Origin of the sequence: Pseudomonas sp. NPDC089752 (genome assembly GCF_044748725.1) — a bacterium.
Lineage (GTDB): Bacteria > Pseudomonadota > Gammaproteobacteria > Pseudomonadales > Pseudomonadaceae > Aquipseudomonas.
Genome location: NZ_JBIVGP010000018.1, coordinates 1 through 56,712, shown reverse-complemented (window position 1 = coordinate 56,712; position 56,712 = coordinate 1). Strand labels below are relative to the sequence as shown.

The window sequence follows — 56,712 nt, the reverse complement described above, 5'->3', positions numbered from 1 at the left end:
TGGACGAACCGTTCTCCGCCCTTGACCCGCTGATCCGCCAGGGCCTGCAGGACGAACTGCTGGAGCTGCAGCGCAAGCTGAGCAAGACCATCGTATTCGTCAGCCACGACCTGGACGAAGCCCTGAAGCTGGGTTCGCGCATCGCGATCATGAAGGACGGGCGGATCATTCAGTACAGCAAACCCGAGGAGATCGTGCTGAACCCGGCGGACGAATATGTGCGTACCTTCGTCGCCCATACCAACCCGCTGAACGTGCTGTGCGGGCGCAGCCTGATGCGCACGCTGGACAACTGCAAGCGGATCAATGGGTCGGTGTGCCTGGACCCGGGGATCGATTCGTGGCTGGATTTGGGCGAAGGCGGTTCGCTCAAGCGTGCGCGCCAGGGGCAGAACGGGCTGGATTTGCAGAACTGGGCGCCAGGGGAGGATGTGGATTTGCTGGAGCGGCGGCCGACGTTGGTGAATGCCGATATCGGCATGCGCGAGGCGCTGCGGATTCGTTATCAGACTGGCAACAAGCTGGTGTTGCAGGATAACGACAAGGTGGTGGGGATATTGGGGGATACGGAGCTTTATCACGCGTTGCTTGGCAAGAATCACGGGTGATGCTGTTGGGGCCGCTTTGCGGCCCATCGCGGCTGAAGCCGCTCCTACAGGCACAGTACAATCCCTGTAGGAGCGGCTTCAGCCGCGATGGGCTGCAAAGCAGCCCCAATCAATCCATCAGCGAACCACAATCCCGCGCGAAGCCATATAGGCCTTGGCCTTAGGCACCGTGTACTCACCAAAGTGGAAGATGCTCGCCGCCAACACCGCACTGGCATGCCCTTCCAGAATCCCGTCGGCCAAGTGCTGCAGATTACCCACACCCCCAGACGCAATCACCGGAATCCCCAGCGCATCGCTGATGGCCCGAGTCACCCCCAGGTCAAAACCATTCTTCATGCCGTCCTGATCCATGCTGGTCAGCAGGATTTCACCGGCACCCAAGCCTTCCATCTTCTTCGCCCACTCGACCGCATCCAGCCCAGTCGGCTTGCGCCCGCCGTGGGTGAAAATCTCCCAGCGCGGTTCTTCACCCGGCCCGGACACCTTCTTCGCGTCGATCGCCACCACGATGCACTGCGAACCGAATCGGTCGGCAGCTTCGCCGACAAACTCCGGGTTGAACACCGCGGCAGTGTTGATCGAAACCTTGTCGGCCCCAGCGTTGAGCAGGTTGCGGATGTCCTGCACGGTACGCACGCCACCGCCCACGGTCAGCGGGATGAACACCTGGCTGGCCATGCGCTCGACGGTATGCAGCGTGGTGTCGCGGCCATCGACGCTGGCAGTGATGTCGAGGAAGGTGATTTCGTCGGCACCCTGCTCGTTGTAGCGACGAGCAATTTCCACCGGGTCGCCGGCGTCACGGATGTTCTCGAACTTGACGCCCTTGACCACCCGGCCGTTGTCCACGTCCAGGCAAGGGATGATGCGCTTGGCCAGTGCCATGGTTCAGTCCTCAGCCTTGATAGTTGTCGCAGAAGGCCTGGGCCTCGGCGACATCGAGAGTGCCTTCGTAGATGGCACGGCCGGTGATGGCGCCGACGATGCCTGGCGCCTTGGCGTCGAGCAGGGCCTTGATGTCACCCAGGTTGTGGATGCCGCCCGAGGCGATCACCGGGATGCGCGTGGCTTCGGCCAGGGCTTTGGTGAAGGGCACGTTGCAACCCTGCATCATGCCGTCCTTGGCGATGTCGGTGTAGACGATCGCCGAGACGCCATCGGCCTCGAAACGCTTGGCCAGGTCGATGACCTGCACCGAGCTCACTTCAGCCCAGCCGTCGGTGGCGACGAAGCCGTCCTTGGCGTCCAGGCCGACGATGACCTTGCCTGGGAAGGCCTTGCACGCTTCGGCGACGAACTCAGGCTGCTTGACCGCCTTGGTGCCGATGATCACGTAGCTGACGCCCGCCTTGACGTAGTGCTCGATGGTTTCCAGCGAGCGGATGCCGCCGCCGATCTGGATCGGCAGGTTCGGGTAGCGCTTGGCGATGGCGGTGACCACTTCACCGTTGACCGGCTGGCCTTCGAAGGCGCCGTTGAGGTCGACCAGGTGCAGGCGGCGGCAGCCACCCTCGACCCACTTGGCGGCCATGCTCACCGGGTCGTCGGAGAATACCGTGGAGTCTTCCATGCGGCCCTGGCGCAGGCGCACGCAAGCACCGTCCTTCAGATCGATAGCGGGGATAATCAGCATCTTGGGAACCTGTCTATTTGTTGGGTTTCAGGGCTTCTCGAGTGCCCACAGGTCGCTTTCGATGCTCTCGAACCGCTCCTTGAGGTGCAGCTGAACATCGGCAATCGCCCTGTTGTAGTAATGGGGTGCAATCTCTTTGCTGAACAGCTCGAGGACCTCGGCCACTTCGAACGACCCCAGTTGCAGCTCGAAGCGGTCTTCGAGGAAACGCTTGAGCGTGTCCAGCGCCTCGCGCTCCTGCTCAGGGGCCAGGGTGATGATCGGGGCCTTGGTCTTCGATCGGCTCATTTACCAGCGCCCGTCCCAGGCGACGAAGTTCTGCAGCAGCTGCAGGCCATGGGTATGGCTCTTCTCCGGGTGGAACTGCACGGCAAAGCGCGAACCGTCGGCCAGCGCTGCGGCGAAGTCGACGCCATAGTGGCCGCGACCGACCACTTGGCCAGGCTTGCCGGCATTGATGTAGTAGCTGTGCACGAAATAGAAGCGCGCGCGGTCAGGGATGTCGTGCCACAGCGGGTGGTCGATGCTCTGGCTGACTTCGTTCCAGCCCATGTGCGGCACCTTGAGGTGCTCGCCGTCTTCCTCCAGGCCTTTGCCGAAGAAGCGCACCTGGCCCGGGAACAGACCGATGCAATCGACGCCGTCGTTCTCTTCGCTGTGCTCCAGCAACGCTTGCATGCCGACGCAGATGCCGAGGAACGGGCGGTCCTGGCTGACTTCACGGACCAGGCTGTCGAAGCCCAGGCGGCGGATCTCGGCCATGCAGTCGCGGATCGCGCCCACGCCCGGGAACACCACGCGGTCAGCCTCGCGAATTACCGCGGCATCGCTGGTGACCAGCACCTTGCCGGCGCCGACGTGCTCGAGCGCCTTGGCCACCGAGTGCAGGTTGCCCATGCCATAGTCGATTACGGCTACCGTCTGCATTTACAGGCATCCCTTGGTGGATGGCATCTGCCCGGCCATGCGCTCGTCGAGGGTCACAGCCATGCGCAGCGCGCGGCCGAACGCCTTGAACACGGTTTCGATCTGGTGGTGGGTGTTGTGGCCGCGCAGGTTGTCGATGTGCAGGCTGACCAGGGCGTGGTTGACGAAGCCCTGGAAGAATTCCTGGAACAGGTCGACATCGAAGCCACCGACCGTGGCGCGGGTGTACGGCACGTGCATCTGCAGGCCTGGGCGGCCGGAGAAGTCGATGACCACGCGCGACAGCGCTTCGTCCAGCGGCACATAGGCATGGCCGTAGCGGAAGATGCCTTTCTTGTCGCCGATGGCCTGGGCGAACGCCTGGCCCAAGGTGATACCGACGTCTTCGACGGTATGGTGATCGTCGATATGCAGGTCACCCTTGCACTCGATATCCAGATCGATCAGCCCGTGTCGGGCGATCTGGTCGAGCATGTGTTCAAGGAAAGGCACGCCGATATCGAATCGGGCTTTGCCACTGCCATCGAGGTTGATCGAGCACTTGACCTGGGTTTCCAGGGTATTGCGCTCGACGGAAGCCTTACGTTCGACCATCACCAGCTCCGCAAAATCATTGGGCGAAAAGGGCTCCATTATAGGCCCAGAACGCGCAAGCTTGAAACGCGGATGACATATGGCATCAAGCATTCGCGGGGCAAGCCGCTCCCACAGAGGTCGGTATGGTCCTTGTGGGAGCGGGCTCGCCCCGCGAAAGGGCCGGTTCAGGCCCTGATAATGCTGGCTTTTACATCAATCAGTGAAACAACACTGCCGTCTTCTGCAGGGTAATCCACACGCCCCAAGCCAGCGGAATCACCACCACCGCCCAGGCAATCAGCACCAGCGGCAGGCTACCCGGCGCGGCATGCCACTCCAGCGAACGCGCGCCATCGGCACCTTTGTCGTGGCTCAGCGCCCGCTCGGCGGCAAGCTCGGCGTCGGTCATGAAGTGCTTGTCGGCCACCGGGCGTACCAACAGGTTGCAGACAAAACCCAGCACCAGCAGGCCGGCGAGGATGTACAGGGTCATGTCGTAAGCCGCTGCACGCTCGACACCTGCCGCCAGCTGCGACTCGCGCAGGTAGGTGATCAGCACCGGGCCGAGCACACCGGCAGCGGCCCACGCCGTCAACAGACGACCATGGATGGCGCCGACCATCTGCGTGCCGAACAGGTCGGCCAGGTAGGCCGGCACCGTGGCGAAACCACCGCCGTACATCGACAGGATGATGCAGAACGCCGCCACGAACAGCGCCACGTTACCCAGGTGGCCCATGTTCGGCACCAGGCTGTAGAGGCCAACGCCCAGGGCGAAGAAGGCGAAGTAGGTGTTCTTGCGGCCGATGTAGTCGGAGAACGACGCCCAGAAGAACCGCCCGCCGATGTTGAACAGGCTCAGCAGGCCGGTGAAGCCGGCGGCGATCGCGGCGATCTGCGCCAGCTGCGCGGCGTTCAGTTCGCTGAAGGTCAGTTCGTTGCCCAGCAGCTTGCCGGCGAACACTTCCTGCAGCAGCGGCGAGGCCATGCCGAGAATGCCGATACCCGCCGACACGTTAAGGCACAACACCAGCCAGATCAGCACGAACTGCGGAGTTTTCCACGCAACGCTCACGTGAACGTGGCGGTCGGTGACCATCGCGTTGGCTTTTTTCACCGGCGCGGTCCAGCCTTCCGGCTTCCAGCCGGTGGGCGGCACGCGGTAAGCCAGGGCGCCTGCGGTCATGAACACGAAGTAGATGGCCGCCATGACCACGAAGCTCTGCCAAACGCCCACTTCATGCTCGTTGCCGAAGTGGCCCATCAGTGCGGTAGCCAGTGGAGCGCCGACCATCGCGCCGCCGCCGAAGCCCATGATCGCCATGCCGGTGGCCATGCCGCGCTTGTCCGGGAACCACTTGATCAGGGTCGAAACAGGCGAAATGTAGCCCAGCCCCAGGCCGATACCGCCGATCACGCCAGAGCCCAGCCACATCAGCCACAGCTGGTGGGTCTTCACGCCAATCGCCGAAATCAGCATGCCGCCGCACCAGCACAGGGCCGATACCAGGCCAGCCTTGCGCGGGCCGGCATGTTCCAGCCAGCCACCCAGCACCGCTGCCGAGCAGCCGAGGAAAACGAAGAACAAGGTGTAGATCCAGCTCAGCATGGAAATCGGCCAGTCGCATTCGGCGCTGAACAGGCGGGCAATGAAGCCCATGTCCGCCGAACAGGCGACCGGCGCGGTGATGCCGATGGCTTGCGAAAGCGGTAGCCAGAACACGGAAAAACCGTAGGCCATGCCGATGCACAGGTGAATGGCCAGGGCTGCCGGGGGAACCAGCCAGCGGTTGAAGCCCGGGCGGGCGATGATGCGCTCCTTCGACAGGAAGCTCGGGGCGCTGACCCGGGCTTGTGCCGTGATGGTACTGCTCATGGATTCGATCCTTTTGTAGGTAGACAGTGCTGGCGGATGGGGTCCCGGGCTCTTGTATCTGCACGCACGGCAAAAGGCCTTGTCCATGGGTAAAGGCCCGCGACAATGGGTCGCGGGCACTCCGCAAAGCGGCACAAGGGTACCAGCTCACAGATGACATGGAAGCAATCTGATATCGTTATTTTTTGTCTGGCTGAATCGTTAGTGCGCTTTTGGCTGTGCGGGCCTCTTCGCGGGGCAAGCCCGCTCCCACGAGATGAACGGTGCAAACTTCTGTGGGAGCGGGCTTGCCCCGCGAAGAGGCCCGCGCAGGCAAGGCAAAAGGAACTGCGCAAACCACAACTGTCGAAACCCGCAACAGCTACTCAATAAGTAGGAAATGGCCTGTATCGCTTGCCTGATACGCAGGGCCGACCGCCGCGGCGCTATACTCTGCCGCTTGAATTCAAATACGAACTACAAGGACTCGCCCATGAAAGCGTTCGGCAAAATCCTGGGACTGGGGCTTCTCGGGTTGCTGCTGATCATCGTGGCGCTGGGCTTCGCCCTGACCCACCTCTTCGATCCCAACGACTATAAAGACGAGATCCGCCAGTTGGCGCGCGACAAGGCCCATGTCGAGCTGACCCTCAATGGCGATATCGGCTGGAGCCTGTTCCCCTGGCTGGGCCTTGAGCTGCACGAAGCCAGCATCGCCACGCTGAACAAGCCCACCGAACCGTTCGCCGACCTGCAGATGCTCGGCCTGTCGGTGCGCGTGCTGCCGTTGCTGCGCCGCGAAGTGCAGATGAGCGACGTGCGCGTCGAGGGCTTGAACCTGACCCTCAACCGCGATGAGCAGGGGCACGGTAACTGGGAAGATATCGGCAAGCCGCTACCGGCAAAGGATGGCGCGATTACCTCCACCCCCGCGCCTGCCGACCAGCCGAACGCACCCGCCGAAAGCAGCAGCGGACGCGCGGTCAAGCTCGACATCGACAGCCTGACCGTGAACAACGCTCGCGTGCAGTACACCGATGCCAAGACCGGCAAGAGCTACAGCGCCGAAAGCATCCAGCTGAGCACCGGGCCGGTTCATGAAGGCGCGAACATCGCGCTCAAGGCCAGCGCCTTCCTCAGCGCCAGCCAGCCAAACCTCAAGGCCCGCACGGAGCTGGCCGGCGAGCTGCGTTTCGACCGCAAGCTCAAGCGCTACAACTTCGAGGACATGCGCCTGTCTGGTGAAACCTCTGGCGAACCGTTTGCCGGCAAGACCGTGACCTTCGCCGCCCAGGGCCAGTTGCTGGTCGACATGGCGGCCAATGTCGCCTCGTGGAACGGCCTGAAGATCTCCGCCAACCAGCTGCGCGCGCTCGGCGAGCTGAACCTGCGCGACCTGGACAAGGCGCCGCAACTGAGCGGCGGCCTGTCCATCGCCCAGTTCGACCTGCGCACCTTCCTCGACGGTGTCGGCCACCCGCTGCCGGCCACCAACGACCCAGCCGCCTTCAACAAGCTGGAACTGGTCAGCCGCCTGCAGGGCACGCCGAACAGCCTGGCGCTGGAAGACCTGGCGGTGAAACTGGACGAGAGCACCTTCAGTGGCCGAGTAGCAGTCGAAGACTTCGCCAAGCAGGCGCTGCGCGTGCAGCTCAAGGCTGACAAGTTCGACGCCGACCGCTACATGCCGGCCAAGAGCGAAGAAGCCAAAGGCGCCACCGTGGCCCGCCAGAATGAAGTCAAGCAACAGGAAGCCAGCGCCGTGGCCGGTGCTGGTAGCTCGCCGCTGCCGAACGCACCGACTCAGGTGGCCTGGAGCAACGACAAGCTGCTGCCGGTCGACCGCCTGCGCGCGCTCGACCTGCAAGCCGATCTGGCCTTCGGTTCGCTGACCCTGGACAAGCTGCCGATCAACGACGCCCAGCTGCAGGCCACCGGCCAAGGCGGGCTGGTCACCCTGCAAACCCTGCGCGGCGGGCTCTACAACGGCAGCTTCGAAGCCAAAGGCACCGTCGACGTGCGCCCAGCCGTGCCGCAGATCGGCGTCAACACCAAGATCAACCGGGTGCCGGTGGAGCACTTCATCAAGGCCGAAGACAAAGACCAGGCCCCGCCGGTCAAAGGCCTGCTGACCCTGACCAGCGATCTGACAGCGACCGGTAACAGCCAGAAGGCACTGGTCGACACCCTCAATGGCAGCGCAAACTTCACCATCAACGACGGCGTGCTGGTCAACGCCAACCTGGAACAGCAACTCTGCCAGGCCATCGCCACCCTCAACCGCAAGTCGCTGAGCGGCGAACCGCGCGGCAAGGACACACCGTTCGAAGAACTGCGCGGCAGCCTGGTGGTACGCAATGGCGTGGCCAGCAACCCGGACCTCAAGGCGCGTATCCCGGGCCTGACCGTCAACGGCCACGGCGACCTCGACCTGCGCGTGCTGGGCATGGACTACAACGTCGGCGTGATCGTCGATGGCGACCAGCGCGCCATGCCCGACCCGGCCTGCCAGGTCAACGAACGTTATGTCGGCGTCGAAGTGCCGCTGCGCTGCCGTGGCCCGCTGGAGCTGGGCGCCAAGGCCTGCCGCCTGGACCAGGATGGCCTGGGCAAGGTCGCGGCCAAGCTGGCCGGCAACCGCCTGAAAGACAAGATCGATGAAAAGCTCGATGAAAAACTCGGAGACAAAGTGAGCCCAGAACTGAAAGACGCGCTCAAGGGGCTGTTCAAGCGATGACCCCTGCGCAGTTCTCCAGCGCCGTGCTGGATTGGTATGACCAGCACGGCCGACACGACCTGCCCTGGCAACAGGGCATCAACCCTTACCGGGTGTGGGTGTCGGAAATCATGCTGCAACAGACCCAGGTCAGCACCGTGCTGAACTACTTCGACCGCTTCATGCAGGCCCTGCCGACCGTGCAGGCGCTGGCCGAAGCGCCGGAAGATGAAGTGCTGCACCTGTGGACCGGGCTGGGCTACTACACCCGCGCACGCAACCTGCAGAAAGCCGCGAAGATCGTCGTCGAGCAACACGGCGGCGAATTCCCGCGCAGTGTCGAAAAGCTCACCGAGCTGCCCGGCATCGGCCGTTCCACCGCCGGTGCCATCGCCAGTATCAGCATGGGCATCCGTGCGCCGATCCTCGATGGCAACGTCAAGCGCGTGCTGGCCCGTTTCACCGCCCAGGGCGGCTACCCGGGCGAGCCCAAGGTGGCCAACCAGCTGTGGGCCAGCGCCGAGCGCTTCACCCCGCAGCACCGCGCCAACCACTACACCCAGGCGATGATGGACATGGGCGCCACGCTGTGTACCCGCAGCAAGCCCAGCTGCCTGATCTGCCCGCTGCAACGTGGCTGCGAAGCGCACCTGCACGGTGAAGAAACCCGCTACCCCGAGCCCAAACCGCGCAAGGCCCTGCCGCAGCGCCGCACGCTGATGCCGCTGCTGGCCAACCACGAAGGCGCCATCCTGCTTTACCGCCGTCCTTCCAGCGGCCTGTGGGGTGGCCTGTGGAGCCTGCCCGAGCTGGAAGATATCGAACAGCTCGACGACCTCGCCTACCAGCACGGCCTGCGTCTGGCCGAAAGCCGCGCACTGGACGGCCTGACCCACACCTTCAGCCATTTCCAGCTGGCGATCGAGCCGTGGCTGGTGCGTGTCGACCTAGTCGGCCAGCACGTGGCCGAGGCCGACTGGCTCTGGTATAACCTCGCCACCCCGCCGCGCCTGGGCCTCGCCGCCCCGGTCAAGAAGCTGCTCAAACGCGCGGCCGACGAACTGATTGCAGGAGAAGCCCGATGACCCGCACCGTGATGTGCCGCAAGTACAAAGAAGAACTGCCAGGCCTTGAGCGCGCGCCCTACCCTGGCCCCAAGGGCCAGGACATCTTCGAACACGTCTCGCAGAAAGCCTGGGCCGACTGGCAGAAGCACCAGACCCTGCTGATCAACGAAAAGCGCCTGAACATGATGAACGCCGAGGACCGCAAGTTCATCCAGGCCGAGATGGACAAGTTTTTTGCCGGCGAGGATTACGCCCAGGCGGAAGGCTACGTTCCACCCGCCGAATGACCCCAAAAATCGTAAGCGACGGAATTAATTTAAAATTTTTTCAAAAAGTCGTTGACGAGCGGTCTGGAAATCTATTTAATTCACCTCGTCGCCCAGATAGCTCAGTCGGTAGAGCAGAGGATTGAAAATCCTCGTGTCGGCGGTTCGACTCCGTCTCTGGGCACCACCTTCAAGCTTCTGGTGGTTGCAAAGTTACCCGAAGCGACAACAAGAAACCCGCCTAGTGCGGGTTTTTTGTTGTCGGGGATTTTTATCCTCTCCAGCCCTCCTCGCATCGTTGACCAGTATCAACAACCCTTCCCTCGCCCAAATCCACAATTGCAGACGGACACCCGACCCGACCTCGCAAGGACCTCCATGAGCGAAGAATCCACCCTGCTGCTCCCCGCCCCCGAAGCTTCCACACCCAGCCCCGCGCCATCTTCGCGTACCCGCCGCCCCCGCCAGCGCAAACCCGAGCCGACCATCACCCAGATCAGCCAGGCCCCCGCCGCCCTGGAAGTGGCCAGCGCGCCAAAGGGCAGCAACGAAGACAGCACCACCGCGCGCCTGCCCGCCAGCTATCCCTACCGCACCCGCATGCGCCGCCAGGAATACGAAAAGGCCAAGCACGCGCTGCAGATCGAGCTGCTCAAAGTACAAAGCTGGGCCAAGGACACCGGCCAGCGGATAGTGGTGTTGTTCGAAGGGCGCGATGCGGCCGGCAAGGGTGGCACCATCAAGCGCTTCATGGAGCACCTGAACCCGCGCGGTGCGCGAATCGTGGCACTGGAGAAGCCTTCCGAGCAGGAAAAGGGTCAGTGGTATTTCCAGCGCTATATTCAGCACCTGCCCACAGCGGGTGAAATGGTGTTCTTCGACCGCTCCTGGTACAACCGCGCCGGGGTCGAGAAGGTGATGGAGTTTTGCACGCCGCTGCAGTACCTGGAGTTCATGCGCCAGGCGCCGGACCTTGAGCGCATGCTGTGCAACAGCGGCATCCTGCTGTTCAAGTACTGGTTCTCGGTGAACCGCGAGGAGCAACTGCGCCGCTTCATTTCGCGCCGGGACGACCCACTCAAGCACTGGAAGCTGTCGCCCATCGACATCAAGTCGCTGGATAAGTGGGAAGACTACACCGCTGCCAAAGAGGCCATGTTCTTCCATACCGACACCGCCGATGCGCCGTGGACGGTGATCAAGTCCGATGACAAGAAACGTGCGCGGATCAACTGCATCCGCCACTTCCTGCATTCGCTGAATTACCCAGGCAAGGACCCTCGCGTGGCCCATGCGCCCGACGAGCTGCTGGTTGGCCGGGCGTCGCGCGGATTCGAGGAAGATGAACCGGCTGTGCCCTGCAGTTGAATCGACGGGGCGGCTGCGCTTCAATACGCGCAAAATCAGGCTCACCCAAGGATTCGCCCCATGGCCACCACGACCAAGCAACAAAAACGCGCCAAACGCGCCGCCACCAAGGCCAAGCAGAACCGTATGGTGCGCAGCGGCCAGGCGGTCAAGGCCAGCGCGGGCGACAGCGCCAGCATCGAGCAGGTGTTCAACAAGGCCATGGAGTCGGACAGCTATAAAGAATTGTTCGAGAAGATGAAAGCTGCGCAGGAAAACGGCCTGGTTCCGATGATCTCGGTGTTCATGGTCGACCCACTGTTGACTCTGGTGCTCAAGGGGCACAAGGAAGAGCACGCCACCGACTACATCATCCTTGTGTTCAATGCCTACCGCTCCTGGCTCGATGGTGCCGATGAAGACACCACCATGGCCTGGCTGGAGAGCGACGAGTTCCAGGAAGCTTATATCGCCGCTTCCGAGCTGGTGGCCAAGCAACAGCAGAAGCAGTTCGGCTGAGTCAGTACCGGCCCCTTCGCGGGCAAGCCCGCTCCCACAGGTTTCTCCACAATACCCGAGGCCTGGGTAGAACCTGTGGGAGCGGGCTTGCCCGCGAAGAGGCCAGCACAGACAAACAAAAAAGGCCGCGCCCTACACAGGGCGCGTCCTTTTCATTGCAGCCAGCGCGAATCAGCTATCCAACGCCACCCGCCCGGCAGCCTGGCGCTTGCGATGCACCAGCAAGCCCGCCGCCACCACACCAATGCTCAACAACGAAGTAGCGATGATCTCCGCCCGGTGATCCTCACCCAACGCCATCACCACCAGCACGGCCACGATGAAGGCAATGGTCGCCCAGGTCAGCCCGGGGAACAGCCACATCTTGAAGTCGATCCTCTCGCCCCGCGCTTCACGCTGGCTGCGCATGCGCAGCTGCGATACGGCAATCACCAGGTACACCAGCAGCGCGATGGCACCGGAGCTTGCCAGCAGGAACTCGAACACCTGGGCCGGCGCCACGTAGTTGGCGAACACACAGAGAAACGCCGCAGCGGTCGACAGCAACACCGCCACATGCGGGGTAGCTGCCTTGGTGGTGCGCTGCGCGATGGCCGGCGCGTCACCACGTTTGCTCAGTGAGAACAACATGCGCGACGAGGTGTAAAGCGCCGAGTTCAGGCAGCTGGTCACGGCGACCAGCACGACGATGTCGACGATCAGCTTGGCGTTCGGCACGCCGATGCGGCTCAGCACGGTCTGGTAGGAACCGATCTCGGCCAGCGCCGGGTCGTTCCACGGCACCAGGGCCACGACCAGGAAGATCGACACCAGGTAGAACAGGCAGATGCGCCAGATCACCGAGTTGGTGGCGCGACTGATCTGCTTGCCAGGGTCTTTCGATTCGGCTGCGGCGATGGTGACGATCTCAGTGCCCATGAACGAGAACATGGTGGTCAGCATGGCGGCCAGAACAGCGCCCAAGCCGTTAGGCATGAAGCCCTGGGTATCGAACAGGTGGCTCGCACCGCTAACTTGGCTGTTGGGCACGAAACCGAACATGGCCACGCAACCGACGACGATGAAGCCGATGATCGCCAGCACCTTGAGCAGGGCGAACCAGAATTCGAACTCGCCGTAGTTCTTCACGCTGCACAGGTTGGTCAGGGTCAGTGCCAGGGTGATCAGCAGGGAGAAGGCCCAGAGATCGACGGCGGGGAACCAGGCATGCAGGATCGCCGCGGCGGCGTTGGCTTCCAGCGGGATGACCAGCACCCAGAACCACCAGTACAGCCAGCCGATGGTGAAACCGGCCCAGCGCCCGATGGCGCGGTCGGCGTAAGTAGAGAACGAACCGGTGTCCGGCGAAGCGATCGCCATTTCACCGAGCATGCGCATCACCAGCACCACCAAGGTACCGGCAGCGGCATAGGCCAGCAGTACAGCGGGGCCGGCGGCGGCGATGGCGTGGCCGGAGCCGACGAACAGGCCGGCGCCGATGACGCCAGCAATGGACAGCATGGTCACATGCCGTTGTTTGAGCCCCTGAGCGAGGTCATTGGAATTGTTACCGCTCATTGAAACTACCTTTGTAAGGAGTGGACTACTCGACTGCGAATGCCAGGCGCACCAAGGGTTGATTCGGGCGTTGCTGCAATCGGTGAGTTCTAGATGGCAATAAGCGGGCCAGTTGCTGAAAGCATTCGTCAGAAACATCTGGCAACCCTGAGGGACGTGGCTTGCAGGGCATTCGGCCAAGTCTTGACCGAAAGGGCGTTGAATTAGCGGATTACGGAAATACCCACTTACAAACGCACCAAAGGTGCTCCTTGGTAACACCTTTGCACCAGTGCAAGGCGAAAAGTGCAACCTTGGGGTACAACCAATCCTCACTGTCCTCTTCGCGGCTGAAGCCGCTCCCACAGCGGGATTGCGGGTGTCAGTGGGAGCGGCTTCAGCCGCGAAGAGGGCAAAACCGCTTCCCAGCCTTGCCCAAAGCTGGCACCATCGCGCCTTTTTTCATCAAGGCTCTGGAGCTGGGCGACACCTTCGCAGACAGATGCGCGACGTTGCGCTGCACCGATGCGACAAACTGCCCCGGCATTGCCCCGAGCCCCTTGCGACCCTGTTGGCCGCCATATTGCCGCTATGCTAGCTTGGCGCACGCCAGGAAGGCCGCCAACAGCTGGGAACGCACCCGAACACATGAGGACCGCACATGGCCCAGGCCACGCCCGCGCTGGAAATCCGCAATCTGCACAAACGCTACGGCGACCAGGAAATTCTCAAGGGCATTTCGCTGACCGCACGTGACGGTGACGTGATCTCCATTCTGGGATCGTCCGGCTCCGGCAAGTCCACCCTGCTGCGCTGCATCAACCTGCTGGAAAACCCGCACCAGGGCGAAATCCTGGTAGCCGGTGAAGCACTCAAGCTCAAGGCCGCCAAAAACGGCGACCTGATCGCTGCCGACAACCGCCAGATCAACCGCCTGCGCAGCGAAATCGGCTTCGTCTTTCAGAATTTCAACCTGTGGCCGCACATGTCGATCCTCGACAACATCATCGAGGCGCCGCGCCGCGTGCTCGGCCAGAGCAAGGCCGAGGCCATCGAAGCCGCCGAAGCACTGCTGAACAAGGTCGGCATCTTCGACAAGCGCCACAGCTACCCCGCCCAGCTTTCCGGTGGCCAGCAGCAACGTGCTGCCATCGCCCGCACCCTGGCCATGAAGCCAAAAGTCATCCTGTTCGACGAGCCGACCTCGGCGCTCGATCCGGAAATGGTCCAGGAAGTGCTTAACGTTATCCGCGCACTGGCCGAAGAAGGCCGTACCATGCTGCTGGTGACGCACGAGATGAACTTTGCCCGCCAGGTGTCCAGTGAAGTGGTCTTCCTGCACCAGGGCCTGGTTGAAGAGCAAGGATCGCCGCAGCAGGTCTTCGAGAACCCGACCTCGGCGCGTTGCAAGCAATTCATGTCCAGCCACCGCTAACGGAGCAATACATGCAGACTTACAAGAAGTTTCTCCTGGCAGCCGCCGCCACCCTGGTGATGTCGGCCAATGCCATGGCTGCAGAAAAACTGCGCATGGGTATCGAAGCGGCCTACCCGCCGTTCAACAACAAGGACGCCAGCGGCCAGGTCGTCGGCTTCGACAAGGACATCGGCGACGCCCTGTGCGCCAAGATGAAAGCCGAATGCTCGGTGGTGACTTCCGACTGGGACGGCATCATCCCGGCCCTGAACGCCAAGAAGTTCGACTTCCTGGTGTCGTCGCTGTCGATCACCGACGAGCGCAAGCAGGCCGTTGACTTCACCGACCCGTACTACTCCAACAAGCTGCAGTTCATCGCGCCGAAAAACGTCGACTTCAAGACCGACGCCAGCTACCTGAAAGGCAAGACCATCGGTACCCAGCGCGCGACCCTGGCCGGTACCTGGCTGGAAGACACCTACGGCAGCGACATCGACATCAAGCTGTACGACACCCAGGAAAACGCCTACCTCGACCTGGTCTCCGGCCGCATCGACGGCATCCTGGCCGACAAGTACGTGCAGTACGAGTGGCTCAAGAGCAAGGACGGCATGAACTTCGAGTTCAAAGGCGAGCCTGTGGTCGACAGCGACAAGATCGGCATCGCCGTGCGCAAGGGTGACCCGCTGCGCGAGAAGCTGAACAAAGCCCTGGCGGAAATCAAAGCCGACGGCACGTACAAGAAGATCAACGACAAGTACTTCCCATTCAGCATCGAATGACCCGCCCTGACCGGCGCGCCCCCGTGGCGCGCCAGTCCCTAGAATGACCTGCCCATGAATATCGACCTGCACGGATTCGGTCCGGCCATGATGGCCGGCACCGTGATGACCGTAAAACTGGCGCTCTGCGCCTTGCTGCTGGGGCTGGTCCTGGGCCTGCTCGGCGCCCTGGCCAAGACATCCCCGATCAAGCCGCTGCAATGGCTTGGCGGCTTCTATTCGACCCTGGTTCGCGGCGTGCCCGAACTGCTGTGGGTGCTGCTTATCTATTTCGGCACCGTCGGGCTGATGAACAGCCTCGGCGAAGCCCTCAACATGCCCGGCCTGGAACTCAGCGCCTTCGCCGCCGGCGTGATCGCCCTCGGCCTGTGCTTCGGCGCCTATGCCACCGAAGTGTTCCGCGGCGCCATCCTGGCGATCCCCAAAGGCCACCGTGAGGCCGGCCTGGCCCTGGGCATGTCCAAGGGGCGCATCCTGTCGAGGATCATCCTGCCGCAGATGTGGCGCATCGCCCTGCCGGGCCTCGGTAACCTGTTCATGATCCTGATGAAGGACACCGCCCTGGTGTCGGTGATCGGCCTGGAAGAAATCATGCGCCACGCGCAGATCGGCGTGACCGTGACCAAAGAGCCGTTCACCTTCTACATGGTCGCCGCCTGCATCTACCTGAGCCTGACCGTGATCGCCATGACCGGCATGCACTTCATGGAAAAACGCGCCGCTCGCGGCTTTGCGAGGGCCGAACAATGAATTGGGAAGTGATCATCAAGTGGCTGCCGCGCCTGGCCCAGGGTGCCACCCTGACCCTGGAGCTGGTGGCCATCGCGGTCGTCGCCGGTCTGATCCTGGCGATCCCGCTGGGCATCGCCCGCTCGTCGCGGCACTGGTATGTACGCGCCCTGCCCTTCAGCTACATTTTCTTCTTCCGAGGCACGCCGCTGCTGGTGCAGTTGTTCCTGGTCTACTACGGCCTGGCGCAGTTCGACGCGGTGCGTTCCAGCAGCCTGTGGCCGTACCTGCGCGATCCGTTCTGGTGCACGGTGCTGACCATGACCCTGCACACCGCCGCCTACATCGCCGAGATCCTGCGCGGCGCGCTGCAATCGATCCCCAAAGGCGAGATCGAAGCGGCCCGCGCACTGGGCATGTCGCGCGGCAAGGCGCTGTTCTACATCATGCTGCCCCGCGCTGCACGCATCGGCCTGCCGGCGTACAGCAACGAAGTGATCCTGATGCTCAAGGCCAGCGCGCTGGCCAGCACCGTGACCCTGCTGGAACTGACCGGCATGGCCCGCACCATCATCGCCCGGACCTACCTGCCGGTGGAGATTTTCTTCGCTGCCGGTGTGTTCTACCTGGTGATCTCGTTCGTGCTGGTGCAAGGCTTCAAGTTGCTGGAGCGCTGGTTGCGCGTAGACGCCTGCCAAGGGCGCTGAGACCCTACCGGCCTCTCGCGGATGAATCCGCTCCTACGGATTGACGCAATCCCCGTAGGAGCGGATTCATACGCGATGAGGCCCTCAAACACACCCCAAAACCCCATGACCCCATACCTCCACAGCCACCACCTAACCGACCGCTTCCAGGCCCTAGACCAATTCCTGATCGAGCACCAAAAGCTGTGGAAACCCAGGCCCTTCACCACCCTGCGCCTGGACTGGGAAACCGAACACCCCGCACTAGCCGCCCACCTGCGCCAATGCAACCTGGCCGACGCCGAAGCCGACCGCGACCCACAAGCCCTACCCGGCCCTTATCCCCAGCTCAGCGAAAAAGCCCACCAGCTCAGCTCCCTCGGCGCCCTCCCCGACACCGGCCTGCCCCCCGCCGCCCACCGCCTGGACGTCAACGTCCCCGGCCGCAAATGGCAGCAGATCGAAGCCTTCAGCCGCCGCCTTGATTTCCGCACCCAAACCCAGCACTGGCTGGACTGGTGCTCAGGCAAAGGCTACCTCGGCCGCCGTCTATTGCAGCCAGGCCAGCACCTGACCTGCCTCGAATACGACGCCGAACTGGTAGCCGCTGGCCAAGCCTTGAGCGACCACCACAACCTGCCGGCAACCCACGTGCACCAAGACGTCATGGCCGCCGACAGCCGCCGCCACCTGGGCAGCGACAAGAGCGTGGTGGCCCTGCACGCCTGCGGCGACCTGCACGTGCACTTGCTGCGCGTAGCCAGCGAGCAAGGCTGCCGCCACCTGGCCGTGGCCCCGTGCTGCTACAACCGCATCCAGGGCGAGCAGTACCAGCCGTTATCCACAGCTGCGCGAAACTCTGCACTTCAGCTGTCCCTGCTGGACCTGGGCCTGCCACTGAGCGAAACCGTCACCGCCGGCGCCCGCGTTCGCCAACAGCGTGATTGCTCCATGGCCCGGCGTCTGGGTTTCGACCTGCTGCAGCGGCAACAGCGACAGTGCGATGAATACCTGCCCACCCCGTCACTGCCAGTGGCGTGGCTGAGCAAGCCCTTCGAGCAGTATTGCCGGGAGCTGGCTGCCTTGAAGCAGCTGGAACTGACCGTCACCCCGGACTGGGACACGCTGGAAGCCGCCGGCTGGCAGCGGCTGGCCGAAGTGCGCAACCTCGAACGGGTCCGCAACCTGTTCCGCAGGCCGTTGGAATTGTGGCTGGTGCTCGACCGCGCGCTGTTCCTCGAAGAACAAGGCTACGCCGTTCGCCTGGGCACCTTCTGCGATTATCCGCTCACCCCACGCAACCTGCTTTTGCTCGCCGAACGCGACAGTTAGCCACAGCACAACCTGTGGATAAGTCTGTGAACAAGCTTGTGATAGATGCTTCGTCCAAACTGCTATTTCAACGGCTTCGCTTATTCCGACCCAAGCGCCAAGCCCAGTAAAAACAGGCATTTGCGCAAAGACAGGCGGTGTAGAGATTGGGCATGCCTTTCGCGCAACGTGCCGATGCCTCTTGTGCATAAACAAAAATTCGATTAGGCAAACTCGCTCTTTTAGAATCTCTACAGGGCCTGTGGGAGCGGGCTTGCCCGCGAAGAGGCCAGATGCTCAATGCAACCGGTTCTTGGCCACCTCGATATCATTCATCAACGCCTTGGCCAAGGCACTGAGATAATCCGCAGCACCCAACAGCTTGTGGTCATCCTCCATATCCCCCTCGCGCACCAGGTGCTTGATATACCCCAACAGCACCGAAACCTGCTCATAGGCAGCATCGACAGGAATGCCAGGCTGCACCCGCAGCAGGTTCACACCCGGGTTACCGACTTCGAGAAAGGTTTCCACACCCGCTGTGGTCACTGGCTTGGCTTGATCGCTCATCACAGCACCTCCTTAGCCTGACCATCTTTCATCCGCCGCTTCGCATGCTCGACCAGCACACGCGCCGAATCGGTCGCTTGGGCGGCATTTGTCAGCAGGTTCAAGCCAGGTTCGCCAGCGTGGGCGCGGCAATGCTCATCGAGGGTATCGACTGCGACACGTAGCAGTTCGCAGGCGTGGGCCATAGCGTCGGTTGGGGAGATGTCGCTGTGGATGGTGAAGTACGGCGTGGTGATGAGCGGACGGGGTGGGTCTGGAACGATTTTCTTCATGGCTTAATCCTTATTCCACTGAAAATGCGTACCACCTAATCTTTCTCACGGATTTAGGTGGCAGCCGTACACGGAGTGAGAAACCGAGGGAATAAGGAAGCTCGGCCAGACCGAGGTCTGCCCGTGTACGGCCACCATGTGGCAACAACTTATTCACACTCGGGTTCTCACACCCGGTCACCGGAATCGGCGACCCAGGAACGTTATCCCTGGGGCACTTCCCCGCCAACAGTGAAGGCTCGCCAGCGCGCGTAGGATAATTCCCAAACCAACCAGACTTGAAGTATTTGGTTTCAACTTCAGAAATGTCTCACAGTTTGCCCGCGAACATGCCCATCGCAACCCCAAGCCAACGGTGTATCATCCGCCCCCCAAATCATTAAAAAGCTCCGTCGCGCGCTGCCCGCCAGCCCCGCGACCGTCTGGTGATGCGCCAGATCGACAATGGACAAACGGACTTAGACATCGTGACCCACACCAAACCCCTCGGCCTGCTGGCTTGCGCCTTGACCCTGACCGCCTGCGCCAGCGGCACCCCATCGCAGCAAACCAGCAACCTGGACTGGAACACCCCCGGCATGCAGCTGGGCGGCGACAACGGCCTGCCCCTGCGCGTCCAAAGCCAAACCCCCTGCCGCAAGCGCGGCTGCGACAACCACAAGCTGTTCTTCAACCCCGGCAAGACCGAGCCAAACGTCAACACCATCCACCGCGGCTGGTAGGAAAATTCTCCTTCCAGGCCGGTGACTTAGGTCATTTGCGCCCAATCGCAAGGAAGTGGTTTACAGGCGCGAAACTGTCGTTATAATGACGCCCCATTGCCGGTATAGCTCAGATGGTAGAGCAACTGACTTGTAATCAGTAGGTCCCGGGTTCGATTCCTGGTGCCGGCACCATTCAAGGTTCCATAGAAAGCTTTCAAAATCTCTGGAACCCCCGAAAAACCCGCCTTCTGGCGGGTTTTTTCGTTTTGGCGTTCCGTCGGATTCCGGGGGTAGCCTGCGCTAATAAGGGTACTTTTAAGGATACCTACCAATTCGACATTGGAAAGTACCCTTATGGCTCGCACAACGGCTCCCCTTACCGATAACGCCTGCCGCACTGCAAAGGCTCGCGAAACTGAGTACAAGCTTTTTGACGGCGATGGTCTTTACCTGCTCGTGAAGCCCAACGGCCGCAAAGGCTGGCGGCTCAGGTACGTGAAGCCCGATGGTCGCGAGGGCCTTACCTCTCTCGGCAATTATCCGGTGGTCGGACTGGCTGACGCTCGCCGTAAGCGCTTCGAGCTCAAACAGCAGCTCGCCAATGGCATTGACCCTATACAGTCCAAGCAGCAGGCCAAGGTGCAAGCCGTGATCAATGGCCGTACCTTCGAAAGCGTTGCGCTCGATTGGTATGCCGGGATGGTGCCGAAGTGGGCGCCGGGCCACGCCAAGACTGTGCTCAGCCGGTTAAAGACTCACGTATTCCCTCTGATCGGTGCCAGAGCAATCGTTGAGTTGGACACCCACGACCTCATGCAACCACTGGAAGTCGTGACGAAGCGCGGCACCATCGACGTGGCGCTCAGGATCAAGAACTACCTGCAAAGCATCATGCGCGAAGCCAAACGGCTGCGGCTGATCACGGCGAACCCAGCCCACGACCTCGATGGGTCGATCAAAACACCACGGGTTACACATCGACCCGCTCTACCCTTATCGCGGTTGCCTGAGCTACAAGCGCGTATCGACGGCTACAAAGGTCGCCCGCTCACGCGCCTCACGGTGATGCTGTCTTTGCATGTGTTCGTACGCTCCAGTGAGCTGCGTTTCGCCCGCTGGAATGAATTCGACCTCAAGCGAGGTATCTGGGAGATCCCCGACACCCGCCCGGCGCTGGACGGCGTGCCCTTTTCCACAAGGGGTACAAAGATGGCCGGGGACATTCACGTTGTACCCTTATCGCCGCAGGCAGTGGCCTTGCTTGAGCAGATCCACGCGATCACCGGCAAGTTCGAGCTGGTGTTCGCGGGGGATGCCAAACCGTGGAAGCCGATGTCCGAGAACACGGTGAATGCAGCGCTCAGGACGATGAGCTACGACACCAAGGTGGATATCTGCGGCCACGGGTTCCGAGCCATGGCGTGCAGTGCGCTGGTCGAGTCCGGGCTGTGGTCGGAGACGGCTATCGAGCGGCAGATGAGCCACAAGGAACGCAACAACGTGCGCGCCGCCTATACCCACAAGGCTGAGTTCCTTGAAGAGCGCCGGATGATCATGACCTGGTGGAGCCGGTTTCTAGAGGCGAACCGCGAGGACCATGTGACGCCGCATGAGTTTGCCAGGCAGACGGGCGAGAACGTCACGCGCCTGCGCAGTGCCAAGAGGACCGAGTAACCCGCCGCACCACCTCAACTCGCTGTGAAGTTACCCACAGCACCGCATGAAGCTCCACCCCGCAGGAAGCAAAATGCAAATCATCATCAAGCCACCCTCTAAGATTGGCTTTAGTTTGGTTGAGATGAATGACTGAGCATGACGAATCTCCCTCAAGGCAGTAAGGATAAGCTCAGATTGACCAATTACTCCAGATGTAATACAAGGGCGAGGCTAGGATCAGCCCCGCCCTTAAATTCATAAATTTGAGTGGCAGTGATAATCAACTACTATCGGTATCGCACCAAAATCAACAATCTAGCTTTCCCTTTTCGCTCGCTAAATTTTATAATACGCCCTTCAATCTTACCTGTTCGAAGAAGGGTTTTGAAACTTGGCGCCAAAGCCTTGTTTACATATCCAACTAATTTTCCATTGTAGATTATCCGAACTGCGTTGGAATCATGCTCATTAGCTGGATCAGCTTCAAAAAAAACTTCCTCATCCTCAGCAAAGACATCAGACTCACTTACATGGTAGTTAGTCCCTGTCGCTTCGATGACAAAATCAAGCGGAGCCACAGCATCCGTTAAATCAGGGCACAGCTCGAAATTATCACTCGCTAAGCGAGCCCCAGTATATCCAAGCAACGCAAACGCTGAACCCTGAAAGTCTCCAGGTAAGCTGTACTGCGAAAGGTATTCTCGAAAGTCCTCTCTCTTCCGTGGAGGCAGCCTTCGCATGAATACATCCATAGCACCTGTTTGAGTAGCTTCACCGGCCTTATCAGCGAAGGCTGGAAACTCGTAGAACCCTTCACTGAGCGCAGCCTCAAAATCGGCGGTGTTTTTGAGGTACCGGAACGAAGCATCATCCCCCTGACGTACGAGCTCGCCCACGACCCTTCTATGCCGAGCTTTACCTGGTTGAGAGTGATGCCAAACTAGGAGCAACCTAGTGGGTTCGAAGATATTCTCAATTGTGCTCATTTAAGGTTTCCCGGGCTAGCTGAGCGCGTCTGCGTGTGAGTCGAAGGATAAATTGTGCTCTCTCCCTTGAGAGATTACCACCTGGTGGCGCTGGGAGGTCAACAAAGTGGTTAAGCTTCATTTCAAGAGCTTCAAGATCGAAATCTCTTAGCTTTTTCAGCAATAGTAGCCGAACACCGCTGTGCCCTCGGATGAATCTTAGGGAATCCAAATGCCCCATTCGAGTCAAATTATCCCTCGAGTATCGCAAATGGTGTCTGCCCCTCGAAATGTAACGATCTAGGGCGCCATCATCCCAAGCAGTGAATTTTTCCTTTAGAAGTTCATGCCCCAAACTGGTTCCATTATCGAACCACGGGGCGAACTTCCACTTAACATCATATAGCTCTTTTTTACGGGCAGCTACACTCTTGCTTAACGGCACGGCTTTTAGCAAGTGCCCCCAATTATCCTGATGCCGATCAGTATTCCCAATAAGGACATCGAAAAGCATCATACTCCAAAACTCATAAATTTGCTCTTTACCGAGCACTCTGTTATTAAATTCATCCGCATCAACAATGTTGTGTTGAGTACCGCGCTCCCTATCAAAGCCCTCGACGATCTTATGGAAGAAGTTACCTGCAGAATAGAATGACTCATCCCCCTCCTCGTAGAACCACGCGCTAAGCGCACCACTTTGTTGCTTCTCCTCATCAAACGCTGCGTAGCAGGGAGGAGCGGTTACGCCGAGAAGAAGAGATATTTCATATGCGATCACTTCAGCCCAAAATTGTTCCGGGTATCGCTCAGCAGAGCGCTTGAACATATGCCGCCAGTCGGGCTTTATAAAGCTCTCTCTAGGAACTAATGGCGAAAACAGGGTCCGTTTTGGCCTCGCTCCCTCAGGGTAAGCCGCAGAGAACTCATCGTCCTCCGGCCAATCCGTAATATTGATGAACTCAGTTTGCATAGTTGAGCAATCCTTCCTTGAGGCCTCCCATGAATCGCCCACTGGCTTCATCGAATTTTGAACGCATTGTGGCTAGCATTGGTCACCTTATGACTGGAAAGCCACCGCTCGCAAAAATCACATTCAGCAGGAATGAAGCACCATTTCCGCCCCAATGCGACGAAACGAACCATCGCCAATCGGTGGTCCTCACCAACCGTGCCCTTATATAACGTTGTTCTGCATGCGTATGAAAGGGGAATCATGTCCCTGGGTGCTCATCTGCACGATTCGACGTAGCCAAGGATCCTGACGCCCATGACCTAGGAGGTACCTATGGGCTTGCTACGTAAACACCTTGAACAGAAATGCACTTGGGTCAATGGGGGCTCGAAGTGCAAGCTGTGGACTAGCAGGGAAAATCCCCCGACCCGCCCAGCGCGATACAGCCAGCCCTTTTCCACAAAGGGCACGAAGATGGCCGGGGACATTCACGTTGTACCCTTATCGCCACAGGCAGTGGCCTTGCTTGAGCAGATCCACGCGATCACCGGCAGTTCGAGTTGGTGTTCGCGGGGGATGCCAAACCGTGGAAGCCGATGTCCGAGAACACGGTGAACGCCGCGCTAAGGACGATGGGCTATGACACCAAGGTGGATATCTGCGGCCACGGGTTCCGGACCATGGCGTGCAGTGCGCTGGTCGAGTCCGGGCTGTGGTCGGAGACGGCTATCGAGCGGCAGATGAGTCACAAGGAACACAACAACGTGCGGGCCGCTTATGTTCCTCGAAGAACGCCGGATGATCATGACCTGGTGGAGCCGGTTTCTGGAGGCGAACCGCGAGGACCATGTGACGCCGCATGAGTTTGCCAAGCAGACGGGCGAGAACGTCACGCGCCTTCGCAGTGCCAGGAGGACCGAGTAACCCGCCGCACCACCACCTCAACTCGCTGTGAAGTTACCCACAGCACCGCATGAAGCTCCTCCGCGCGGGTCCATTCAAACGGGGCTGCATAGCCGCCCCGTTTGAATGGACCATACCTAAGAAAAAAACTGCTGGCACAGAGTACGTCTGTGGAAAACCACTGATGTCCACCGGGGGATAGTTTTATCCACAGGCGCTAAATACCTGAAATCGCTTTGCTTGACGAATATTGCCCACAGGCGTAGACCGGGAGTTGCAAGAGCTGTCGATGACAGCACCTCAGGTGGCCCGAACCTTCAAGGCCACGCCGCTCTCGCGGTGGTTCTCCCCAAGGGCGATTAGCATTCGGCAGCTCGCCCGGTCACTACCCATGTGATGAATGCTCTTACACATATAGCGCTCGTGCGCCAGATACTCCGTACCTCGCTGCCCTGCAGCAACCTATCCGCTTGGCCGAAAATTTGCGCCAACCTGTGCCCGTCTCTTTCTTCTGGAAAGAGACGGGCACTTCTACCACTGCTGCAGCCCTGATCGCACAAGGCTTTGCGGCATTCTCCTTCGTGACAATCGGCGTGACAAACGCCGATGTCACCAGCAACAGCGCTGTAGATGATGGTGCCGCAGACCAAGGAATGGACTGCACCTGACTGACAGTCAGGCATGCCCCGGTCATCGCATTGCTGCTTGCACATGGCTCAGGATCTTCAGGCGCAGGTCTCGTCAGCCAGCGCTGCCTCCACCCGCCCACCGGTAACGGTGCTCAGGAGGCCAGATCATGAGATGCCCTTGCTCCCGGACGTAAGGAGCCGCCAGTCCCGCGTAGAGGACACTCCCCACAGGTCGCAGGGGCCTTGATCCCTGATAACACTCAGCATTCTTGGCGGGATGACGTGGGGCGAGGATCGAAGAGCGGACGATGAGGTGACCGACATGGCATTGGTGGGTAAACGCGATGGCCGTAACTTCGGCTACGGCAGGCAATTGAGCTACGCAGGTCCGCAAGCGCTCAAAGACATGTTCGGCGGCGGTCACTACGGCACGGTGAGGGCACACTGTGATCGGTGGCAGGCATTCGTGAAGTGGTGCCGCTCCGAACAAGGGCCCGGTATCAATGATGCGCGGCTCATTGATCGGGAGGTGCTGGCCGACTATGCGGCGTATCTGCGCGACATGGTTAGGCGCGGTGATCTCGCTGTCAGCACCGCACAAAATCGGCTATCCAGCGTTAACAGGACCATGGCTGCGCTTCGCGGTGATCAGTACGTGAAGTTGCCAAGTCCGAGCAAGGCGTTGGGTATGCAGCGCACCGGGGTTCGACACTCGGTACCTCAGGGCCAAGACCGCGAACAGGTTAAGCAGATCGTTGATGCTCTTTGCGACCAACAACAACTACGGGCCGCCGCGATTGTTCTTTTGGCGCGAGCTACCGGCATGCGCTTGCGTGAAGCCGTCTTGGCTGACCTGCCACGGTTGAGCCGTGAGGCTAAAGAGCTAGGCAGGATTAACATTCAGGATGGCACCAAAGGCGGCCGTGCCGGCGCAACGGCTCCCCGCTGGATATCAGTGGACAACCATGTTCGAGGTGCTCTTGAGTTTGCACGGCAAGTGTCGCCTGCAGGTAGCCGCAACCTGATTGCACCACACGAAAGCTACCTGAATCTTCTGCAAGAAAGCATCCGCCCGGCGCGGGACATCATGCATGCACACAACCTCAAGGGCTTCCATGAACTACGAGCGGCGTACGCATGTGAGCGCTACGAGCAGATCACCCAACACCCCGCGCCAATCAGTAGCGGCCAATGTTGCCAGGTAGATAGGCACCTAGATCGTGAGGCCAGAAGGCAAATCAGCTATGAGCTGGGGCACGGTCGGATCGACGTGATCGCGGCCTACATTGGGGGGCGGGTATGACCAAGGCATTTGATATGGAGGTGTTCCTGGCGGGAGTCCTGCCTGGATCACATGCTACACGGCAACGCCATTTGCGGCAGGCGAAGTTCATCCATGCAGAAATTGCAGAGCGCTGGCACCGAGGAACACCCTGGTGTTGGCAGAGGAAGCACCTAGCGTGGTTTCTTAAGCATCGTCTCGCCACACACAGCGCAGCAAGTCGGTATTACTACCTACTGACTGTGCGCCTGCTCGCTCATCGGCTCGCAAGACCATGGATATTTAATTGCTGATAGTTCGCCAAAATTTATGATCTTGACTAATCGTTGTGAGTCATAAAAATTCAAGCCTTCGGTATGCCAACTTTGCTGTGACCTTGTCCATCAGCGTAGAGAAGATCACAGCACCGCTATCTATTTCCACAGTTCAATAGTCGGCTCATCTCTCGTGGAGTAGCGACCGACTGTATAAGAGGTATTGTCCAATCCAGGATCAATCATCGCAGTCGCATAAATTATTTGATGCTTAGCTTTCAGCTGGGATGATCTACTGACTAGAAGTCGCTGAAAATTTTGACTCCTAACCTCTTCAACACCCATATTTTCCAGCGTATCTATCATGCAGAACCTTGGATGTCTGAAAAAATCTTCATCACTTGCAGCAGCAGTAAATCCAGCAAAAAAGCTGCTCTTCAAAATAGCCCTAGAACTTGCCGAAAAGTAGCTCTGACCATCTACAGTTAAGCGGTTAGCCTCAAAAGAAAAACTTATACCCTTAGCGTTTTCAAAAGAATCTTGCCTGCGGAGGTCATTATGAAGCAAAAATTTCACCTCTTCCGAAATGAGCAAATATGCACGATTCAGCCTATCTTGTTGCGCATATCTTAATTTTTGATTTTTCTCATCAAGCAAGTTAATTTTTAACTGCAAATCAGTTTTTTTCTGAGAAAGGCTCGAGATAACCTCGGACATCTTAGATTTCTGATCTAAATCCTCGATCACTCTATCTATATATCCTGATTTACGCTGCAATTCCCTCAGCAACTGCTGATTCTCTGAGGAAGGACGTCCAAGCCGGGAGGAAAGTTTTTGTGCCGCTGACTTCCACTCCTCAAGCAAAGAATCTAAACCCTGCTCCAAATTTAATAACTTCTCTTTACGACGTTCTTGGAGCACTTCTGACTGCTTTATCTGAACCGCAGATTCATTCACCAGTCCCGCTATTCGGGCTGCAACTTGCTCCGAACTATACGGGGTCTTACATAGATGACATGCGTAACTTACCGACTCCTCTTCACCATCTAGAATGCTGAAACAAGCCGGGCATGAATGAAACTTTATTTCCTCTAAATTTTTAGCTACAATCGCAGAATCTCGGAGATTGTTTACTTTCTCCTTAAGACCATTTACAAATGCATCCGAATCGGCAATATCGAGCATTAGCGAGTGAATCGCCTGTTTAGCTTTGGCTATTTCAACTTGCTTCTTTCTAACGAGATCGTAAGATTCCGTCTGATCCTTCATACTAATAGGATCAGGCGAGAGAGAGGCCATCTTTCTCTCAAGCAAATCTATTTCTTCTTCAACCTGACGCTTCTGCTTTAAGAGTTCTTCGCGCTCAGCGGAGAGCCAATCTGTGGTCGAAACTTCTTGCTCAGCTTTTCCCAAGACCACAAACAAATTCCGCAACTGCACATCAATCTTGTCAAATTCTTTCTTCAAAGACTTTAGATCTTGAATATTCTCATACAAATCATTTGTATATGCTCCACAAAACAATCGACCAATCGTGTCCCTAGTATCTTTTTGTTCGAACTGCTCAAATCTGAAAATTTCATCCACAGGGCTCAATTGATCGGCGTAAAGCAAGCGCAGCACTTGGTGCATTGTAATGTTTCCGGACACTTCCAAAGAAACATCAGGCATGCCAAGCAACCTGAACAGTACCTGAGAGAAACTTTCAGTCGTCAGCGATCGACGATACGGATGTCGGTTCCATGCATTTGGTGGCTGTTCTAAAGACAGATCGTATGCGCCACTAAATATATCCATAGGAGAACCAGGCTTCTCAGATATATCCCTAGCCAGTGTGACAACGATACCGTTAAGCTCGACCTCCAAATATACACGACTGCAAAGAAGCGCAGCAGTGCTCCAATCAGTGAGATCTCCCCCCAATCCATAATATATAAAATTAAGTATAGTTGACTTTCCCGACGCATTCTCCCCACGAATTACATTAACCCCTGGGTGAAGTCGTTCGTCATACACAGACTTAGCGCCTTTTATAACGATCAGCCGCCTAACTATAAGCGATGGTTCAAACTGTGTCATATCGATACTCCAGCAATCCTGTTCTGGCCTTCAACCCGTCACGTCCAAAGATAGAATATTCAGAAGCGAGCACCTTAATCAAATCAACTAATTTTGATTGCTCTTCGTTCAAGGCATGAATGCGAGCAAGGACCTCTGACGGCGCCAACTTCCCAGTTAGCTTTATCTCTTTCCGGCTATAAGCCGTAGCATCTAGATAGCCATTAGAAACCAAAGTATCAAGCGCCGCAACTTGCATACTTTGCATTCGAGAAAAAAGCACAAATGAATCAGGCAATTCACCGTATGGTTTTAGATAATTAAAATCAGACGCCACAAGTTTGTACTTACGATGCTCGGAGCGCAACTTTATTTCCCCAGAGCGAAATGGATAAAGCAAATAAAAATCTAAAATACGAGCATGATCTACTGTCAGCGAATCCAATCCGCTAGTTATTTCCATGATTCGAAAAAATCTGAACAGCGCATGAAAAGGGTCAAAAGCCGCTTGGAATGTAATCTGGATCATTTATGCCACCGCACGTAGCACTGCTCCGCCAGCCAATACACCATACCCATTGCCACACTATGATCCATGGATAAGACCCCTGCACCACAGTCATCAATAGTTGGCACGATAATCTTCGCATCGACCAACTCATTAACTTCGACTATTGACAAACCATCAACTTGCGGATAAATAAAACTTTGGAAACTATATTCAACTCTCGCAAGTAAACAAGCCAATATCTCTTGCGCCGATGCGTAGTGAGAATATCGCTCAAGCATTTTCGAAAAAAGTTCTTTCTTCTCTAGCGCGTCATAGACTTCATATTCCCGGCCACCAGCCTTTAGCTTTGCTTCTAAACCTTCAACCCCATCTATAGCGCGTTTTTTATGAAATCTACTCAGGCTGTCTAAAGTATCTCTAGCTCGTTCATTTGACTCAATCTCTTTCCCCAATTTTTCGAGCAGCAACTCAATCTTATTAGTCGGCTTGGCTGGTAATAAATTATAGTTGGTTATCTTGTCGCGCCCGACAATATCTGCACCCGCAGATGCACCTGTTTGATCTACAGCAACTGGCAAATCAACCATTGGAACCAGTCCAGACTTATTTGTTTCTGGTAATTTTATCCCTGCCGACAATATCTCCCTCAGCCCGAGCCTTGCTTTGATCGGTAATAACCCCACCATTCTTTACACTACTCCTTGTGAATTTTAAGGTTACAGCGGCTCCGCCCGCCGCACCGGCTACAAAACTTACGATCTCGGACAGGTACTGCATAACTATATTCATGACCAAAGCTCCATCTTAGACATCAAAACGCCATCCTATACGCAAGCGCCTCCGAGGTACAGTTGGATCCACAGCGTTTGACCTCACACAGAGCGATTTTTGAGCTTTCATAGCCCTATAGCTAAGCGAGCATGCCTTGAATCTCTTTTCGGAGAATTATGGAAAGTGTCAAAAGGATAGAAATTGAGGTGTCCGACAAAAAACTAAAATTATAAGCTATTGAAATATATCGATTTATTCAGTTTTTTCGACTCCTGGTGCCGCATATGCAGTACTCAAAAGGCTCATCGAAAGGTGGACCTTTTGAGTACTGCGTTCCCCATCACCCCAGTCCTATAGATCATTCAGAGAAACCTTCACCCGCTGAGGATCGGCCATTCGCTCGCGAACGGTCGCAAGAGACTGGCATGAATAAGGCGCCAACACCGTTTCCTGTTCATACTCATAAACGCGATCAGTCACCATTTCGGCAAACCGTGCTGCGGTGTGGCTTTCGCTGTCTGCATGGGAGTAAAGCTCGTCAATCAAGGCCATGCGTGCCTGCAGCTCCTCATCATTCCTGATGGGATCACGATATGCCGACGCAAGGCACGCCGTGGAAACCTCTCGCCTCCCTGGACCTTCAAGAATGAGTGATACCTCAGCGATCAATGAGTCCAGTTCAGTTGATTGAATTTCTCCACGCTTCATACAGTTACCTCAAACCTAGCCACCTATCAGAGCCAGTATCTAACATCGCTTCCATATCCTCTGTCATAGCAAGCATGTGACAAAATGTATTTCATCCGCGAACCTCGAATTGCTCGAATAGCTGCCCAAGGTACTGCCACAGACCGGAGACCTCAGTCGGCGCCGGAGCCTGCCCCAGCTCCCTATCCAACACTCGCCCCACCCGCGCCAGCTGCACCACAAACCTCTTCACCCCCACCCCCGCCAACCTTTCCCCCAACCGCTGCACCCGCTGACAATCAAACAACCCCCAATGCACCGTAGTCCGGCACTCATACGCCACCCCACTCCCCAGCAACAAATCCAGACTCGCCCAATTCGCCCGCCCACTCCCGCGCACGCCGGTAATCAACTGGCAATCTTCCTCCAGCGCCTTGACGTCCATCCCCACCCAATCGCAATACGGCAGCACCCGGCTCAATGAACCTGGCCGAATGCCGGCGGTGTGCAGGCCGACCTTGAACCCGCGTTCCCGCACGGCGCGCATGGCGGCGGGCAGGGCCGGTTGCAGGGTGGCTTCGCCGCCGCTGAAGACGACGGCTTGCAGCAGGCCTTGGCGGCGGTCGAGGAGTTCGAGGACGTCGGTCCAGGGGAGGCCTGGGTCGGGGGTGGCGGGGATGAGTTCGGGGTTGTGGCAGTAGCGGCAGTGCCAGGCGCAGCCTTGGCAGAAGACTACGCAGGCGAGGTGGTCGGGGTAGTCGAGGGTGGTCAGGGGTTGCAGGCCGCCGATGCGCAGGGCGGTGGGGTGGGATTTGGGGTTTGGCACTGTCATGGGGGGCTCCTGTGCCTTGGGGATTTGTGCGTTTTTAATTGTGGGAGCGGGCTTGCCCCGCGAAGCAGACACCGCGCCGGATGGCACGGGCTTCGCCCGTGTTCGCGGGACAAGCCCGCTCCCACAGGGATCGCGCAGCTTGTAAAATTTTGAGCAAGACAGTTGCTCCCACAGATTCCCGTTTTAGCAGAGGGGGTCAGCGTTGCTCGCGGAAATGCAGGCGCTCGCGGTGCTCGGACTGTTTGCCGGGGTTGAAGGCGGCGACGGGGCGGTGGTAGCCCATCACGCGGGTCCATACTTCGCAGCGCTGGCGCCTGGCTTCAGGCAATGGCGGGTGTGCATTCATGGTCTCTCTCCTTTTCTGCGCTCAATAAAATTTCATCACAACGCGGGCAGAACTCGTGTTCGCCCGCCAGGTAGCCGTGCACCGGGCATATCGAAAACGTTGGGGTCACGGTCAGGTAGGGCAGCCGGAAGCGGCTCAGGGCCGTGCGTACCAGCTGCTTACAGGCTTGCGCGGAGCTGATGCGCTCGGCCATGTACAGGTGCAGTACGGTGCCGCCGGTGTATTTGCATTGCAGGGCATCCTGCAGTTCCAGCGCTTCGAAGGGGTCGTCGGTGAAGCCGACCGGCAGCTGCGAGGAGTTGGTGTAGTACGGCGCCTCAAGGGTGCCGGCCTGGAGGATGCCGGGGTAGTGTTTGCGGTCTTCGCGGGCGAAGCGGTAGGTGGTGCCTTCGGCGGGGGTGGCTTCGAGGTTGTAGAGGTGGCCGCTGCGTTCCTGGAACGTCACCAGGCGGGCGCGTACGTGGTCGAGCACGGCGAGGGCGAAGGCTCTGCCGGCTTCGGTGTGCAGGCCGTCGCGGTCGCCGGTGTAGTTGCGCAGCATCTCGTGCAGGCCGTTTACGCCGATGGTCGAGAAGTGATTGCGCAGGGTGCCGAGATAGCGACGGGTGTAGGGGAACAGGCCGTTGTCCATGTAGCGCTGGATCACTTCGCGCTTGTGCTCCAGGCTTTCGAAAGCAAGTTCCAGCAAGTCGTCCAGGCGTGCGTACAGCGCCTGCGGATCACCGGGATAGAGATAACCCAGGCGTGCGCAATTCAACGTGACCACACCGAGCGAACCAGTCTGCTCGGCCGAGCCGAACAGGCCGTTGCCGCGTTTGAGCAGCTCGCGCACATCCAGTTGCAGGCGGCAGCACATCGAGCGCACCTGGTTGGGCTGCATGTCGGAATTGAGGAAGTTCTGGAAGTACGGCAGGCCGTAGCGGGCGGTCATCTCGAACAGGCGCTGGGCGTTGTCGCTGTCCCAGGGGAAATCGTGGGTGATGTTGTAGGTCGGGATGGGGAAGGTGAACACCCGGCCCTTGGCGTCGCCGGCCATCATCACGTCGATGTAGGCGCGGTTGAGCAGGTCCATTTCCACCTGCAGTTCGCCGTAGGTGAAGGGCATTTCCTCGCCACCGATGACCGGCACCTGCTCGCGCAGGTCTTCCGGACAGACCCAATCGAAGGTGAGGTTGGTGAACGGGGTCTGGCTGCCCCAGCGGGACGGCACGTTGAGGTTGTAGATGAACTCCTGCACGGCTTGGCGCACCTGGGCGTAGGCCAGGTTGTCCTTGCGCACGTAGGGTGCGAGGTAGGTGTCGAACGAGCTGAAGGCTTGGGCGCCTGCCCATTCGTTCTGCAGCGTGCCGAGGAAATTGACCATCTGCCCGAGCGCGCTGCTCAGGTGTTTGGGCGGGCCTGCCTCGATGCGCCCGGGCACGCCGTTGAACCCTTCGTGCAGCAGGTTGCGCAGGGACCAGCCGGCACAATAGCCGGCGAGCATGTCGAGGTCGTGCAGGTGAATATCGCCCTGGCGATGCGCCTCGCCGATTTCGGCGCGGTAGATTTCGTCGAGCCAGTAGTTGGCGGTGACTTTGCCGGACACGTTGAGCACCAGGCCACCCAGCGAATAACCCTGGTTGGCGTTGGCCTGCACGCGCCAATCCTGACGTGACAGGTACTCGTTCATGGCCCCCGCCACGTCAATCGAGCGGCGCCCACGCAACCCGTCTTGCTCCCTCTCCATCTGGCCTCCAGAACACATCATCTAGTTATTGAAAAACATGCGAACACTATATGTTGTGTCTGATTTTGAAAAATGACCCATATCAAGTGTTTCAACCACCGCTGGCATTCATGAAGCGCAGCACCTGCACATCGGCATTGCCGAAGTCATGCCGGGCAGGTTTGCGCAGCAACGCTTGCTGCACGGCTTCGAGCAGCGGGGCGTCGTGCAACGGGTGGCGACGTAGCAGGCCACGCAGGTCCAGCGCATGCTCGTGGCCCAGGCACAGCAACAGGCGGCCTTCGGCGGTCATGCGGACGCGGTTGCAGGTGTCGCAGAAGTGCTGGCTGATGGGTGAAATGAAGCCGATTCGGGTATCAGGATGGCCGCTCACCCGCGCATATCGGGCGGGGCCGCCACTGTGTTCGGCGCTGTCGATCGGCGTGTAGCGGGAGGCGATGCGTTCGCGGACCCAGCTACTTGAGCAATAGCTTTCGTTGCGTGAGCGGCCGACGTCACCCAGGGGCATTTCTTCGATGAAGGTGATGTCCAGGCCATGGCTGATCGCGAAGTCGACCAACGCCGGGACTTCATCGGAATTGCGCCCGTGCATCACCACCGTGTTCAGCTTGATGGCGCTGAACCCTGCGTTGCGCGCAGCTTCGATGCCGTGCAGCACGCGGCCGAGTTCGCCGGTGCGGGTGATGGTGCGAAAGCGTTTCGGGTCGAGGGTATCGAGGCTGATGTTGAGGCGTTTGACGCCAGCGTCGGCCAGGGGGCGAGCGAGCTTTACCAGCTGCGAGCCGTTTGTTGTCATCACCAGTTCGCGCAGGCCGGGGAGCGCGGCGATACGCTGGCACAGGCCGACGATGCCGGGGCGTACCAGGGGCTCGCCGCCGGTGAGGCGGATCTTGCGCACGCCTTGGCTGACGAACAGGTGGGAGACGCGTTCGATTTCTTCCAGGGTGAGGACTTGTTGGCGCGGGAGGAATTGCATGGTTTCGGCCATGCAGTAGATGCAGCGGAAATCACAGCGATCGGTGATGGAGATGCGCAGGTAGTCGATGTTGCGGCCGCAGCCGTCTTGCAGTTTGGGGGTCATGGTGGAAATCCTTTCGGGCCCCTTCGCGGGCAAGCCCGCTCCCACAGGAATGTCACTCCCCTCAGGCGTGGCGCCGTACCTGTGGGAGCGGGCTTGCCCGCGAAGAGGCCCTCAAATGTTTTTACTGGACCAAGGGGCTTGCAGCGCCATCGAGCAAAATGCCGCGAATGTCAGCCTGGCCCACCAGGCTCTTCAGGTACTGCCCCACCGCCACCTGCCACACCCGTTGATCGAGCTCGGCGCGGATGGCTTCATGCACCACTTCGAACGGCAACGCCCTGCCCTCGATGCGCTGATCCACCCACACCAGATGCACGCCGTAGCGGCTTTCCAGTGGTTGCGCGGCCAACCCGAGCGGCAAGCGCAGCAACTGGCGCTCGAACTCCGGTACGGTCTGCCCCTGACTGATCTGCCCCAGCGCCCCGCCCTGCTCTTTCGACGGGCAACCGGAATGAGCAAGCGCCAGTTCGGCAAAGCGCGACCCGTCATCGGCCAGTTGCGCGATCAAGGCCACAGCCAGCTCCCGAGCCTGGCTGCGCCCTTCGGCATCCTCCGGTGCGCAAGCCAGCAGAATGTGCCGGGCCGCCAGCAACGGCGCGGTCGCGTAGCGCTCGCGGTTGCTGTCGAAGTAGTGCCGACAGATTTCGTCATCGGCGCCCGGCAGCGGCAGTTCACGTTCGATAAGCAGGCGGGTCAGTGCTTCTTCCTCGCTCTCCCCTTCGGTGCATTCTGCCTTCAGCCCCAGTTCAGCAACGCGCTGCTTCAGCAGCTCGCGCACCACCAGCGCCTGGCTGGCCAGGAACACCGCTTCCTCGCGGTGCTCGGCCGGGTGGTACTGCAACTCGCGGGCGATGGCATCACCCTCGATCTCCACCCCGTTGACGCTGATACGCGGCCACTGCTGCTCGCTGGTGGCGATCAGTGCCGCAGGTTCGTGACGCTGTGCGATAGCCATGGTCGAGCCTCCTGATCAGCCTTTTTGCCGAACGATCTGGTAGCGCCGGCCCAGGTACCACACCGGGGCGCTGACGAAGTGCACCAGGCGGGTGAACGGGAAAAGCACGAACAGGGTCAGGCCCAGCGCGACGTGCAGCTTGTACACCACACCGACCGGAGCGATGGCCTCGGCCGCCAGTTGCGGCTGCAGGGTGACGGTGTACTGCGCCCAGTCGGCCAGCATCACCATCACCGAGCCGTCCAGGTGCTGGGTGGAGGCGACGATGGTCATCAGGCCAAGCGACAGCTGCGCCAGCAGCACCACCAGGATCATGATGTCGGAGAAGCTCGAACTCGCCCGCACCCGCGGATTGAACACGCGCCGGTAGAGCAGCATGATCAGGCCGAAGAAGCACAGCACACCGAAGAACCCACCCGAGACCATGGCCAGCAGTTGCTTGTCGGCGGTGCCAATGAAGCGGTGATACACCACCTCCGGCGTCAGCAGGCCAACGAAGTGGCCCGCCAGGATGAACAGCACGCCGACGTGGAACAGGTTGCTGGCCACGCGCATGTAGCGCTGGTCGGCCGGGGTCTGGCTGAACAGCTGGCTGGAGCCGGCTTTCCAGCTGTACTGCGACAGGTCGAAACGCGCCCAGCTGCCGATCAGGCAGACCGCCAGGGCGATGTAGGGGTAGACCCCGAACATCAGCAAGTTGAAGTTAGACATTGTGCACCTCCCGAGCCGCCGCACCCGGCCCGCCCTGGTTGAAATCGACCCAGTGCAACGGCACCGGCACCTCTTCACGCGCCTTGCCCGGCGCCCGTGGCTGGCTGGGGCAACGCTCCTGCTGCTCGGCCTTGAGGAAATCCACGGCCTCCTCTTCCCAGACCTTGTCCAGCGCTTCGAGCGAGTCGTCGCGCACTTCTTCGGCTACCCGATCGCGGGCGACTTCCATGACCTGTTGCGGGTGCACCCCGGCGATCTGCAACAGCGCCCGCAGGCAGGCGGCGTAGCGGCTGTCGCGTTCCTCCAGGCGTGCGGCGAGCAGCGCCAGCAGGTGGGCCACGTCGGCCAGGCCCTCGCGGGCGCTCAGGTCGTCGCGGGTGGAGAGGTATTCGAGGTACAGCGGGATGTAGTCAGGCAGCTCGCGCACGCCGATGGCGAAACCCGCTTCCTCGTACTGAGCCATCAGGTCGACCATGGCCTGGCCACGATCACGCGACTCGCCATGCACGTGCTCGAACAGCAGCAACGAGAGCGCCCTTCCACGTTCGAACAGGCCGTCGTAGCGGGCCTGAATGTCCATGGGGTCGCCGCCTGCCAACTCATCGAGCAGGCCACGCAGGGCGGTGCGCTGCTCCGGGCTGATCTCGCGGGCGTCGTCGATGGCCTGGGCCAGTTCTGCCTGGGCCTGCCACAACGGCGCGTCGGGGTAGTCCAGCAACAGGGAAATCACTTTGAGAATTCGCATGTTCATTTCTCCCACAGCTGAACGGTTTTGAGCACATCGCGGCGGTTGGCTTTCTTCGCCCCGAACATGTTGGTGTCGGAGCTGCCGCCGCAACCGCTGCCGAAGCTGAAGCCACAGCCCGAGCGTTCGGCGAAGGCGTCGCTCATGGCCTCTTCGCGGTGCGCGGATGGCACCACGTAGCGGTCTTCGTAGTTGGCGATGGCCAGGTAGCGGTACATGTCCTCGCACTGGGCCTGGGTCAGGCCGACCGACTCCAGCACCGCGAGGTCAATGACACCATCGACCTGCTCGGCGCGCTTGTAGGCACGCATCGCCAGCAGGCGCTTGAGGGCCAGGCGCACGGGCTCTTCATCGCCTGCGGTCAGCATGTTGGCCAGGTAACGCACCGGAATGCGCAGGCTGTCGACGTCGGGCAGCACGCCATCCATGCTCACGCTGCCAGCGGCGGCGGCGTTCTGGATCGGCGACAGCGGCGGCACGTACCAGACCATCGGCAACGTGCGGTATTCAGGGTGCAGCGGTAGCGCCAGCTGCCAGTCGACGGCCATCTTGTACACCGGCGACTGCTGCGCGGCTTCGATCACCGAGCGCGGTACGCCATCTTTCAGCGCCTGTTCGATCACTTTCGGATCGTTCGGGTCGAGGAAGATTTCCAGCTGCTTGCGGTACAGGTCCTGCTCGCCCGCCGTGCTGGCCACCTCATGGATACGGTCGGCGTCGTACAGCAGCACGCCGAGGTAGCGAATGCGCCCCACGCACGTTTCCGAACACACAGTCGGCATGCCGGCCTCGATACGCGGGTAGCAGAAGATGCACTTCTCGGACTTGCCGCTCTTCCAGTTGAAGTAGATCTTCTTGTACGGGCAGCCGCTGATGCACATGCGCCAGCCGCGGCACTTTTCCTGGTCGATGAGGACGATGCCGTCCTCTTCGCGCTTGTAGATCGCCCCGCTTGGGCAGGACGCCGCGCATGCCGGGTTCAGGCAGTGCTCGCACAGGCGCGGCAGGTACATCATGAAGGTGTTTTCGTATTCACCGTAGATGTCGGCCTGCACCTGGTCGAAGTTCTTGTCCTTGCGCCGCTTGGCGAATTCGGTGCCGAGAATTTCTTCCCAGTTCGGGCCCCATTCGATCTTCTCCATGCGCTGCCCGGAGATCAGCGAGCGTGGCCGCGCCACCGGTTGGTGCTTGGCCTGCGGGGCGGTGTGCAGGTGCTGGTAATCGAAATCGAACGGCTCGTAGTAGTCGTCGATGGCCGGCAGGTCGGGGTTGGCGAAGATGTTCGCCAACACCCGGAACTTGCCGCCGATGCGCGGTTTGATCGAGCCGTCGCTGTTGCGTACCCAGCCGCCTTTCCATTTGTCCTGGTTCTCCCACTCTTTGGGGTAACCGATGCCCGGCTTGCTCTCGACGTTGTTGAACCAGGCGTACTCCATGCCTTCGCGGCTGGTCCAGACGTTCTTGCAGGTGATCGAGCAGGTGTGGCAGCCAATGCACTTGTCCAAATTCAGGACCATGCCGACTTGCGAACGAATCTTCATGGCTATCTCCTCAAATCTTGGTCGGCAGTGGCTGTGGCAGGGCATCGCCGCCCAGGCCACCGTGTTCAGGGCCATCGAGCCAGTCGACCTTGCTCATCTTGCGCACCACGACGAATTCGTCGCGGTTGCAGCCGACCGTGCCGTAGTAGTTGAAACCGTAGGCCTGCTGGGCATAGCCGCCGATCATGTGGGTGGGCTTGAGCACCACGCGGGTCACCGAGTTGTGGTGGCCGCCGCGGGTCTTGGTGGTCTCTGAGCCGGGCACGTTCACGATGCGTTCCTGGGCGTGGTACATCATCACCATGCCTTCCTTGACCCGCTGACTGACCACCGCGCGGGCCGTCAGCGCGCCGTTGGCGTTGAAGCATTCGATCCAGTCGTTGTCCTCGATGCCGACCTTCTTCGCGTCGATCTCGGACATCCACACGATTGGCCCGCCTCGGCTCAGGGTGAGCATGATCAGGTTGTCGCTGTAGGTGCTGTGAATGCCCCACTTCTGGTGCGGGGTGATCCAGTTGAGAGCGATTTCCGGGTTGCCGTTGGGCTTCTTGCCTTTGACATAGTCCACGGTGCGGGTGTTGATCGGCGGCCGGTAGCTTTGCAGCTGCTCACCGAAGGCCTGCATCCACGGGTGGTCCTGATAGAACTGCTGGCGGCCGGTGATGGTGCGCCACGGGATGTACTCGTGGACGTTGGTGTAGCCGGCGTTGTAGCTCACGTGCTCGTCTTCCAGGCCCGACCAGGTGGGGCTGGAGATGATCTTGCGCGGCTGCGCCTGGATGTCGCGGAAGCGGATCGCCTCGTGCTCTTTGGGCAGCGCCAGGTGGCTGTGGTCGCGGCCGGTGAATTCCGACAGCGCAGCCCAGGCCTTGACCGCCACATGGCCGTTGGTTTCCGGGGCCAGGCTGAGGATCACCTCGGCGGCGTCGATGGCCGATTCGATTTGCGGCCGGCCCTGGCTCACGCCTTCATCGCGCACGGTGTGGTTGAGTTCGCCAAGGAACGCCACTTCATGCTCGGTGTTCCAGTTGATGCCCTTGCCACCGTTGCCGAGCGTGTCGAGCAGCGGGCCGAGGGAGGTGAACTTCTTGTAGGTAGCCGGGTAATCGCGCTCGACCACGGTCATGTTCGGGCAGTTCAGGCCTGGCACCGGGGCGACGCCGGCGGTCTTCCAGTCGCTGCCGCCGAACGGCTGCGCCAGTTCGCCGGGGCTGTCGTGCAGCAGGGGCACGGTGACCAGGTCCTGTTCTACGCCCAACTGGCCTTCGCTCATGGCCGAGAAGGCCTTGGCGATGCCCTTGTAGATTTCCCAGTCCGAACGCGCTTCCCAGGCCGGGTCGATGGCGGCCGACAGCGGGTGGATGAAGGGGTGCATGTCCGAGGTGTTCATGTCGTCTTTTTCGTACCAGGTCGCGGTCGGCAGGACGATGTCGGAGTACATGCAGGTCGACGACATGCGGAAGTCCAGGGTGGTGACCAGGTCCAGCTTGCCGATGGCGCCCTCGTCCACCCACTCGGCTTCGTTGGGCTTGAAGCCGCCACGCTTGCCGAGGTCTTCGTTCATCACGCCGTTGCGGGTGCCGAGCAGGTACTTGAGCATGTACTCGTGGCCCTTGCCCGAACTGCCCAGCAGGTTGGAGCGCCAGATGAACATGTTGCGCGGGAAGTTGGCCGGGTTGTCCGGTTGTTCGCAGGCAAAACGCAGCGAGCCGTCCTGCAACGACTTGAGCACGTAGTCCTTGGCCGGCATGCCGGCAGCGGCGGCGTCACGGGTGATCTGCAGCGGGTTGCGGTTGAGCTGCGGGGCGCTGGGCAACCAGCCGGCGCGTTCGGCGCGGATGTTGTAGTCGAGCATGTGCTCGGGGTACTGCGACTTGTCGGCCAGCGGCGAGAGCACTTCGTGGATGCTCATCTTCTCGTGGCGCCATTGCGAGCTGTGGTTGTAGAAGAAGCTGGTGCCGTTCATCTGCCGTGGCGGGCGGCTCCAGTCCAGGCCGAAGGCCAGTGGCAGCCAGCCGCATTGCGGGCGCAGTTTTTCCTGGCCGACGTAGTGGGCCCAGCCGCCGCCGGTCTGGCCGACGCAACCGCAGAGCATGAGCATGTTGATCAGCCCGCGGTAGTTCATGTCCATGTGGTACCAGTGGTTCATCGCCGCACCGACGATGATCATGCTGCGGCCATGGGTCTTGTCGGCGTTGTCGGCGAATTCGCGGGCTACCTGAATGGCCTTCTCGCGGCTGACGCCGGTGATCAGCTCCTGCCAGGCCGGGGTCCCCGGCACCGTGGCGTCGTCATAGCTGCTGGCGACATTGGCGCCGCCCAGGCCACGGTCGATGCCGAGGTTGGCGGCCATCAGGTCGAACACCGTGGCGACCTTGATCTGGCGACCGTCCGCCAGGGTCAGGCTGCGCACCGGCACGCGGCGCAGTTGGATATCGTCGCCGGGGGCGGCGGCGAAATGTTCGTGGTATTGGCCGCCGAAATACGGGAAGGCCACGTCGACCGCTTCGCCATCGGCGAGCAGGCTCAGCCGCAGGTCGGTGTCACGGCCCTCGCCGCCCTCGCGGGCTTCGATGTTCCACTTGCCCTTCTCGCCCCAGCGGTAGCCAATCGAGCCCTGCGGCGAAACCAGGTCGGCGCTGATGTCGTCGACGGCGATGGTTTTCCACTCGGGGTTGTTTTCCTGACCGAGATTGTCGGCGAGGTCCGAGGCGCGCAGAAAGCGGTCGGCGCTGTAGCCTTCGCCGCGTTCTTCGAGCAGCACCAGCATCGGCATGTCGGTGAAGCGCTTGGCGTAGTCGCGGAAGTAGTCGCTCGGGGTGTCGAGGTGGAATTCCTTGAAGATCACATGGGCGAAGGCCTGAGCCAACGCGGCATCGGTGCCCTGCTTGGGGTTGAGCCAGAGGTCGGTGAGCTTGGCCACCTCGGCGTAGTCCGGGGTGATGGCCACGGTCTTGGTGCCCTTGTAGCGTACCTCGGTGAAGAAGTGCGCATCCGGTGTGCGGGTCTGCGGGACGTTGGAACCCCAGGCGATGATGTAGTTGGAGTTGTACCAGTCGGCCGACTCCGGCACGTCGGTCTGCTCGCCCCACACTTGCGGCGAAGCAGGCGGCAGGTCGCAGTACCAGTCATAGAACGACAGGCACACGCCGCCGATCAGCGACAGGTAACGGGCGCCCGCGGCGTAGCTGACCATCGACATGGCCGGGATCGGCGAGAAACCCACCACGCGGTCCGGGCCGTGCTCTTTGACGGTGTGCACGTTGGCCGCGGCGATGATCTCGTTGACCTCTTCCCAGCTCGAGCGCACGAAGCCGCCCATGCCGCGCTGGCTCTTGTACGACTCGGCCTTGACCGGGTCGCTGACGATACTGGCCCAGGCGTCCACTGGCGCCAGGGTCTGACGCGCTTCGCGCCACAATTTCAGCAACGGCTTGCGCACTTTCGGGTACTTCAGCCGGTTGGCGCTGTAGATGTACCAGCTGTAGCTGGCGCCGCGCGGGCAGCCACGGGGTTCGTGGTTGGGCAGGTCGTTGCGCGTGCGCGGATAGTCGGTCTGCTGGGTTTCCCAGGTGATCAGGCCGTTCTTCACGTAGATCTTCCAGGAGCACGACCCGGTGCAGTTCACCCCATGGGTGGAGCGCACGATCTTGTCGTACTGCCAGCGTGAGCGGTAGACGTTTTCCCAGTCGCGGGATTCCTTGCGGGTTTCGCCGTGGCCGTTGGCAAACTCACCTTGCTTGCGCTTGAAGAAGCGCATCTGGTCGAGTATGTGGCTCATGTTCAATTCCTCTCAGGCTGAGCGCGGCTGCCCGCGCCCGTAATCAAGTCGTCGGGTTCGGTCAGCAGGGCGTCTGCGCGCCCTTGCGGGCGTACCACCACCAGGTCACCAGGATGCAGCTGAGGTAGTAGGCGATGAACGCGTAGAGGGCGGCTTCCGGGCCACCGGTCAGCGCGATGGAACTGCCGAAACTCTTGGGGATGAAGAAGCCACCGAACGCGCCCACGGCCGAGGTGAAGCCGAGCACCGCCGCGGCCTCCTTGCCGGCGCGGGCAGCGTCGTTGCGGTGCAGGGTGCGGAAGATCACCGGGATCATGCGGAAGGTCGAACCGTTGCCGATGCCGGTGGTGATGAACAGCACCATGAACATGCTGAGGAAGCCGAAGAAGTGCCCGGCCTCACCCGCGCGCGGCAGGAAGGCGACGACCCCGAACACGGCGGCGATCATCAGCACGAAGTTCCACAGGGTGACCCGGGCGCCGCCGAGCTTGTCCGAAATCCAGCCGCCGAGGGGGCGCGCCAGGGCGCCGACCAATGGGCCGAGGAAGGCGAACTTGAGGGCATTCACGTCCGGGAACGAGGTTTTGATCAACAGTGGGAAGGCGGCGGCGAAGCCGATGAACGAGCCGAAGGTGGCCAGGTACAACCAGCACATCAGCCAGTTGTGCTTGCGCTTGAAGATCACCGCTTGCTCGGAAAATGACGCGCTGGCCGACTTCAGGTCGTTCATGCCGAACCAGGCGGCCAGGGTGACCACGGCAATCAGCGGCACCCACACCAGGCCTGCGTTCTGCAGCCACAGTGCGCTGCCGTCGGCAAGATCCGCGGGGTTGCCACCGGCGGCGCCGAACAGGCCCACGCCAATCACCATCGGCACCAGGAACTGCATGCCGGAAACACCCAGGTTGCCGAGGCCGGCATTCAGGCCAAGGGCCGTGCCCTGCTGCGCCTTGGGGAAGAAGAAGCTGATGTTGGACATCGACGAGGCGAAGTTGCCGCCGCCGAAGCCGCACAACAGGGCGATGATCACGAACACGCTGTAAGGCGTGGCAGTGTCCTGCAGCGCCACGCCCATCCACAGCGCCGGGATCAGCAGCGATGCGGTGCTCAGCGCCGTCCAGCGACGGCCGCCGAACACCGGCACGATGAACGAGTAGAACACCCGCAGGGTCGCCCCAGACAGGCCCGGCAATGCGGCCAGCCAGAACAGCTGGTCGGTGCTGAAGGCGAAGCCGGCGGCGCTCATGCGCACGATCACCGTGCTCCAGATCATCCACATGGCGAAGGCCAGGAACAGCGCGGCGATGGAGATCCACAGGTTGCGGTTGGCGATGGCCTTGCCGGTCGCACTCCAGAACTGCGGGTCTTCCGGGCGCCAGTCTTCGATCACCGGCCCAGGCTTGGCCTGGCGGCCGAGAGCGGGGTTGTTGGATGACGACATGGTCAGTCTCCTTGAAGTTTCAGGAATCGGAATTCGGGTGTGCGCGGGCGTCCAGCACCGGTGCCTTGCGCACCTCGCTGCGGTACATCCAGATCAGCGAGACCCAGACCACGCCGTACAGGAACATGAAGCTGGAGCTGCGCACGCCGGTCAGGTCGACCAGGGCGCCGAACACGATCGGCAGGATGAATCCGCCCAGGCCGCCAGCCAGGCCGACGACCCCGGACACCGCGCCCATGCGGTCGGGGAACTCGTCGGCGATGTACTTGAACACCGAGGCCTTGCCGAATGCCCAGGCCACGCCGACGACGAACATCAGCGCGGTGAACACCCAGACGTTGAGGCCGAGGTGGAAAGTGCGCGGCCCTTCCAGGGTGTACAGGGTGATGTCGGTCTGCGGGTACGAGAGCAGAAACAGGCACACCCAGCTCACCCACATCACCCACCAGGTCACGCTGTGCGCGCCCCAGCGGTCCGACATCCAGCCGCCCAGGGCACGCAGCACGCCGCCGGGCAATGAGAAGCAGGCGGCCAGCAAGGCGGCGCTCTGCAGGCTGAAGCCGTATTCGCCGACGTAGTACTGGGTCATCCACAGGGCCAGCGCGACGTAGCCACCGAAGACGATCGAGTAGTACTGGCAGTAGCGCCAGACGCGCGGGTCTTTCAGGGTTGCGAGTTGTTCACCCAGGGAGACAGTGGAGGACACCCGGTGCGACTTGTCGTCATAGGTGAAGAACCAGAACATCACCGCCGTGACGAACAGGATCGCCGAGAACACCTTGGGCACCATCTGCCAGCTGGCGGCGGCGATGATCGCCGGGGCGATGAACTTGGTCAGCGCCGAACCGGCATTGCCGGCGCCGAAGATGCCCATCGCCAAGCCTTGGTTGGACTTGTCGAACCACTTGGCGACATAAGCGATGCCCACCGAGAACGAGCCGCCAGCCAGGCCGACGAACAGGCCCAGGGCCAGGAACTGCCAGTACGCGGTGGCCTCGCTGATCAGATAGATGGGCAACACGCAGGCCAGCATCAGCACGAAGAACACGATGCGCCCGCCGAAGCGGTCGCCGAGCATGCCCAGCGGCAAGCGCACCAGCGAACCGCTGAGCACCGGGGTGGCGGCCAGCAGGCCGAATTGGGTTTCGTTGAGGTCGAGCAGATCCTTGATAGGCACACCCAGCACCGCAAACATCATCCAGACCATGAAGCAGATGGTGAAAGCAGTCGTGCTCATCCCGAGCACCAGCCCCTGTTGTACGTTGCGTTGCATGATGAACGCTCTCCAGGGCGACATTTCACGCGCAGGCTAGGAGCATGCCGGCCGGCCACAGTTGACCTGTATCAAGGTGTGCAAAGCCTGGGCTGGCCTACCATTACGCTGTCTACCACCAAAGTGGTAGTTCTTATAAACACGAATTAATCCTTATTAATCAGTTAGTTATATGAACTTGTAGGAAGCCGTTGGCTGTCGATAAACGCCATCGGACTCTTTGGAGGTAGCGCCATGCTGAGTTGGCTGAAAAGCTCGTTACCCGCCCGCGCTGGCCTGGCCGTGGTCGTGCTGGCCACCCTGAGCCTGGCCAGCACCCTCAGCGCGGTGATGATCGCCAGGGTCAGTGAAAATGACGCGGCAGCGATGAACACCGCAGGTTCGCTGCGCATGGCCACCTACCGCCTTGACTGGCAGCTGGAGGCCAACGCTTCGCCACAAACCCTCGAGCAGCTGAGCCAGGACATGCAGCAGCGCCTGCACAACCCGGCGCTCGCGCACATGCTCGACGACGGCGAACAGAGCCCGGTGGGCAAGGCCTTCGCGCTGGTCCTCGGGCAGTGGCAAAGCCAGCTGCTGCCGGCCTTGCAGGCCAATGACAAGGCGTTGTTCCAACGCGAAGCCGAGGTGTTCGTCGACCATCTGGAAAACTTCGTTCTGCAACTGCAGAAGCAGAGCGAGCGTCGCCAGGGTTGGCAGCAGAACATTCAGGGGGCGGCACTGTTGATCAGCGTGGTGGTGTTGCTGATTGGCCTGTTCGAGCTCAACAGCAGCGTGCTCGCGCCGCTGCAGGAACTGGTGCGCACCACTGAACGCTTTCGCGCCGGCAAGCTCGATGCACGCATCCGCTATCGCTCCAGCGACGAGCTGGGGCAGATGGCCGACAGCTTCAATGCCATGGCCGATGCCATCGAACAATCGCACCACACCCTGGCCGCGCGGGTGGCGGAGAAAACCCAGGAGCTGAAACAGAGCAACGCCGCCCTCGACCTGCTGTGCCGCGCCAGCCGCAGCATCGCCACCCAGCCCACCAGCGCCGAGCAACTGGACGAACTGATCTCCAGCTTCCAGCAGCGTTTGCCCGGCTTGCGCCTGTCCCTGTGCCTGCGCCGCGAAACCCCGGCCGGTGAGGCGCAATTGATCGCCCTGCATGGCGACGACAACAGCCGCGAATTGTGCGCCCCCGATGATTGCGCCGGCTGCCAGCGCCAGCACCTGGCCAACCGCTTCAGCCTGGCGGTGAGCTCGCAGGGCACTGTCCTCGGCGACCTGCGCGCACACTTTCTCGACGGCCATGCAGCGCACCCTTGGGAGCGCGAGCTGATCCAGGCGCTGGCCGACCTGATCGGCACCAGCCTGTCGCTGGAGCGCCAGCGCGAAAAGGACAACCGCCTGCTGCTGCTCGATGAGCGCACCACCATCGCCCGCGAGCTGCATGATTCCCTGGCCCAGGCGCTGTCCTACATGAAATTGCAGGTCAGCCGTCTGCAAACTCTGATTCGCCGTGGCGAAAAGCCTGAAACCCTGCTGTCGGTCAGCGACGAACTGCGCGATGGGCTCAATAATGGCTATCGGCAACTACGCGAGCTGCTGACCACCTTCCGCCTGCAGATTCAGGACGGCGGGCTTGAGCAGGCGCTGGCAGACACCGCCCTGGAATTTGCCGAACGCGGCAACTTGCGCGTGCGCCTGCAGCAGCAGCCGCTGGCTTTCAACCTCGGCGCCAATGAACAGATCCATGTGCTGCAGATTGCCCGCGAAGCCCTTTCCAATTGTGCCCGGCACGCGCAGGCCAGCGAGGCCTGGGTGCACCTGCGCCAGGAGGGGGAAATGATCGAACTGCTGATCGAAGATGACGGCATAGGCCTGCAACCGGGCTACGACACGCGCTTGCACCACGGCCTGACGATCATGCATGAACGCGCCCGCAGCCTGGGCGGCGAGCTCAGCCTCGAGCCTCGCCAACCCCAGGGCACCCAGGTGCGGCTGCGTTTCGCCCCCGGATTTTTGCGCCAACCTGACAGCGAGAGCTACACATGAACCTTGCGAGCCCCTACACCCTGCTGCTGGCGGACGACCACCCGATGATGCGCCGTGCTTTGCGCCAATTGATCGAGCTGGAAAACGACCTGGTGGTGGTCGGTGAAGCCAACAATGGCCTCGAGGCCTGCGAGCTGGTTACCCGCCTGCAGCCTGACCTGGTGGTGCTCGATAACAACATGCCCGAACTCAATGGCATCGAGGCGCTCAAGCGTTTGCGCGAGCAGGGTTATACCGGCCAGATCCTGCTGTTCACGGTGTCCGATGCCGAACAGGACGTACGCGATGCCATGCGCTTCGGTGCCAATGGCTACCTGCTCAAGGACATGGAGCCTGAGTTGCTGATCGACCGCTTGCGTGAGGTGCTGGCGGGCAGCCTGGTGATCAGCCCGTCCCTGACCACGGTGCTGGCCCAGGCGCTGCGTTCGTCACATGGCGCCAGCTCGCTGGACCTCACCGACCGCGAGCGGCAAGTGCTGAAGATGATCGCCGGGGGGTTGAGCAACAAGATGATCGGCAACAAGCTGGGCATCACCGAAGGGACGGTGAAGGTGCACGTGAAGAACCTGCTGCACAAGCTGGGGTTGCGCTCGCGGGTGGAGGCGGCGGTGTGGGCGTTGGAGAATCTGCGTTAGCCTTTTGACGGGCTTGCAGGACCTCCTGTGGGAGCGGGCTTGCCCCGCGAAGAGGCCCCCGCGGTGGATGGCACCGGCTTCGCCGGTGTTCGCGGGGCAAGCCCGCTCCCACAGGTACAGGCATCGCGCCAGCTAGACCCTGACTGCCTGGCCCATACTTCGGATCATCCGCCATAGCATCGGCGGCAGGTGCTCCGGGTCCAGCGCATCGAGCAGGTTCTTCACCCCCAGCCCCAGATCAGTATCGCCCTCGATCACCAGCCGCCGCCGGAAGAACAGGGTATCGGGATCCTCCTGTCGGCTGGCCAGCAGCAGGAACTCCCGCCAGTTGCCACGGATGGTCACATCCGCCCTGCCCCGTGCCGCCACCTTCAAGCGCCGGCCTTCGCAGGTCACGCACCAAGCCAGCCCCAGGTCGGTCACCTGTAGCCGCAACCAGTGCCCACGCAGCAGTTCGAACGCGCCCTCGGCCAACGGCTCGGCAAACAGCCGCTGCGCCAGTTGCTCGATCGCCAGCTTCTGGCAGGCGAACGGCACATGCCTGCCCGCCTTGAGCAACGGCTCGCCATACTTGAGCAAGCGCTTCATGACAGCACCTCGCCAACCCGCAGCATGCCCGGCTGGCCATGCCAGTAGCCATTGCAGCCGCTTGTTGCGATAGGCGGTGAAGCCCCTTCGCGCACCGCGTCGAAGGCCGCGATCACCTGCTGCATGCCTTCGCCGCGCGGGCTGAGGCGCAGGATATCCACGCCGCAATCGACGAGCCCTGGGTAATCACCCAGCAGGTTGCTGGCTTCGCCCGACATCGTCTGGATACCATTGAGCACGAACAGCCGCTCGCCCTCCTGGCTCAGCATCGGCAGTCCTTCGACGTGTTTCTGGCAGCATAACTGGCAGTCGTCCTTGGGCCGGTTTTCAGCGCGGGCCGTAAAGCAGCGGGCCGAGTAGGCCAGCGGGAGATGGCCGTAGGCGAACAGCTCGACCTCCGGTCGGGCAATGCCCAATGCGTCGAGCTGCAGCAGGCAGTCGCGCACCAGCTGCCCCGAGCATTCGACGGGCGGCACCCAGCGCTGCAGGCCGCAGTCGATCAGTTCCTGCAACGCATAGGGGTTGTACAGGTTCAGCGCCGGGCCGGCGACGAAGGGCAGACGCCGCTCGGCGAGCAGCTGCACCGCGCCCATGTCATTGGCTTCGACCCGCAATTCGCCGTTTTCACACAGGCGCTTGAGGCTCGACAGCTCCGACGCCGCCTCCACCAGCGCCAACCCGGATAAAACCACCTCAACGCTGCTGCCCGAGCGCAACTCGCGGGCCAGGGCCAACCAGTCGTCCAGCGACAGCGCGCGGCGCTTGGAACAGACGGTTTCACCGAGGTAGATGATGTCCAGTGGCTGGCCCGCCATCGCTTCATAGAACGCCAGCAGCTTCTCCCGGCTCCAGTAGAACAGCACAGGTCCCAGGCTCAGTCTCATAGGCACCTCACTGCCAGGCTCGATGGTAGGCACCCAGGGTCGTCTGGCTACCTTCGGACAATTGCGAGAGCACCTTGCGCCACTGCGCTTGCACAGCGAACCCGCTGCCCTCTCGGGCATGCGCGTCCAGTGCCTGGCGCCACACGCGCGTCACCTGCTCGACATAGGCCGGGCTGCGTTGGCGGCCTTCGATCTTCACGGCGGCAATCCCCAGCTGCGCCAGTTGCGGAATCAGATCGAGGGTGTTGAGGCTGGTGGGTTCTTCCAGCGCGTGAAACTTCTGACCCTCGACCACGAAGCGGCCCTTGCACAAAGTGGGGTAACCGGCAGGCTCTTCAGGCGCGTAGCGGTCGATCAGCACACCGCCAAGGCGTGCGCTGAGGCCGTCGGCATCTTCGCTCCAACGCACTGCCTTGGCTGGCGAGCACACGCCGCAGAGGTTGGGGGACTCGCCGGTCACATAGGACGACAAATGGCAGCGGCCTTCGGCCATGATGCACAGGCTGCCGAAAGCGAACACTTCCAACGGCACCTCGCTGCGTTCGGCCACCTGGCGCACCTGGGCCAGTGACAGCACCCGCGGTAAAACGGCGCGACGAATGCCGTAGCGCTGGTGGTAAAACGACAACGCCGCAGGATTGGTGGCCGAGCCTTGAACGGACAGGTGCAGGTTCAAGTTGGGATGGCGCCGGCTGGCGTAGGCCAGCACGCCGGGGTCTGCGGCAATAAGCGCGTCTACGCCGAGGTCTGCAGCCTGGTCGACCGCGCGCTGCCAGCGCGACCAGCCCTGTGCCTGGCCGTAGGTGTTGACGGCAACGTACAACTGCCGGCGCTGTTCATGGATCAGTGCCAGGCCGATTTCCAGCTGCCGTTCATCGAGGTTGAGCCCGGTGAAATGGCGGGCATTGGTGTCATCGCGAAAGCCTACGTAGATGGCGTCCGCGCCTTGCTGCAACGCGGCCTTCAGCGCGGGCAGGCTACCTGCCGGGCAAACCAGGTGCATGGTGTCGTCTCCTGTGCAAAGCAGCTCAGGCCGCCAGGGTGTCGAAGCTGATGAAGTCGACCGTCTCGCCGGCACGCAAGGTGCGATGCGCCTCGATCACGGCCAGGCCTTCGGCGCTGCACATGCCGCTGAGCATCGCCGAGCCTTGCCAGGCGTTGGGGATCACGCGCAGGCCTGCTGGTGTCGAGGTGAGCCAGGCGCGCAGATACTGGCGGCGCAGGTTGGCCCGTGGCCAGTCGAAGTTGGCGACCACCGGCATGGCCCGTGGCATCACGTCGCGACGGCCCTGGGCACGCAGCAGGAAGGGCCGCGCCACCACCTGCAGGCAGAGCAGCGCCGCGACGGGATTGCCCGGCAGGCCAAGCCATGGGGTGATCCCCACACGGCCGTAAGCGAACGGTTTGCCGGGCTGAATCGCCAGGCGCCACAGGCGCAGCTCGCCCAGCGCTTCGACGGCGGACTTGAGATGATCCTCTTCGCCCACCGAAACCCCACCCGAAGTGATGATCACATCCCAGTCGGCGGCGGCCTTGGTCAATGTCTCGCGGCATGCCCGAGGGTTGTCGGGCAGGTGGCCCAATTCCCCGACTTCCAGTTGCCAGCCACGTAGCGCAGCAGCCAGGCTGTGGGTATTGGCATCGTAGATCTGGCCACGGCGCAGCACATCCCCCGGCGCACAGAGCTCGTCGCCGGTACTCAGCAGGCCGACCCGCAGCGGCCGATACACCCGCAGCGAGGCGATACCCTGGCTGGCGAGCAAACCCAGCTCGGCAGGTCGCAGGCGCTGCCCGGCCTCCAGCAAACGGGCGCCCTGGCGAAACTCCTCGCCACAACGGCGCACATGGTCGCCAGGCCAGCAGGCCGGCAGCCAGACGCGCCCGGCACCGGCCTTGGCGTGCTCTTGCGGCACCACGCTGTCGGCGCCGGAGGGCAAAGGTGCGCCGGTGAAAATGCGCACCGCATGGCCCTCTGGCAATTCGTCGAGCGCCGCGTCCCCGGCCGCGATGCGCCCCGCCAGCGGCAGGTAGCCGCCCTCTGCGGGCAGGTCGTCAGCGCGCAGGGCGTAGCCGTCCATGGCGCTGTTGTCCCAGGCCGGGCTTGGGCGCGGCGCCAGCACGTCATCGGCGAGGACACGGCCTAGGGCCATGTCCAGTGGTAGCCGTTCGGCCGCTGGGGGCCGGGGGGCCTGCTCCAGCAATTCGCTGATGGCCTGGTCGACTGGGCGCAGGTTGTCGACACCGCAGCCACAGCCATTCATGCGCGGCTCCCGCAGGCGGCCACGGCGTGCTCGGGCAGCTGCTTGAGGTGGGGCACGAAGTTGCACGGCGTGGTGCGGCAGTCGAGCTGCTTGTGCAGGATCTCGTCCCAGCCGGTGCGACAGGCGCCTGGGGAGCCCGGCAAGCAGCACACCAGGGTGCCGTTGCTGAGCCCTGCCAGGGCGCGGGACTGGATCGTCGAGGTGCCGATTTGCGCCAGCGAAACCTGGCGGAACAGCTCGCCAAAACCCTCCACGCGCTTGTCCAGCAATGGCTCGACGGCCTGGGGCGTGTTGTCACGGGCGGTAAAGCCGGTGCCCCCGGTAAGCAGCACCACCTGCGCCTGGGCATCGGCGATCCAGGCGCACAGCCGCGCACGGATCTGCCAGATGTCGTCGGGCACCAGTGCCCGGTCGTGGAGGATGTGCCCGGCTGCCTGCAGGCTGTCGACCAGGGCCTGCCCGGAGCCATCGGTGGCCGGGGTGCGGGTGTCGCTGATGGTCAGCACGGCGATGCGCAGTGCCTGGAATTCGCTGAGTGCAAGGTGAGCCATGGTGGCACCCTCCTCTGAATGACAGCGCGCAGCCTGTGCCAGGTTGCCTGCCTGGCCCATTCCTCGAAGGAGGTACACCTGGGGGTAGATGCAGCAAAGCTTGATTTCGATCAAGCCTGGCGGGGGTGGCGGGCATAGTCTGGGGCAAACGGCGACTGCTGGAGGCATGCCATGGCCAAGAAATTCCCCCACAACCCCAGCCACCCGGAGCGCATCTGTTGGGGGTGTGACCTGTACTGCCCGGCCAAGGCGCTGGCGTGTGGCAATGGCGCGGACCGGACCATGCACCCGGTGGAGTTGTTTGGGGAGGATTGGGACAGCTTCGATGCGCTGCAGGTAGATGCCGTGGGAGCGGCTTCAGCCGCGAACACCGGCGAAGCCGGTGCCATCCAGCGCGTCGCTTGCTTCGCGGCTGAAGCCGCTCCCACAGAGAGATCGGGGTGAAGTCCGGAATCAGAACGCCGTACTGACCGTCAGCGACATGCTCCGCGGATCCCCATAAATCGCCCCTGCATAGAACCCGTACTGGGTGTAGTAATGCTTGTCGAACAGGTTGTCGACATTGAGGCTGACCGAGGTATCGTCGGTCACCTGATACTTGGCCATGGCATTCCAGATCGCATAGCCCGACCAGTTCACATCGGTCGAACCCCCACTCACACCATTCACAGGTTGCCCCGCCGGGCTCGAGATTGCGCGGATATTGGTTTGCGCCTTCACGCCTGCACCCAAGGTCAGGCGGTCGAGCGGGCCAGACAGGCGATAGGTGGTGGAGGCCTTGAACAGGTGCGACGGGTCACTGCGCCCATCGCTGTCGACGCGGCGGAAATGCAGGTACGTATATCCCGCATAGACGTTCCAGTTCGGTGTCAGCGCGCCGGCGATTTCCAGGTCGATACCGTCGGTTTCCTGGCCGGTACCGGCCTTGTAGGCATCACCACCGGTCGGGGTGGTCAGGCCATCGTCGAGCACCGCCTTGTTTTCCTGCTTGGTGCGGAAGTACGCCGCCGAGGCATTCAGGCGGCCATCCAGCCATTCACCCTTGATACCGGTTTCGTAGCTTTGCCCACGGATCGGCTCGACCTTGGTGCCGCTCTCGGTCTCGGCCGTCTGCGGGTTGAAGATGTCGGTGTAGCTGGCGTACAGCGAATAGGTGTCGTTGAGGTCGTACACCGCGCCCAGGTACGGCGTGACGATGCCGCTGTTCTGCTGGTTGCTGCGCACGCCGCTGACATTGCGGGTGGTGGCCGAATAATCCGTGGTGCGCATACCGATGATCACCGACAGCGGGTCGGTAATGCTCAGGCGGGTAGCCGCATACATGCCCTGCAGACGGGTGGTGGTCTTGCTGTGGCGGCCAGTGCGCGAGGCGAGCATGTCGTAGTCGCTGTCCACGCCGTTGTGCCAATCGGTCACCGGGAAGCCGTTGTTGGCGCGGAACTGGCAGCCCACCGACGGGGCACTGACGCGGTCGGCGCTGACCATGGTGCAGCTGTACTCCGGCGACCAGGCCACGGTGCGGCTGTCGTTGTAGCCGACCATCGCCTGGTGGGTGCGGCCAAACAGCTGGAACGGCCCGGACAGGTCGATTTGCGCCGACTGCTGGGTGGTGTCGCTGGAGCTGTGCAGGCCGTTCAGTACCGCGCCGCTGCCATCCTGGTCCCAGTAGCCGCCATAGCTGCCGCGCCCGGCCGAGTTGACCTTGGCCAGGCCGCGATGGTTGAGCGCTTCGCTGGTGCTCTGGGCGGCTTTCAGATCGAGGGTCCAGTCGTTGTCGAAATGGTGCACCAGGGAGCCGAAGGCGGTACGGGTGGTGTACTCTCCGAAGCTCCAGCTCGGCACCACGTTGGTGCTGCGCGGCAGGTTTGTGGTGCTGCCGTCGCGGTACCAGATCGGAATATTGGCGCCCCAGCCGCCACCCACCACCTTGTTGTATTCGTACTGATAGCCGGCGCCTAGGGTAGTCGCGTCGTCGATGTCGAACTCGAAATTGGCCAGGGCCGCGCGTGAGCGCTCGGACTGATTGTCGCGGAAGGAGTTGGCATCGCCTTGCGTCATCACGAAACGCGAGCGCAAGCGGCCGTCCTCGGACAGCGGCAGGTTCAGATCGGCGCCCAGGCGGCGCTTGTCCCAGCTGCCGTAGGTGGCATAAGCACTGCCGCCAAAAGTCTTGGTCGGGGCCTTGCGGATGAGATTGACCGTGGCCGACGGGTCGCCGGTGCCGCCGAGCAGGCCATTGGCGCCTCGGACGATGTCGATGCGTTCGTACAGGTCCATGTTCAAGGCGTTGCCGCCGCCACTGAAGTCCGAGCCACCCTGGAACTGCAGGCCATCGACCTTCCAGTTGCTGATCGAGTAGCCACGGGCTCGGAAGTCGGTGCGCCCGCCAACTTCGGACTTGGTGGTGCTCACGCCCGGTGTGGTGTCCAGTGCCTGCTCGATGCTGTGGATGGCGCGGTCATCCAGCTGTTGACGGGTAATGGTAGTTACCGACTGTGGTGTCTGGCGCGGCGTCAACTTGAGGCCCGTGGAGCTGCGCGTGCTTTCCACTGTATAACCCAGCTGCCCTGTTTCGTCGGCGGACAGCAGCGCGCTGTCATCGATCTGGGTGGCATCCAGCTCCAGCGGCTGGCTCTCGGCGGCCATGGCACCGCCACTGACGGCCAGTGCAACGAGTAGGGCAAGCGGGTGAATCGTGAGACTTGGAGGTTTCATTTGGGAAGGCTTCGTATTTGCAGATGATTTTTTGTTACGATTCTAGGCATCCGCCCTCCGGGCTCCATACCCGGCTTGTATGGGCATGTAATTGAACGTAATGAGCGCTGCCGGCCCTCCCGAACAGGTGTTTCTAGCAATGAGCACGACCTTGCTGGTCGTCGATGATGACGACGAGATCCGCGAACTTCTCTGTGACTACTTGAGCGATGCCGGCTACACGGTGTTGGCTGCGGCTGATGGCGAAGGCATGCGCGAGCAACTGGCCCAGCACAAGGTCGAGCTGGTGGTATTGGACCTGATGCTCCCGGGCGAGGATGGCTTGAGCCTGTGTCGGCAGCTTCAGGCCACCCCAGGCCTGGCGGTGATCATGCTCTCGGCCAAGGGCAGTACGCTCGACCGCATCATCGGCTTGGAAGTCGGTGCCGACGACTACCTGGCCAAGCCGTTCGAGCCGCGTGAACTGGTCGCCCGCATCAAGGCGGTATTGCGCCGCCCCCAGCGCCTCGATGCTGCAATAGAGGAACCCGCAACCGACGCACAATGCTTTGCCGGTTTCAGCCTCGACCACGTCAAGCGCCTGCTCACCCGCCCGGATGGCGAAGCGTTGACCCTGCCACGCTCCGATTACCGGGTGCTGCGTGAACTGCTCGAAGCCAACAACCGGGTGGTCTCACGCGACCAGTTGACGCGCAGTGCCTTCGGCCGCGACCACCTCCCCGACGACCGCTCGGTGGACATGTGCATCAGCCGCCTGCGCCAACAGCTGCGCCGCGCGCCGGGCGGCACCGTGCAGATCCTCACCATCCGCAACGAAGGCTACCTGCTGAGCATGGCTCGCGCCGAAGCGGCCAGCTGAGGTGCGCTGGCTCCGGCGGCTGTGGCCGCGCACCCTGTTTGGCCAGCTGCTGCTGATCATGGTCAGCGGTACGCTGGTGATCCAGCTGATGTCCAGCAGCATCTGGTTCGATGTGCGCTTTGCCCAGGTGCTGGAGGCGCCCGTCAGGTTGATGGCTGCACGTAGCGCGCCGCTGATTGCCCACGCCGATTGCCATGCTGGATCGCTGCCAATACCGGCGCACTATCAAGTGCGCTGTACCGACGACGTGCCCGCCGTGGAGGAAGACCAGCGCCGTGGGCGACATCGCGTTGAGTTGTTGCTGCAGCAGGCGCTCAAGTACGAACTTGGCCATGCCCAGGAAGTCCGGCTGCTCAAGGTGCAGCTGACTGACGAGCTCGGCCAGCCGATCGTCTGGCGCAGCCTGTTCGGCCTGCGCACCGCCCAGGCGCATATCCAGTTCGCCGTGCCCTTGGCTGACGGCCATTGGCTGAGCATCGAAGGCCAGGAGCTACAGGGCTGGAGCGGCGAGTCGGCCTGGGTGTTGATCAGCGATTACCTGCTGCGGGTGTATGCCCTGCGCATCGTCGCCGTGCTGGTGGTCTGCCTGGTCGCGGTACGCCTGTGCCTGCGCCCGCTGCGGCGCCTGGCCGATGCCGCGCGCGGCCTGGGCGCCAATCTGGACCAGCCACCGCTGGCCCTGGATGGCCCGGAAGAAGTGCGCCAGGCCGCCCAGGCTTTCAACGCCATGCAGCAACGGCTGATCGCCATGGTCAACGACAAGGCTTATTTCCTGGCCGCCGTGTCCCACGACCTGCGCACCCCGCTGACGCGCATGCGCCTGCTTCTGGAACGGCTGCCCGAGGACGATCACCGCGAACGCTTGCGACAGAACATCACGCAGATGGACGACATGATTGGCCAGGTGTTGGATTACCTGCGTGCGGGGGAGCAACAGAATCTGCAGCAGGTCGATGTCGACCGGCTGGTGGCACGCTTGTGCGCGGACCTTGCCAGCGCCGACGAGCCACTGCCGGTGCAGGGCAAGGCTGGCAGCCTGCAAGTCGATGCCTTGCTGCTGCAGCGTTGCCTGCAAAACCTGCTGGTCAATGCCCTGCGTTATGCCAAGGATGTTTCCGTCACCCTGGAGCGCATCACTACGGGCGTGTTCATCCATATCGACGACCACGGGCCAGGCATCGCTCCAGGGCTGCTGGCGACCATTACCGATCCGTTCGTGCGCGGTGAAGGGTCGCGCAACCAGGCGTCTGGGGGGTATGGATTGGGGTTGAGCATTGCCCAACGGATTGCCGCCAGCCACGGCGGCGAATTGATGCTCGTGAACCGCGACGGTGGCGGGTTACGCGTCAGCGTATTGCTGATCGGCTGACTCAGTAGTTCCAATGCTTAGGGAGAACCCCGTGGGAGCGGCTTCAGCCGCGAACACCGGCGAAGCCGGTGCCATCCACCGCGTCGCTTGCTTCGCGGCTAAAGCCGCTTGTGTCTTGAAGGGGGATTAGAATCTGGAGTGAGAGCGGTGAATGACAAGCTGAGTGCCGCAGGTGCCACGAGC

General features: G+C 61.2%; 51 protein-coding genes, 2 tRNA genes and 3 pseudogenes (1 of these 56 only partly in view). 23 read left to right on the top strand and 33 right to left on the bottom strand.

Annotated elements, in window-relative coordinates; genetic code table 11:
* Positions 1 to 608, top strand: partial view of a choline ABC transporter ATP-binding protein gene (choV, locus tag ACIPZF_RS23460; RefSeq protein WP_400803807.1) — the 3' portion only. It extends 571 nt beyond the left edge of the window; the window shows 608 of its 1,179 coding nt (coding positions 572–1,179); its start codon lies beyond the left edge, outside the window; its stop codon occupies positions 606 to 608.
* Positions 609 to 725: 117 nt separating this feature from the next.
* Here the strand turns inward: choV and hisF are convergent, their stop codons facing one another.
* The 6 genes from hisF to ACIPZF_RS23430 all read right to left on the bottom strand — a co-directional run bounded on the left by hisF (position 726) and on the right by ACIPZF_RS23430 (position 5,623).
* Positions 726 to 1,496, bottom strand: a complete 771-nt coding sequence (gene hisF / locus ACIPZF_RS23455) for an imidazole glycerol phosphate synthase subunit HisF (RefSeq protein ID WP_400803805.1) — start codon at positions 1,494 to 1,496, stop codon at positions 726 to 728.
* 10 nt (positions 1,497 to 1,506) lie between these two features.
* Positions 1,507 to 2,244, bottom strand: a complete 738-nt coding sequence (gene hisA, locus ACIPZF_RS23450) for a 1-(5-phosphoribosyl)-5-[(5-phosphoribosylamino)methylideneamino]imidazole-4-carboxamide isomerase (protein WP_400803802.1) — start codon at positions 2,242 to 2,244, stop codon at positions 1,507 to 1,509.
* Positions 2,245 to 2,271: 27 nt separating this feature from the next.
* Positions 2,272 to 2,532, bottom strand: coding sequence for a DUF2164 domain-containing protein (locus tag ACIPZF_RS23445; protein WP_054903416.1), 261 nt, complete (start codon positions 2,530 to 2,532; stop codon positions 2,272 to 2,274).
* Positions 2,533 to 3,171: an imidazole glycerol phosphate synthase subunit HisH gene (gene hisH, locus ACIPZF_RS23440; protein WP_400803800.1), complete on the bottom strand. Its 639-nt coding sequence runs from the start codon at positions 3,169 to 3,171 to the stop codon at positions 2,533 to 2,535.
* Positions 3,172 to 3,765 carry an imidazoleglycerol-phosphate dehydratase HisB gene (gene hisB / locus ACIPZF_RS23435; protein ID WP_346613547.1) on the bottom strand — a complete coding sequence of 198 codons (594 nt, stop codon included), beginning with the start codon at positions 3,763 to 3,765 and terminating at the stop codon, positions 3,172 to 3,174.
* Between the two features lie 199 nt (positions 3,766 to 3,964).
* Positions 3,965 to 5,623 (bottom strand): OFA family MFS transporter, encoded by a 1,659-nt coding sequence (locus ACIPZF_RS23430; RefSeq protein WP_400803798.1) that lies wholly within the window; start codon positions 5,621 to 5,623, stop codon positions 3,965 to 3,967.
* A gap of 472 nt (positions 5,624 to 6,095) precedes the next feature.
* Between ACIPZF_RS23430 and ACIPZF_RS23425 the strand changes: the two genes are divergently transcribed.
* The 6 genes from ACIPZF_RS23425 (at position 6,096) to ACIPZF_RS23400 (ending at position 11,517) form a co-directional block, all read left to right on the top strand.
* Entirely contained in the window at positions 6,096 to 8,339 is a 2,244-nt protein-coding gene (locus ACIPZF_RS23425) for an AsmA family protein (protein ID WP_400803795.1), read from the top strand.
* A complete protein-coding gene (mutY, locus tag ACIPZF_RS23420) occupies positions 8,336 to 9,403 on the top strand; it encodes an A/G-specific adenine glycosylase (protein ID WP_400803792.1) in 1,068 nt (355 codons plus the stop codon). The genes ACIPZF_RS23425 and mutY overlap by 4 nt, the downstream gene beginning before the upstream one ends.
* Positions 9,400 to 9,672: an oxidative damage protection protein gene (locus ACIPZF_RS23415; RefSeq protein WP_400803789.1), complete on the top strand. Its 273-nt coding sequence runs from the start codon at positions 9,400 to 9,402 to the stop codon at positions 9,670 to 9,672. Before mutY ends, ACIPZF_RS23415 begins: the two co-directional genes overlap by 4 nt.
* Before the next feature lie 90 nt (positions 9,673 to 9,762).
* Positions 9,763 to 9,838 (top strand) — tRNA-Phe (locus ACIPZF_RS23410).
* A gap of 191 nt (positions 9,839 to 10,029) precedes the next feature.
* Complete coding sequence (ppk2, locus tag ACIPZF_RS23405; protein ID WP_400803786.1) at positions 10,030 to 11,019, top strand: polyphosphate kinase 2; 990 nt, start codon at positions 10,030 to 10,032, stop codon at positions 11,017 to 11,019.
* A 60-nt stretch (positions 11,020 to 11,079) separates the two neighbouring features.
* Positions 11,080 to 11,517: a hypothetical protein gene (locus ACIPZF_RS23400; RefSeq protein WP_400803783.1), complete on the top strand. Its 438-nt coding sequence runs from the start codon at positions 11,080 to 11,082 to the stop codon at positions 11,515 to 11,517.
* Positions 11,518 to 11,688: 171 nt separating this feature from the next.
* On the opposite strand, the gene gabP is transcribed toward ACIPZF_RS23400, so the two are convergent.
* Positions 11,689 to 13,074: a GABA permease gene (gabP, locus tag ACIPZF_RS23395; protein WP_400803781.1), complete on the bottom strand. Its 1,386-nt coding sequence runs from the start codon at positions 13,072 to 13,074 to the stop codon at positions 11,689 to 11,691.
* 640 nt (positions 13,075 to 13,714) lie between these two features.
* On the opposite strand from gabP, the gene ACIPZF_RS23390 reads away from it, so the two are divergent.
* From ACIPZF_RS23390 to ACIPZF_RS23370, 5 genes are all read left to right on the top strand, one after another.
* Entirely contained in the window at positions 13,715 to 14,488 is a 774-nt protein-coding gene (locus tag ACIPZF_RS23390) for an ABC transporter ATP-binding protein (RefSeq protein ID WP_400803778.1), read from the top strand.
* Positions 14,489 to 14,499: 11 nt separating this feature from the next.
* On the top strand, positions 14,500 to 15,252 hold the full coding sequence (locus ACIPZF_RS23385) for an ABC transporter substrate-binding protein (RefSeq protein WP_400803775.1): 753 nt from the start codon (positions 14,500 to 14,502) through the stop codon (positions 15,250 to 15,252).
* 54 nt (positions 15,253 to 15,306) lie between these two features.
* Positions 15,307 to 16,002, top strand: coding sequence for an ABC transporter permease (locus ACIPZF_RS23380; protein WP_400803772.1), 696 nt, complete (start codon positions 15,307 to 15,309; stop codon positions 16,000 to 16,002).
* Positions 15,999 to 16,688: an ABC transporter permease gene (locus ACIPZF_RS23375; protein ID WP_400803770.1), complete on the top strand. Its 690-nt coding sequence runs from the start codon at positions 15,999 to 16,001 to the stop codon at positions 16,686 to 16,688. The genes ACIPZF_RS23380 and ACIPZF_RS23375 overlap by 4 nt, the downstream gene beginning before the upstream one ends.
* Positions 16,689 to 16,793: 105 nt before the next feature.
* A complete protein-coding gene (locus tag ACIPZF_RS23370) occupies positions 16,794 to 17,999 on the top strand; it encodes a methyltransferase (RefSeq protein WP_400803768.1) in 1,206 nt (401 codons plus the stop codon).
* Positions 18,000 to 18,275: 276 nt separating this feature from the next.
* Here ACIPZF_RS23370 and ACIPZF_RS23365 read toward each other — a convergent pair whose 3' ends face one another.
* The gene (locus ACIPZF_RS23365) at positions 18,276 to 18,548 is read right to left on the bottom strand and encodes a DUF3077 domain-containing protein (RefSeq protein ID WP_400803766.1); all 273 of its coding nucleotides are present in this window, start codon (positions 18,546 to 18,548) and stop codon (positions 18,276 to 18,278) included.
* Positions 18,548 to 18,820 (bottom strand): hypothetical protein, encoded by a 273-nt coding sequence (locus ACIPZF_RS23360; RefSeq protein ID WP_400803764.1) that lies wholly within the window; start codon positions 18,818 to 18,820, stop codon positions 18,548 to 18,550. The genes ACIPZF_RS23365 and ACIPZF_RS23360 overlap by 1 nt, the downstream gene beginning before the upstream one ends.
* Before the next feature lie 467 nt (positions 18,821 to 19,287).
* On the opposite strand from ACIPZF_RS23360, the gene ACIPZF_RS23355 reads away from it, so the two are divergent.
* From ACIPZF_RS23355 to ACIPZF_RS23345, 3 genes are all read left to right on the top strand, one after another.
* On the top strand, positions 19,288 to 19,542 hold the full coding sequence (locus ACIPZF_RS23355; protein ID WP_400803761.1) for a hypothetical protein: 255 nt from the start codon (positions 19,288 to 19,290) through the stop codon (positions 19,540 to 19,542).
* A gap of 98 nt (positions 19,543 to 19,640) precedes the next feature.
* A tRNA-Thr gene (locus ACIPZF_RS23350) sits at positions 19,641 to 19,716 on the top strand.
* A gap of 162 nt (positions 19,717 to 19,878) precedes the next feature.
* A complete protein-coding gene (locus tag ACIPZF_RS23345) occupies positions 19,879 to 21,198 on the top strand; it encodes a tyrosine-type recombinase/integrase (protein ID WP_400803758.1) in 1,320 nt (439 codons plus the stop codon).
* A 269-nt stretch (positions 21,199 to 21,467) separates the two neighbouring features.
* Here ACIPZF_RS23345 and ACIPZF_RS23340 read toward each other — a convergent pair whose 3' ends face one another.
* A complete protein-coding gene (locus ACIPZF_RS23340) occupies positions 21,468 to 22,076 on the bottom strand; it encodes an HIRAN domain-containing protein (RefSeq protein WP_400803756.1) in 609 nt (202 codons plus the stop codon).
* 76 nt (positions 22,077 to 22,152) lie between these two features.
* Positions 22,153 to 23,118: a HipA domain-containing protein gene (locus ACIPZF_RS23335; RefSeq protein WP_400803754.1), complete on the bottom strand. Its 966-nt coding sequence runs from the start codon at positions 23,116 to 23,118 to the stop codon at positions 22,153 to 22,155.
* Between the two features lie 396 nt (positions 23,119 to 23,514).
* Here ACIPZF_RS23335 and ACIPZF_RS23330 point away from each other — a divergent pair.
* From ACIPZF_RS23330 to ACIPZF_RS23320, 3 genes and pseudogenes are all read left to right on the top strand, one after another.
* Positions 23,515 to 24,024: pseudogene (locus ACIPZF_RS23330) on the top strand (tyrosine-type recombinase/integrase); the annotation flags it as partial.
* A gap of 930 nt (positions 24,025 to 24,954) precedes the next feature.
* Positions 24,955 to 25,935: an integrase domain-containing protein gene (locus ACIPZF_RS23325; protein WP_400803751.1), complete on the top strand. Its 981-nt coding sequence runs from the start codon at positions 24,955 to 24,957 to the stop codon at positions 25,933 to 25,935.
* Complete coding sequence (locus tag ACIPZF_RS23320; RefSeq protein ID WP_400803748.1) at positions 25,932 to 26,207, top strand: hypothetical protein; 276 nt, start codon at positions 25,932 to 25,934, stop codon at positions 26,205 to 26,207. The genes ACIPZF_RS23325 and ACIPZF_RS23320 overlap by 4 nt, the downstream gene beginning before the upstream one ends.
* A 120-nt stretch (positions 26,208 to 26,327) precedes the next feature.
* Here the strand turns inward: ACIPZF_RS23320 and ACIPZF_RS23315 are convergent, their stop codons facing one another.
* The 16 genes and pseudogenes from ACIPZF_RS23315 to ACIPZF_RS23240 form a co-directional block, all read right to left on the bottom strand.
* Positions 26,328 to 28,247 (bottom strand): AAA family ATPase, encoded by a 1,920-nt coding sequence (locus ACIPZF_RS23315; RefSeq protein WP_400803746.1) that lies wholly within the window; start codon positions 28,245 to 28,247, stop codon positions 26,328 to 26,330.
* On the bottom strand, positions 28,234 to 28,755 hold the full coding sequence (locus ACIPZF_RS23310; protein WP_400803744.1) for an ABC-three component system middle component 5: 522 nt from the start codon (positions 28,753 to 28,755) through the stop codon (positions 28,234 to 28,236). Before ACIPZF_RS23310 ends, ACIPZF_RS23315 begins: the two co-directional genes overlap by 14 nt.
* Positions 28,752 to 29,324 (bottom strand): ABC-three component system protein, encoded by a 573-nt coding sequence (locus tag ACIPZF_RS23305; protein ID WP_400803742.1) that lies wholly within the window; start codon positions 29,322 to 29,324, stop codon positions 28,752 to 28,754. Before ACIPZF_RS23305 ends, ACIPZF_RS23310 begins: the two co-directional genes overlap by 4 nt.
* 16 nt (positions 29,325 to 29,340) lie before the next feature.
* On the bottom strand, positions 29,341 to 29,526 hold the full coding sequence (locus ACIPZF_RS23300; RefSeq protein WP_400803741.1) for a hypothetical protein: 186 nt from the start codon (positions 29,524 to 29,526) through the stop codon (positions 29,341 to 29,343).
* Between the two features lie 333 nt (positions 29,527 to 29,859).
* Positions 29,860 to 30,216, bottom strand: coding sequence for a hypothetical protein (locus ACIPZF_RS23295; RefSeq protein WP_400803739.1), 357 nt, complete (start codon positions 30,214 to 30,216; stop codon positions 29,860 to 29,862).
* A gap of 91 nt (positions 30,217 to 30,307) precedes the next feature.
* Positions 30,308 to 31,027, bottom strand: a complete 720-nt coding sequence (locus ACIPZF_RS23290) for an anaerobic ribonucleoside-triphosphate reductase activating protein (protein WP_400803737.1) — start codon at positions 31,025 to 31,027, stop codon at positions 30,308 to 30,310.
* A gap of 196 nt (positions 31,028 to 31,223) precedes the next feature.
* A complete protein-coding gene (gene nrdD, locus ACIPZF_RS23285; protein WP_400803736.1) occupies positions 31,224 to 31,373 on the bottom strand; it encodes an anaerobic ribonucleoside-triphosphate reductase in 150 nt (49 codons plus the stop codon).
* Positions 31,348 to 33,060 (bottom strand): annotated as a pseudogene (locus ACIPZF_RS23280) (ribonucleoside triphosphate reductase); the annotation flags it as partial. The pseudogene ACIPZF_RS23280 and the gene nrdD, both read right to left, overlap by 26 nt.
* Before the next feature lie 130 nt (positions 33,061 to 33,190).
* Positions 33,191 to 34,180 (bottom strand): GTP 3',8-cyclase MoaA, encoded by a 990-nt coding sequence (moaA, locus tag ACIPZF_RS23275; RefSeq protein WP_400803734.1) that lies wholly within the window; start codon positions 34,178 to 34,180, stop codon positions 33,191 to 33,193.
* A 121-nt stretch (positions 34,181 to 34,301) separates the two neighbouring features.
* Entirely contained in the window at positions 34,302 to 35,135 is an 834-nt protein-coding gene (locus ACIPZF_RS23270; protein ID WP_400803732.1) for a peptidylprolyl isomerase, read from the bottom strand.
* Positions 35,136 to 35,150: 15 nt separating this feature from the next.
* Entirely contained in the window at positions 35,151 to 35,846 is a 696-nt protein-coding gene (narI, locus tag ACIPZF_RS23265) for a respiratory nitrate reductase subunit gamma (protein WP_400803729.1), read from the bottom strand.
* Positions 35,839 to 36,591, bottom strand: coding sequence for a nitrate reductase molybdenum cofactor assembly chaperone (gene narJ, locus ACIPZF_RS23260; RefSeq protein ID WP_400803726.1), 753 nt, complete (start codon positions 36,589 to 36,591; stop codon positions 35,839 to 35,841). The genes narI and narJ overlap by 8 nt, the downstream gene beginning before the upstream one ends.
* Positions 36,592 to 36,593: 2 nt before the next feature.
* A complete protein-coding gene (gene narH / locus ACIPZF_RS23255; protein ID WP_400803724.1) occupies positions 36,594 to 38,132 on the bottom strand; it encodes a nitrate reductase subunit beta in 1,539 nt (512 codons plus the stop codon).
* Positions 38,133 to 38,142: 10 nt separating this feature from the next.
* Positions 38,143 to 41,913 carry a nitrate reductase subunit alpha gene (locus tag ACIPZF_RS23250; RefSeq protein ID WP_400803721.1) on the bottom strand — a complete coding sequence of 1,257 codons (3,771 nt, stop codon included), beginning with the start codon at positions 41,911 to 41,913 and terminating at the stop codon, positions 38,143 to 38,145.
* Positions 41,914 to 41,974: 61 nt separating this feature from the next.
* The gene (locus ACIPZF_RS23245) at positions 41,975 to 43,354 is read right to left on the bottom strand and encodes a NarK family nitrate/nitrite MFS transporter (RefSeq protein WP_400803718.1); all 1,380 of its coding nucleotides are present in this window, start codon (positions 43,352 to 43,354) and stop codon (positions 41,975 to 41,977) included.
* Positions 43,355 to 43,373: 19 nt separating this feature from the next.
* Entirely contained in the window at positions 43,374 to 44,627 is a 1,254-nt protein-coding gene (locus tag ACIPZF_RS23240) for a nitrate/nitrite transporter (protein ID WP_400803715.1), read from the bottom strand.
* A 234-nt stretch (positions 44,628 to 44,861) separates the two neighbouring features.
* Between ACIPZF_RS23240 and ACIPZF_RS23235 the strand changes: the two genes are divergently transcribed.
* Together ACIPZF_RS23235 and narL are read left to right on the top strand one after the other, a co-directional pair.
* A complete protein-coding gene (locus tag ACIPZF_RS23235; protein WP_400803712.1) occupies positions 44,862 to 46,667 on the top strand; it encodes a HAMP domain-containing protein in 1,806 nt (601 codons plus the stop codon).
* On the top strand, positions 46,664 to 47,302 hold the full coding sequence (gene narL, locus ACIPZF_RS23230; RefSeq protein WP_400803710.1) for a two-component system response regulator NarL: 639 nt from the start codon (positions 46,664 to 46,666) through the stop codon (positions 47,300 to 47,302). The genes ACIPZF_RS23235 and narL overlap by 4 nt, the downstream gene beginning before the upstream one ends.
* A 132-nt stretch (positions 47,303 to 47,434) precedes the next feature.
* Here narL and ACIPZF_RS23225 read toward each other — a convergent pair whose 3' ends face one another.
* From ACIPZF_RS23225 to moaB, 5 genes are read right to left on the bottom strand one after another with little or no spacing between them, the layout of a single operon-like run.
* On the bottom strand, positions 47,435 to 47,890 hold the full coding sequence (locus ACIPZF_RS23225; protein WP_400803707.1) for an SCP2 domain-containing protein: 456 nt from the start codon (positions 47,888 to 47,890) through the stop codon (positions 47,435 to 47,437).
* Entirely contained in the window at positions 47,887 to 48,774 is an 888-nt protein-coding gene (locus ACIPZF_RS23220; protein ID WP_400803704.1) for a U32 family peptidase, read from the bottom strand. Before ACIPZF_RS23220 ends, ACIPZF_RS23225 begins: the two co-directional genes overlap by 4 nt.
* Before the next feature lie 7 nt (positions 48,775 to 48,781).
* A complete protein-coding gene (locus tag ACIPZF_RS23215; RefSeq protein ID WP_400803702.1) occupies positions 48,782 to 49,777 on the bottom strand; it encodes a peptidase U32 family protein in 996 nt (331 codons plus the stop codon).
* A 25-nt stretch (positions 49,778 to 49,802) separates the two neighbouring features.
* Positions 49,803 to 51,035 (bottom strand): gephyrin-like molybdotransferase Glp, encoded by a 1,233-nt coding sequence (glp, locus tag ACIPZF_RS23210; RefSeq protein ID WP_400803701.1) that lies wholly within the window; start codon positions 51,033 to 51,035, stop codon positions 49,803 to 49,805.
* Entirely contained in the window at positions 51,032 to 51,586 is a 555-nt protein-coding gene (gene moaB, locus ACIPZF_RS23205) for a molybdenum cofactor biosynthesis protein B (protein ID WP_400803698.1), read from the bottom strand. Before moaB ends, glp begins: the two co-directional genes overlap by 4 nt.
* 171 nt (positions 51,587 to 51,757) lie before the next feature.
* On the opposite strand from moaB, the pseudogene ACIPZF_RS23200 reads away from it, so the two are divergent.
* A pseudogene (locus ACIPZF_RS23200) lies at positions 51,758 to 51,901 on the top strand (DUF3079 domain-containing protein); the annotation flags it as partial.
* Positions 51,902 to 52,039: 138 nt separating this feature from the next.
* Here the strand turns inward: ACIPZF_RS23200 and ACIPZF_RS23195 are convergent.
* A complete protein-coding gene (locus tag ACIPZF_RS23195; protein WP_400803695.1) occupies positions 52,040 to 54,301 on the bottom strand; it encodes a TonB-dependent siderophore receptor in 2,262 nt (753 codons plus the stop codon).
* 139 nt (positions 54,302 to 54,440) lie between these two features.
* Here ACIPZF_RS23195 and ACIPZF_RS23190 point away from each other — a divergent pair, with 139 nt between their 5' ends.
* Both ACIPZF_RS23190 and ACIPZF_RS23185 read left to right on the top strand, forming a co-directional pair.
* On the top strand, positions 54,441 to 55,160 hold the full coding sequence (locus ACIPZF_RS23190) for a response regulator (RefSeq protein ID WP_400803692.1): 720 nt from the start codon (positions 54,441 to 54,443) through the stop codon (positions 55,158 to 55,160).
* A gap of 1 nt (position 55,161) precedes the next feature.
* The gene (locus ACIPZF_RS23185; RefSeq protein WP_400803689.1) at positions 55,162 to 56,529 is read left to right on the top strand and encodes an ATP-binding protein; all 1,368 of its coding nucleotides are present in this window, start codon (positions 55,162 to 55,164) and stop codon (positions 56,527 to 56,529) included.
* The last annotated feature ends 183 nt before the right edge of the window (positions 56,530 to 56,712 follow it).

Coding starts and splice junctions, on each gene's coding strand:
- nrdD (WP_400803736.1), bottom strand. CDS start 31,373: ATGAATGCACACCCGCCATTGCCTGAAGCCAGGCGCCAGCGCTGCGAA.
- narI (WP_400803729.1), bottom strand. CDS start 35,846: ATGTCTAACTTCAACTTGCTGATGTTCGGGGTCTACCCCTACATCGCC.
- narJ (WP_400803726.1), bottom strand. CDS start 36,591: ATGCGAATTCTCAAAGTGATTTCCCTGTTGCTGGACTACCCCGACGCG.
- ACIPZF_RS23225 (WP_400803707.1), bottom strand. CDS start 47,890: ATGAAGCGCTTGCTCAAGTATGGCGAGCCGTTGCTCAAGGCGGGCAGG.
- hisB (WP_346613547.1), bottom strand. CDS start 3,765: ATGGTCGAACGTAAGGCTTCCGTCGAGCGCAATACCCTGGAAACCCAG.
- ACIPZF_RS23295 (WP_400803739.1), bottom strand. CDS start 30,216: ATGAAGCGTGGAGAAATTCAATCAACTGAACTGGACTCATTGATCGCT.
- ACIPZF_RS23220 (WP_400803704.1), bottom strand. CDS start 48,774: ATGAGACTGAGCCTGGGACCTGTGCTGTTCTACTGGAGCCGGGAGAAG.
- ACIPZF_RS23195 (WP_400803695.1), bottom strand. CDS start 54,301: ATGAAACCTCCAAGTCTCACGATTCACCCGCTTGCCCTACTCGTTGCA.
- mutY (WP_400803792.1), top strand. CDS start 8,336: ATGACCCCTGCGCAGTTCTCCAGCGCCGTGCTGGATTGGTATGACCAG.
- hisH (WP_400803800.1), bottom strand. CDS start 3,171: ATGCAGACGGTAGCCGTAATCGACTATGGCATGGGCAACCTGCACTCG.
- ACIPZF_RS23375 (WP_400803770.1), top strand. CDS start 15,999: ATGAATTGGGAAGTGATCATCAAGTGGCTGCCGCGCCTGGCCCAGGGT.
- narL (WP_400803710.1), top strand. CDS start 46,664: ATGAACCTTGCGAGCCCCTACACCCTGCTGCTGGCGGACGACCACCCG.
- glp (WP_400803701.1), bottom strand. CDS start 51,035: ATGAATGGCTGTGGCTGCGGTGTCGACAACCTGCGCCCAGTCGACCAG.
- hisA (WP_400803802.1), bottom strand. CDS start 2,244: ATGCTGATTATCCCCGCTATCGATCTGAAGGACGGTGCTTGCGTGCGC.
- ACIPZF_RS23425 (WP_400803795.1), top strand. CDS start 6,096: ATGAAAGCGTTCGGCAAAATCCTGGGACTGGGGCTTCTCGGGTTGCTG.
- ACIPZF_RS23445 (WP_054903416.1), bottom strand. CDS start 2,532: ATGAGCCGATCGAAGACCAAGGCCCCGATCATCACCCTGGCCCCTGAG.
- ACIPZF_RS23385 (WP_400803775.1), top strand. CDS start 14,500: ATGCAGACTTACAAGAAGTTTCTCCTGGCAGCCGCCGCCACCCTGGTG.
- ACIPZF_RS23360 (WP_400803764.1), bottom strand. CDS start 18,820: ATGAAGAAAATCGTTCCAGACCCACCCCGTCCGCTCATCACCACGCCG.
- ACIPZF_RS23190 (WP_400803692.1), top strand. CDS start 54,441: ATGAGCACGACCTTGCTGGTCGTCGATGATGACGACGAGATCCGCGAA.
- ACIPZF_RS23270 (WP_400803732.1), bottom strand. CDS start 35,135: ATGGCTATCGCACAGCGTCACGAACCTGCGGCACTGATCGCCACCAGC.
- ACIPZF_RS23310 (WP_400803744.1), bottom strand. CDS start 28,755: ATGATCCAGATTACATTCCAAGCGGCTTTTGACCCTTTTCATGCGCTG.
- ACIPZF_RS23390 (WP_400803778.1), top strand. CDS start 13,715: ATGGCCCAGGCCACGCCCGCGCTGGAAATCCGCAATCTGCACAAACGC.
- ACIPZF_RS23305 (WP_400803742.1), bottom strand. CDS start 29,324: ATGGTTGATTTGCCAGTTGCTGTAGATCAAACAGGTGCATCTGCGGGT.
- gabP (WP_400803781.1), bottom strand. CDS start 13,074: ATGAGCGGTAACAATTCCAATGACCTCGCTCAGGGGCTCAAACAACGG.
- ACIPZF_RS23290 (WP_400803737.1), bottom strand. CDS start 31,027: ATGACAGTGCCAAACCCCAAATCCCACCCCACCGCCCTGCGCATCGGC.
- ACIPZF_RS23325 (WP_400803751.1), top strand. CDS start 24,955: ATGGCATTGGTGGGTAAACGCGATGGCCGTAACTTCGGCTACGGCAGG.
- moaA (WP_400803734.1), bottom strand. CDS start 34,180: ATGACCCCCAAACTGCAAGACGGCTGCGGCCGCAACATCGACTACCTG.
- moaB (WP_400803698.1), bottom strand. CDS start 51,586: ATGGCTCACCTTGCACTCAGCGAATTCCAGGCACTGCGCATCGCCGTG.
- ACIPZF_RS23235 (WP_400803712.1), top strand. CDS start 44,862: ATGCTGAGTTGGCTGAAAAGCTCGTTACCCGCCCGCGCTGGCCTGGCC.
- ACIPZF_RS23240 (WP_400803715.1), bottom strand. CDS start 44,627: ATGCAACGCAACGTACAACAGGGGCTGGTGCTCGGGATGAGCACGACT.
- ACIPZF_RS23380 (WP_400803772.1), top strand. CDS start 15,307: ATGAATATCGACCTGCACGGATTCGGTCCGGCCATGATGGCCGGCACC.
- ACIPZF_RS23300 (WP_400803741.1), bottom strand. CDS start 29,526: ATGAATATAGTTATGCAGTACCTGTCCGAGATCGTAAGTTTTGTAGCC.
- ACIPZF_RS23430 (WP_400803798.1), bottom strand. CDS start 5,623: ATGAGCAGTACCATCACGGCACAAGCCCGGGTCAGCGCCCCGAGCTTC.
- ACIPZF_RS23250 (WP_400803721.1), bottom strand. CDS start 41,913: ATGAGCCACATACTCGACCAGATGCGCTTCTTCAAGCGCAAGCAAGGT.
- narH (WP_400803724.1), bottom strand. CDS start 38,132: ATGAAGATTCGTTCGCAAGTCGGCATGGTCCTGAATTTGGACAAGTGC.
- ACIPZF_RS23215 (WP_400803702.1), bottom strand. CDS start 49,777: ATGCACCTGGTTTGCCCGGCAGGTAGCCTGCCCGCGCTGAAGGCCGCG.
- hisF (WP_400803805.1), bottom strand. CDS start 1,496: ATGGCACTGGCCAAGCGCATCATCCCTTGCCTGGACGTGGACAACGGC.
- ACIPZF_RS23400 (WP_400803783.1), top strand. CDS start 11,080: ATGGCCACCACGACCAAGCAACAAAAACGCGCCAAACGCGCCGCCACC.
- ACIPZF_RS23245 (WP_400803718.1), bottom strand. CDS start 43,354: ATGTCGTCATCCAACAACCCCGCTCTCGGCCGCCAGGCCAAGCCTGGG.
- ACIPZF_RS23335 (WP_400803754.1), bottom strand. CDS start 23,118: ATGCAAACTGAGTTCATCAATATTACGGATTGGCCGGAGGACGATGAG.
- ppk2 (WP_400803786.1), top strand. CDS start 10,030: ATGAGCGAAGAATCCACCCTGCTGCTCCCCGCCCCCGAAGCTTCCACA.
- ACIPZF_RS23415 (WP_400803789.1), top strand. CDS start 9,400: ATGACCCGCACCGTGATGTGCCGCAAGTACAAAGAAGAACTGCCAGGC.
- ACIPZF_RS23370 (WP_400803768.1), top strand. CDS start 16,794: ATGACCCCATACCTCCACAGCCACCACCTAACCGACCGCTTCCAGGCC.
- ACIPZF_RS23315 (WP_400803746.1), bottom strand. CDS start 28,247: ATGACACAGTTTGAACCATCGCTTATAGTTAGGCGGCTGATCGTTATA.
- ACIPZF_RS23365 (WP_400803766.1), bottom strand. CDS start 18,548: ATGAGCGATCAAGCCAAGCCAGTGACCACAGCGGGTGTGGAAACCTTT.
- ACIPZF_RS23320 (WP_400803748.1), top strand. CDS start 25,932: ATGACCAAGGCATTTGATATGGAGGTGTTCCTGGCGGGAGTCCTGCCT.
- ACIPZF_RS23345 (WP_400803758.1), top strand. CDS start 19,879: ATGGCTCGCACAACGGCTCCCCTTACCGATAACGCCTGCCGCACTGCA.